Origin of the sequence: Cryobacterium sp. TMT1-62, assembly GCF_004403145.1 — a bacterium.
GTDB lineage: Bacteria > Actinomycetota > Actinomycetes > Actinomycetales > Microbacteriaceae > Cryobacterium > Cryobacterium sandaracinum.
Window position 1 is genome coordinate 1 of the sequence record NZ_SOGZ01000042.1, and the last position, 57,014, is coordinate 57,014.

Below are 57,014 nucleotides of genomic sequence, written 5' to 3' on the forward strand. Positions count from 1 at the left end.
GGCACGGTCACATTGACCGCACCCCGGATGCCCTTGCCGAGGCCGGACGGGGTGACCCCATCGAGGATGATGTCGGCGAACACGTCCGCCTTGAGCTGCATCAGGGTGCGCACCTCCTCCGGCCCCTGCAGACTCAACGCTGCGAGCATCACCCGCTCGTAGGCACCGGCCACCTTCTCCGCACTGTCGTACAGGGTCAGCGACGCCATACCATCAGGCTCGGGCTCGAAGAACACGGCCCGGTCGCGCACGGACTTCTGGTGCCGGGCCCGGATCGTCTCCGGATGCAGGCGCTCCCGGAGCAGCCGGGCCCGATACTTCAGCTTCGACGCCGTCACCGTGCCCGCCGACCGCAGAACCTCCGCCTCGAACGCCGCCTTGGCCTCGTCGGGAACCGACCAGGCCTGATTGATCACCACCTTCGCGTGCTGGTAACTGATCTCGCCGGCCTCGAGCGCGGCCCGGGTGGCCGGGAGCTCGCCGGCCAAGGCGCGGCTCTCCGCGATCAGGTTCTCAGCCGTGCGGCGCGGCACCCGGATCGTGCAAGCCAGTTCGCTGACGAACTCCCGCTCGGCGACCTCGGCCGCGTCCCACCGGGACCCCGGCAGCCGCGCCGCCGCGTTCGCCCGGGCCTGCCCGAAGCGGCGGCCCGCCTCGACCAACTCCGCCCGCCGGGCGAACGCCACGGCGATGGCCAATTCGGCCTCCGCGATCGCCTCGAAATGCTCCCCGAGAGCCTCTTGCTCTTCAATAAATGAGGGCTTCATGACACACACACTACGGGCACCCACCGACATTGCCCGCGGCATCCGCCCACCTACACGCACCCTGTGGATAACCCGATCAGGCCCTGATTGTGGAGGGATCGGGGTGGTGAAACGCCCGCTCAGAACCGGTGCTGCAACACCCAGTTGTGCATGGTGACAGCCGCGGCGGCCGACGCGTTGAGCGAGCGGGTGGAGCCGAACTGGCTGATCTCGACGACGGCATCCGCTGCCTCGATCGCTTCGGGAGAGAGGCCGGGACCCTCCTGCCCGAACAGGAGCACGCAGCGCTCGGGGAAGCGGAAGGTTTCGATGATCACGCTGCCGGGCACGTTGTCGATGGCGATGATCGGCAAGGTCTCGGCGGCGGCCCACTCGACGAAGGACGCGACATCCGGGTGGTGCAGCACGTGCTGGTACCGGTCGGTGACCATGGCCCCGCGCTTGTTCCACCGCTTGCGCCCGATGATGTGCACCGTGTCGGCGGCGAACGCGTTGGCGCTGCGCACGATCGAGCCGATGTTCATGTCGTGCTGCCAGTTCTCGATGGCGACGTGAAACGGATGCCGCTTCTCGTCGAGGTCGGCGACGATCGCCGCCATACTCCAGTAGCGGTAGCGGTCGATCACGTTGCGCGTGTCGCCGCGCTCGAGCAGCTCGCGGTCGTAGAACGACTCCTCGGGCCACTCTCCGGCCCAGGGTCCGACGCCGTGGGTGGACAGTTCGGGCGTGGGGTTCTGCGGTTCTTGCACCGATCCACCGTATCCCGCCGGGCACCGCCGGGCGTGCCGGGCATGCCGGGCATGCCGTCGGGTATTCTGACGTGCAGGGTTCGCGTTTCGCCGGCTCGCACCCCGCCCGGAAGGAACCATCACCATGCATCCCACGCTCTTCGGTATCGACTTTCTCGACTCGGAGTGGCTGATCGGCTGGTTCGGTTCGTTCGTGCTCCTCGGCGTGGCCACCATCGTGTTCGTCGAGACGGCTTTCATCGTCTTGTCGTTCCTGCCCGGCGACTCGCTGCTCTTCACCGTGGGCCTGCTCACCGCCACCGGGGATGTGCCCTTCCCGATCTGGGTGACCTGCTTCGTCATCTTCATCGCCGCGTTCGCCGGTGACCAGGTCGCCTATTTAATCGGCCGCAAGTCCGGCCCCGCCGTCTTCACCCGCGAGCAGAACCGCCTGTTCAACCCGAAGAACGTGGAACGCACCAACGCGTTCTTCGCCAAGCACGGCGGCAAGGCCATCATCATCGCCCGCTTCCTGCCCGTGTTCCGCGCCTTCGTGCCTCTCGCCGCCGGTGTGGGACGGATGCACTACCGCACCTTCGTGTTCTTCAACCTGATCGGCGCCTTCGCCTGGGGTGTCGGAAGCACCCTGATGGGCTACCTGCTCGGCCAGATCGAGTTCGTGGCGACGTACTCCGAATTCTTCATCATCGGCATCGTGCTGCTCTCGGGCGTGCCGATCCTGTCCGAGCTCTACAAGGCCGGCCGCGAGAAGAAGCGCACCCGCGGCAAGGCCCCGGTCCCCGTCGCCACGATTCCCGAGGACCTGCGCGAGGAGTAACCGCCCAGTTCAGAGGCGGCCGCGTCTCGGCACAGGGTCAGCGCAGCGTCAGACCGGCCGGCGCCGGCATCCGTGAACGGGTCGATCGCCGCCGAGATCTGGTACTCCCCCGGCGGGAGCGCGGGCCGGTCGGGGCGGGATCGGGTGGGTGGCTTGGTCGGTGGTTCCGGCGGCGAGCGGCCCGGCGAGCGCTGCGGACAGCGCGGCCCGGTGGGCGATCCGGCTCCACAGGGGTGCGTTTCCGGCCCTCGTCGAGGTAGCCGCTGAAGATGGCCCGCCGCACGTAGGCCTCGGCCCCACCGACCGTGAACCCGTTTCCTCCCTCTGCTTAGCTACTAAAACGTATGACCGCGCCGAAACGTTGGTGTGCCGGGCCGCCCACGCAGGCACTGATCTTTCGGCATGCCTAAATCTGCCCTATCCTTTCGGTGTGGCTAAAAACAACGTGCGCACGGATGCGAGGGGACCGGTCCCTGAGATCGCCACCGTGGCATCCTCTCACCTGCTCTGGTTGCTCGGCCCTGCCCTCGTCGCGGGCGTGGCCTACCTCGACCCCGGCAACGTCGCCAGCAATATGACGGCCGGTGCTCGCTACGGCTACCTGCTGGTCTGGGTGGTCGTGGCCGGCAACGTGATGGCCTGGCTGATCCAGTACCTCTCGGCCAAGCTCGGCATCGTAACCGGCACGAGCCTGCCGGAAATTCTCGGGGTACGTATTCGGCGCCCGCTCACCCGCCGCCTCTACTGGGTGCAGGCGGAACTGGTGGCCATGGCCACCGACCTGGCCGAGATCATCGGCGGCGCGGTCGCCCTGAACCTGCTCTTCGGCCTCCCCCTGCTTGCCGGCGGCGTGATCACCGGGGTCATCTCGATGATCGTGCTCACGGTGCAGACCCGGCGCGGCCCGCGCACCTTCGAACGCGTCATCGTGGCGCTGCTGCTCATCATCACCGTGGGCTTTGCGGCCGGGGTGTTCTTCGCTCCGCCGGATGCCGGCAGCGTCGTCGCCGGCCTCGTGCCGCGGTTCGAGGGCGCGAATTCGGTGCTCCTGGCCGCGTCCATCCTCGGCGCGACGATCATGCCGCACGCCATCTACGCCCACTCCGCGCTCACCCGGGACCGATTCCCCGTCGTGGCGGACAGCGCAGCAACGCGACGCCTGCTCTGGGCCACCAAATGGGACGTCACCATCGCGATGGCCATCGCCGGCACGGTGAACCTGTCGATCCTGCTGCTCGCGGCATCCGCTCTGCAGGGCGTCGCCGGGACCGACACGCTCGAGGGCGCCCACGCCGCCCTCGAGGCAACCCTCGGGCCCGTGATCGCGACGGTGTTCGCGGTCGGGCTGCTCGCCTCCGGGCTGGCCTCCACCTCGGTCGGAGCGTACGCGGGAGCGGAGATCATGCACGGCCTGTTGCACGTGCGCGTGCCGCTGCTGGCGCGTCGCGTGGTCACCCTCATTCCCGCGCTGCTGATCCTGGGGGTGGGTTTCGACCCGACCGAGGCCCTGGTGCTCAGCCAGGTCGTCCTGTCGTTCGGCATCCCGTTCGCGCTGATCCCCCTGGTCTGGCTCACCATGCAGCGCGGGGTGCTCGGCGAGCATGTCAACCGCTGGTACACGACAGTCGCCGGCGCCGTCTGCGCCCTGCTCCTGGTGGCCCTGAACGTGGTGCTGCTCGTGCTCGTGTTCACAGGGGCGTGATGAAACACCCCACACCCGCGGCCGAGGACTACCTCAAGACCATCTACGCGCACACCGAATGGCAGCCGAACCCGATCACGCCTTCGGTGCTGGCCGCGCGGCTGGGGGTGGCGCCGTCATCGGTCACCGAGATGGTGAAGAAGCTCGCCGCCGGCGGCCTGATCGAGCACGTCCCCTACGGGCCGCTCACCCTGAGCCGGACCGGTTTCCTGCGGGCGACCGCGGTGGTGCGCCGGCACCGGTTGATCGAGACCTGGCTCGTGCGGGAAATGGGCTACGACTGGCACGAGGTGCACGACGAGGCGGAGGTGCTCGAGCACTCGATCTCGGACCGGCTGCTGGCGGCGATCGACGATCGGCTCGGGCATCCGTCGGCCGACCCGCACGGGGACCCGATCCCGGCCGAGGACGGCAGCCTGACCCGGCCGGACGCCATCCTGCTGGCTGAGGCCGCGCCCGGCCACGTCGGGGCGGTCGTGCGCATCAGCGACCGCGACCCGGACATCCTGCGCGACCTTGCCGTGCACCGGGTCGGTCCGGGAACCCGGCTCACCGTTCTCGAACCCGGCGTGGTGCGGCTGCCGGGCGGCGGCATCTGTCGGCTGTCGTCTGCGGCGGCCCGATCGATCTGGCTCACCTCGTAACCGTCCGGAAACCTCGCGCCGCTAGGCTTATCCCCGAACCAAGGGAGCACCCAATGACACGCCGCGAAGACATCGAATGCTGGCTCACCGATATGGATGGCGTGCTCGTGCATGAAAACAGCCCGTTGCCGGGCGCGGCGCAGCTGCTGCAGCAGTGGAGCGACGCCGGCACGCCGTTCCTGGTGCTCACGAACAACTCGATCTTCACCCCCCGGGACCTCAGTGCCCGCCTGCGCGCCTCGGGCCTGAACGTGCCCGAAGACCGCATCTGGACCTCCGCGCTGGCGACGGCCGACTTCCTCCGCTCCCAGGCGCCCGGCGGCACCGCCTTCGTGATCGGCGAGGTCGGACTCACGACCGCCCTGCACGAGGCGGGTTTCATCATGACCGAGACGAACCCGGACTACGTGGTGGTCGGCGAAACCCGCAACTACTCGTTCGAGGCCATCACCAAGGCCATCCGTCTGCTCTTGAACGGTGCCCGCTTCATTTCGACGAACCCGGATGCGACCGGCCCCAGTGCGGACGGCCCCCTGCCCGCCACGGGTGCAATCTCGGCCCTGATCACCAAGGCCACCGGCATGGAGCCCTATGTGGTGGGCAAGCCGAACCCGATGATGTTCCGCTCAGCGATGAACAAGATCGGCGCGCACTCGGAGAACACGGCCATGATCGGTGATCGGATGGACACCGACATCATCGCCGGGATCGAGGCCGGGCTGCACACCATTCTCGTGATGAGCGGCATCAGTGACGACGCTGAGGTGCACCGCTACCCGTTCCGCCCGGACGAGATCCTCTCCGGCGTGCACGAGCTGGTCTCCAAGGAGCCCGTGGAGTCCGACGCGATCTAGGTTCCGCCGCTCCCATCGCAGCCGCGCTCTGCCGCACCCGTCGCCTCAGCACTTCTACCGCCGCGCCCGCCGCTCCTGCTCCCGCTCTCCCTCCCGCCAGGCCCTGACGAATTCGACGGAGATTTTGCGCCACCACCCCGGTTGCGACCCAGAACTGACCATTTTCGGCAAAATCTCCGTCGAATTCGTTCGATCATCGGGCATGGGCGGCGACGGCGGATCCCGGTTGCACGGCTGGGGTTCCGTTGCGCTACAAGGCAGCCAGGCAGCCAGACAGCCAGGCGGCAGACGTCGGTGACGGATGCTCCGGAACGCTTATGCGGCGGGTACCGGTCCGGGGCCCGCGATGCTCGCGTTCATCGGCTCGCCGGAGGCCCGGCTCACGAAGCAGTAGTAGGAGCGGCCGCCATCGGACCACTGTTCCTCGGTGATCGGGTAACTACCCTGCACCTGCACGTCGCCGTAGGCCGAGGCCGCGGCCAGGTCGATGACGCCGGTCGCGCTGCAGAGCAGGTTGATCTGCCCGGCCAGCTCGGCCTCGCCAGGGAAGGCTGTGGCGGCATCCCCGGCGAACACTCCGCGGTACACGAGCTGAGCCGCATGCGGGGTGGCACAGTCGGCGACCGTGAATTCCTCTTCCCAGGGTGTCACGTACGGCTGCAGGCATTCGCCGCCGAACAGGGTGTCCCACTGGTGCACGCCGACCGGCTGCGGGCCGGTGGCCTCGGGCGGCGCCGATGGCGCCACACTCGGGGTGGCGCTCGGGGCAGGTGTAGCGCTGGACGTGGCCACCGCAACGGGGGCAGCGTCGCCGCCGACCAGGCTCTGCCCGAGGAAGAACAGTGCCGCCAGCGCGAGCACGACCACCAGGCCGCCGACGCTCCAGATCAGAAGCCGGGGCCTGCCGGGGCGGCTGCCTCCGGGCGGGCGACCGGCCGAGGCCAGCCGCGCGGCATCGGCAACGGCGCCGGACGGCGCCGCGTCCACTGCGGAACGCCGGCCGTTCGCTGCGACCGGAGTGGCCACGCCCGACGAGGAGTTCGTACCCGACGCGGGGCGCGGGGATGCCGCACCGAACATATTGGTCGTACCCGACGCGGGCCGCGGAGTGGTGGCAGCAGCAGCACTCGCACCGGCGTGGATACCGGCCCCAGCCCCGGCTGGTGCAGGTTCGGGGGAAGCAGTGACGGCGGACGCGGGCGCGGCGGACGCGGACGTGGCTGACGCGGACGCGGACGTGGTGGACAGGTGGGCCGGCGTTGCGGCCAGTGAAGGTGGAGTCGGGGCGGCGGTGGGCGCGGAGCGGGCCGCGGCCGAGGCCTGCGCCGCCGTCTCGGCCAGCCGTGTACCTGCACGGGCATCCGGTGCGGGGAAGGCTGCCTCCGGCGCCGGGATGGCTGCCGCGGCTAACGGGGCACCTGGGGCGGCAACAACGGCCGCGGCTCCCGCCGCAACTCGGGCCCCGGCTCCAGCGATCCCGGCGGCGTCGCGGGCCTGGCCCGCGAGAGGGACCGGAGTCGACAGTGACGCGGCCAGTCGTGCGCGCAGACGGCCGCGGGCGGAGACCGGAGCCGGCAGCGCGGCCGGCTCGGGGTCGGGAGCAGGCGGCGTGCGCCCGGCCAGCAGATCGGCGGCCGCGACCTCCTCAGCGGTCAGCTCGAGCGGCGACTGCGTGAAGGTGGTCCACCACGGCGCCGGTGCGAGATCGGCTTTCTCCGAACGGATGCTGCCGCTCCGGTCAGACTCGTCCGGCCCGTTCCCGCCGAGCATCGGCAGAGGCGCGGGAGCCTCGACGGGTGCCAGAGGGGCCGGTGCCGACGCGTCGGGCGCCCCCGGGGCGGGCCCCGAAGCTGATGCCGAGCGTGTTTCGGCCGGCGTCAGTTCCGAAGCCGAGTCATCCGTGAGCGCGGCGGACGAAGCCGCCGACCTGACAGCGGCCGAGGGCGCGAACGCGGCCGGCTGGAGCTCGGAAAACGCGGCCGCAGACGAGGACGCGGCCGCAGCCGCCGCGACGGCAGCCGACTCAGCAGACGAAGCAGCCCCGGAAGCAGCCCCATCGACTGCAGAAGCAGCACGCGCCGGGTTTGCGGGCGTCAGGACGAACAGGGCCGCGGTCGTGATCGGCACGGATCCGGTCACATTCGCTGGCCCCGCAGCCGAAGGCGTCGCTCCAGCCGAAGGCGTCGCTCCAGCCGATGACGTCGCTCCCGACGAAGGCACAGGAGCGGCAGGAGGCGCCGGAGCGGGACCAGGAGCGCCAGCCGCAGCAGCGGCGGCCCGAGCCGCGGCACCCTTGGCGAGCCGAGGGTCAGGCTGGGAGGTCGGCTTGAGCCCCCAGAGGAAGACGCCGGTATGGGTCGTCGGCTCGGCGGGTGCCGGTGGAACAATGCGGGAGGTTCTCGGCCACCGCGGCGACTGGCGGGGCGAATATTCGTCCGGCAGGGCCGGGCGCGCGCCGTCACCGAGCTGAGATGCCAGCCACTTCATTCCGTCCTCGCCGGGCACCTCATTTGTGGGCACTAGTTCAGCCCCAGGTCCTCAAGGCCGATCGCGGCGTAATAGGAGTAGCCCGCGGCTTCGATCACTTCGCGCGCCCCTGTGTTCCGGTCGACCACGACGGCGACGGCGACGATGATCGCACCGACCTTGAGGAGCGCATCGATCGCCGCCAGGGGCGAACCGCCCGTGGTGGACGTGTCTTCGAGCACGACGACACGCTTGCCGGCGAGATCGGGTCCTTCGACCTGCTTGCCCCGGCCGTGGTCCTTGGGCTCCTTGCGCACGACGAAGGCGTCGTACGCGGCTCCGCGTGCCACGCCCTGGTGCAGGATGGCCGCCGCCACCGGGTCGGCACCCATGGTCATGCCGCCGACCGCGCTGACATCCGGAATGTGCGCGATCAGGTCGAGCATGACCTGGCCGATCAGTGGGGCGACGCGATGGTCGAGGCTGACCTTGCGCAGGTCGACGTAATACGTCGCCTTCTTGCCGCTGGTCAAGGTGAAATCCCCGCGGAAAACGGCCTCGGCCGAGATGTGGGCGATGAGCTGCTGGCGTGTGTCCGTCACAGGACCAACTTTAGGCCATCGGCCGGTCGGTGAACCTGAAGCAGGCGTTGCTCTAGAAGATACGAACGAGCTTGCGCTCGGGAACGCGGCGGAATCCGTCCTTGTGCACGTCGACGACGACGGCAACGACGGAGGAGATGACGATGAGAACGAGAACGGCGAGAAGAACAAACACGGTCGTACCTTTCGGGAAATGGGGTTGAGTATCGGGGAGACGGAGGCACCATTGCTCGAGTTCGACGTATTCATTTCATCATCTTTGACTTTGCAGCACAATCACATAGTTCTGCACGGAGTGTGTAGCGTTACTACATGGATGTCCAACGACTCGAACTTCTCCGCGAACTGGCCGAGCGCCACAGCATCACTGAGGTTGCCCGCGCCACGCACCGCACGCCATCCGCTGTCTCGCAGCAGCTGAAAGTGCTCGAACGCGAGGCCGGCCTTCCGCTCACCGAGCGCAGCGGTCGCGGCCTCATTCTGACGGATGCCGGCCGCGCTCTGGCCCGCAGCGCGACGGATGTCGCGGTCGCCCTCGCCCGCGCCCGGGCGGTCTGGGACGAGTTCCGCAACGACGCCACGGGCGAGGTGAGCCTGGTCACCTTTCCGACCGCGGGCGAGATGCTGCTGCCGGGAGCGGTGAGAAGCATCGCCGCCGTGCCCGGACTCATCGTCAACTGCACCGACAAGGACCCGGAACTGAGCGACTTCCCCGCGCTCACGGCGGAGTACGACATCGTGCTCGCCTACAGCCTGCGCGGCCAGCTTCCATGGGGCGGGCGCGGACTGACGGTGGTCCCGCTGATGACAGAGCCGCTCGACGTCGGGCTGCCGGCCGACCACCGGCTGGCCTCCCGGTCGTGGATCACCCCGGCGGACGTGATCGGCGAGACCTGGATCGGCGCGCCGACCGGCTACCCGTTCGAGCGCATCCTGCACCAGATCGAGCAGAAGGCAGGCAGTCAGATCACCGTCGCCCAGCAGTTCGCCGACCTGCGGGTGATCGAAGCGTTCGTCGTGGCAGGCCTCGGCATCGCTCTGGTGCCCCGGTACACCTGGGGCGGTGACCAGCCGGGCCGCCTCGTGCTCAAGCCGCTCCGCGGGGTGGACGCCGAACGGCAAATCGTGGCGCTGATGCGCCCCGATCGGGCCGAGCGCCTCGCCGTGCGCACCGTTCTGGAGGTGCTCCGCACCGAGGCCGCCCGCGTGCAGGCCAAGCACGCCCTCATTCCCTAGGCGTTCTGTGGGAAGCCCAGGTTGATACCGCCGTGGCTCGGGTCCAGCCACCGGCTCGTGATGGCCTTCTCTCGGGTGTAGAAGGCGATCCCGGCCGGGCCGTAGGCCTTGGCGTCGCCGAACAGGGAGTCCTTCCAGCCGCCGAACGAGTGGTAGGCCACGGGCACCGGGATCGGCACGTTGATGCCGACCATACCGACCTGCACCTCATTCTGGAACCGCCTGGCCGCACCGCCGTCGTTGGTGAAGATGGCCGTGCCGTTGCCGTAGCGGCTGCGGTTGATCAGGTCGAGTCCCTCGGCGTAGCTGGCGACCCGCACGATGGAGAGCACCGGGCCGAAGATCTCGTCAAGGTAGACGTCCGAGTCCGTGCTGACCTTGTCGAAGAGGGTCGGACCGAGCCAGAATCCGCTCGCGTCACCGTCCACCTCGATACCGCGGCCGTCCACGACGACCTCGGCTCCGTCGGTCTGGGCGAGGTCGATGTAGGACGCCACCTTGTCGCGGTGTACCTTCGTGATCAGAGGTCCCATGTCGCATCCGCGCATGCCGTCGCCCACCTTGAGGCTCTTCAGCCGCGCGGTGATCTTCGCGACCAGGTCGTCAGCGACCGGTTCCACGGCCACCACCACGCTGATCGCCATGCAGCGCTCACCGGCCGAGCCGAAGCCGGCGTTGACCGCGGCATCCGCGGCCAGGTCCAGGTCTGCGTCTGGCAGCACGAGCATGTGGTTCTTTGCGCCGCCGAGGGCCTGCACGCGCTTGCCGTGATGGGCGGCCGTCTCGTAGATGTACTGCGCGATCGGCGTGGAGCCGACGAACGAGATCGCCTGCACGTCGGGGTGCACGAGCAGGGCGTCGACGGCTTCCTTGTCGCCGTGCAGGACGTTGAGCACACCGGCGGGCAGGCCGGCCTCGGTCATCAGGGCAGCCATCCAGTTCGACGCGGACGGGTCTTTCTCGCTCGGTTTGAGCACGACCGTGTTGCCGGCCGCGATGGCGATCGGAAAGAACCAGAGGGGCACCATGGCTGGGAAGTTGAACGGGCTGATGATGCCCACCACGCCGAGCGGCTGGCGCAGCGTGTAGACGTCGACGCCCGTGGACACGTTCTCGGAGTACTCGCCCTTGCTCAGGTGCGGCATGCCGAGCGCGAACTCGACGACCTCGAGGCCGCGCGCGATCTCGCCGAGCGCATCCGAGGTCACCTTGCCGTGTTCGGCGGTGAGGATGTCGGCCAGCTCGCCTTTGCGCGCGTTCAGCAGTTCGCGGAAGTTGAACATCACGCCCTGGCGCTTGGCTTGGGATGTGTCGCGCCAGAGCGGATAGGCAGCGTGGGCGGAGGCGACGGCGGTGTCGACGTCGGTGGCACTGGCCAGGATTACGTTCTTCGCGACGGCGCCGAGGGCGGGGTTGAAGACGGGCGCGGTGCGGGTCGAGGCTCCCCGGAGGGGAGCCCCGTCGACCCAGTGGGTGATGAGGGGCAGTTCGGTCATGGGCGTTCGTCTCTCTTCATTCTCTTCATCGAGTCGGGGTGAGGGTGCGCGGGGCGTCAGACAAGCCGGTCGAGGCTGAGGACCTCGTCGTAGATAGTGAGCGCCTCGGCGACCTCGGCGTCGGTGACGACGCAGGGCGGCACCACGTGGATGCGGTTCTCGGCCAGGAACGGCAGCAGGTTGCGGGCCAGCAGCTCCGATTTGATCCGGCCCATCACGGCGCCGCTGAGCGGCTGGCGGGTCTCCCGGTCGGAGACGAGTTCCATCGCCCAGAACACGCCGACCCCGCGCACCTCTCCGATGATCGGGTGCTTAGCCTGCAGCTCGGCGAGCCCGGGGGCGAGCACGTCGCGCCCGATCCGGGCGGCGTTCTCCACGATGCCCTCGTTCTTCATGGCGTCCAGGGCCGCCACGATCGACGCCATCGCCAGCGGATGTCCGCTGTAGGTGAGGCCACCGGGATAGACCGTGGTGTCGAAGTCGTGGGCGATGGGGTCGGAGATGATCACACCGCCGGTGGGCACATAACCGGAGTTGACGCCCTTCGCGAAAGTGATCAGGTCCGGCACCACGTCGAAGCCGTCGAACGCGAACCAGTTGCCGGTGCGGCCGAAGCCGGCCATCACCTCGTCGAGGATCAGCATGATGCCGTACCGGTCGCAGAGGGCCCGCACGCCGGCGAGGTAGCCGGGCGGCGGCACGAGCACGCCGGCGGTGCCGGGGATGGATTCCAGCAGCACGGCCGCGATGCCCGCGGGTCCCTCACTCTGGATCACGTGCTCGAGGTGGCGCAGGGCCCGCTCCGACTCCTGCTCGGGGCTGGTCGCCCAGAACTCGCTGCGGTAGAGGTAGGGGCCGAAGAAGTGCACGTGCCCGCGGGCGAACTCATTCGGGATGCGGCGCCAGTCGCCGGTCGCGACGATGGCCGCGCCCGTGTTGCCGTGGTACGAGCGGTAGGTGGAGAGCACCTTGTCGCGGCCCGTGTGCAGGCGCGCCATGCGGATCGCGTTCTCGATCGCATCCGCCCCGCCGTTGGTGAAGAAGACCTTGTTGAAGCCCTCCGGCGCCCGTTCGACGATGCGCTGGGCGGCCTCGCCGCGGGTCAGGGTCGCCGTGGAGGGCGCCACCGTGGCGAGCCGACCGGCCTGCTCGATGATGGCCGCAGTGACGGCCGGATGCTGGTGGCCGATGTTCACGTTGACGAGCTGGCTGGAGAAGTCCAGATAGCTGCGCCCGTCATAATCCCAGACCCGGGAGCCCTGCCCGCCGGCGATCACCAGCGGCTTGAGGGCACCCTGGGCCGACCAGGAGTGGAAGACGTGCGCCCGGTCAAGGTCGTAGGCGAGCTCGTTGCGGCTGGCCGTGGCGCTTGGGGAAGTGATGTCATTCACAGATATCGGGTTCTTTCTCTCTGCGTTGAGATGGTGAGGCCGTGGATCGCCCACCTTCAGTGTGACCTCGATCGGCTTGAAGTCTGCACCATTCACCTGAATCGGGTCATTTCTTTGCCACGATGGGCTCGGTCATCGCCGGGATCACGGTCTCCCCGTAGACGCGCATCGTCTCTTCCTTGTTGTCGTGCTGCAGGTAGCCGGCGAACTGGTCGACGCCGATGGCGCGCAGGGCCTCGAGCTTTTCGATGTGGTCCTTGGCGGTGCCGAGCAGACAGAACCGGTCGACGATCTCGTCGGGCACGAACTCGGCGTGCGCGTTTCCGGCACGGCCGTGCTCGTTGTAGTCGTAATCCTGCCGGCCAATGATGTAGTCGGTGAGGGCCTTCGGCACATGAGATTCGGTGCCGTACTTGGCGACGATGTCGGCCACGTGATTGCCGACCATGCCGCCGAACCAGCGGCACTGGTTGCGCATGTGGCCCCAATTGTCGCCGATGTACATGGGCGCGGCCACGCAGAACTTGACCGCCATCGGGTCGCGGCCGGATTTCGCCGCGGCCTCCCGCACGGTCTTGATCATCCACTCGGCCACGTCGAGGTCGGCCATCTGCAGGATGAAACCGTCGCCGACCTCGCCCGCGAGCTTGAGCGCGAGGGGCCCGTAGGCCGCCACCCACACGTCAAGGGTGGAGCCGCGGCTCCACGGAAACTGCAGGGTCGCGCCGTTGTATTCGACCGACCGGGAGTTCGCGAGTTCCCGGATCACGTGCACCGACTCGCGCAGCGTCTTCAGGGTGGTGGGAGTTCCGTTGATGACCCGCACCGCCGAATCCCCGCGGCCGATGCCGCAGATGGTGCGGTTGCCGTACATCTCGTTCAGCGTCGCGTAGGTGGAGGCCGTGACCGTCCAGTCGCGGGTGCCCGGGTTGGTGACCATGGGTCCGACGATGATCCTGTCCGTCTCCGCGAGGATGCGGCTGTAGATGACGTAGGGCTCCTGCCAGAGCAGATGCGAGTCGAACGTCCAGACGTGGCTGAAGCCGTGCGCCTCGGCCAGTTTGGCCAATTGCACGGTACGGGCGGATGGGGGGTTGGTCTGCAACACTGCTCCGAAGTCCATCTGGGGTCCCGTCTAGATCAGGTACTGGCTCAGGCCGCGCTTGACGAACCGGCCGTCACCCTTGGAGCCGAGATAGGAGCTGTCGTCGATGATGACCTTGCCGCGGGACAGAACGGTGTCGACGTGACCGTCGATCTCGTAGCCTTCCCAGGCGGAGTGGTCCATGTTCATGTGGTGGGTCTTGCCATTCCCGTTGACGGGCAGGCCGATCGAGGTGTGGCCGTTCGGGTCGTAGATCACGATGTCGCCGTCGGCGCCCGGCTGGATGACCCCCTTTTTGCCGTACAGCCCGAACATCCGTGCCGGGGTTGTCGCGGTGATCTCCACCCAGCGTTCGAGCGAGATGCGGCCGTTGACGACGCCCTGGTAGAGCAGGTCCAGGCGGTGCTCGACCGAGCCGATGCCGTTCGGGATCTTCGAGAAGTCGCCGAGGCCCAGCTCTTTCTGCCCCTTCATGCAGAACGGGCAGTGGTCGGTGGAGACCATCTGGATGTCGTTGGTGCGCAGGCTCTGCCACAGGTGGTCCTGGTGGCCCTCGGCCTTCGAGCGCAGTGGCGTGGAGCAGACCCACTTCGCGCCCTCGAACCCCGGTGCCCCGAGATTCTCCTCGAGCGACAGGTAGAGGTATTGCGGGCAGGTCTCACCGAACACGTTCTGGCCGTGGTCCCGGGCGGCGGCGATCTGCTCCACGGCCTGCTTGGCGCTCACGTGCACCACGTAGAGCGGCGCCCCGGTGAGGTTCGCGAGCATGATCGCGCGGTGCGTGGCCTCCTCCTCCAGCTGCCAGGCGCGCGCGACACCGTGGTAGTAGGGGTCGGTCTTGCCCTCTGCGAGCAGCTGCGTGACGAGCACGTCGATGGCCGGGCCGTTCTCGGCGTGCATCATGGTCATCAGCCCGGTCTCGGCGGACTTCTGCATGGCGCGCAGCACCTGCGCGTCATCCGAGTAGAAGACGCCGGGATAGGCCATGAACAGTTTGAAGCTGGAGATGCCCTCGTCCAGCAGCCCGTCCATCGCCTGCAGCGAGTCCTCGTTGAGGTCGCCGATGATCTGGTGGAACCCGTAGTCGATGGCGCAGTTTCCGGCCGCCTTCTCGTGCCAGGCCGCCAAACCGTCGAAGACCCGCTGGCCGTAGCTCTGCACTGCGAAGTCGACGATGGTGGTGGTGCCGCCCCAGGCCGCGGCCCGGGTGCCGGTCTCGAAGGTGTCGCTGGCCGCGGTGCCGCCGAACGGCAACTGCATATGCGTGTGCGCGTCGACGCCGCCGGGGATCACGTACTTGCCGGTGGCGTCGATCACACGGTCGACGGATGCGGCGAGGTCATTCCCGAGGAGAGCCGAGCCAGGTGCCAGCACGGCGACGATGATCTCGCCGTCGATGAGGACATCCGCCTGCACCCGGCCGGTCGCGCTGACCACGGTGCCGTTCTGGATCAGGGTCGTCACGATGCGCCCCTGGCTACGGCCGGGCGATCGGGCCGTAGGAGTCGGGACGGCGGTCCCGGTAGAACTGCCACGAGTTGCGCACCTCTCGGATGACGCCCAGGTCGAGGTCGCGGATGACGACCTCCTCGGTGTCGGTGGAGGCCACCTCGCCGACGTAGTTGCCGCGCGGGTCGACGAAGTAGGAGCTGCCGTAGAAGGTGACGGCGTCGGCGCCGAACTCCTCGGTCTCGGTGCCGATGCGGTTGTTGGCGCCGATGTAGTACTGGTTGGCGACGGCGGCGGCCGGCTGCTCGAGCTCCCAGAGCCGGTTCGAGAGGCCGGGCTTGGTGGCTGAGGGGTTGAAGACAATCTCGGCGCCGTTCAGGCCGAGCACGCGCCAGCCCTCCGGGAAGTGCCGGTCGTAGCAGATGTAGACCCCGATCTTGCCGACCATGGTGTCGAAGACGGGGTAGTCGGCGTTTCCGGGGCGGAAGTAGAACTTCTCCCAGAACTGGGGCAGGTGGGGGATGTGGTGCTTGCGGTACTTGCCGAGGTAGGTGCCGTCGGCGTCGATCACGGCGGCCGTGTTGTAGAGCACGCCGGGCTGCTCCTCCTCGTAGACGGGGAGCACGATCACCATCGTGTGCTCGGCGGCGAGCTTCTGGAACCGCTCCACGAGTGGTCCCGGCACGCTCTGCGCGTAGTCGTAGTACGTGGAGTCCTGCACAATGCCGAAGTAGGGGCCGTGGAACAGCTCCTGGAAGCAGATCACCTGCACTCCCGCTTCGGCGGCGGTGCGCACGAATCCCTCGTGCTTCTGGATCATCGACTCCTGGTCGCCCGTCCACTCGGTCTGGGTGATTGCGGCCCGAACTACAGTCATCTTGTCTCCACATTCGCCAGTGACGGAACACCGTTGAGCCGAACGACAGCGTCCGGGCTTATTAGTCTTCGACGCAAACATTTGGTGCTGCTTTTCTGTGTGACTAACGCGTATATCATCCTGTCGAGCGAATCTGCCGGTGGCAAGGGTTCATGCAAACCGTTATCGTCGCGGTCGGGCACGGGGTCACTGGCCGACCGAATATCACTCGATCGCGCCTACAATGGGGGTAATGCCTCGTCTGCTGCTGGAGTTCTTAGACAACATCGACACAAAAAACGGGGATGTCTCAGATTCACCCCGAGAGGTTCACCCTCGGGGCCGCTCATCCGCCGCGACGACGCCGGAAATTCTCGGTGCGCGCCGCGCTGCTGGCGCCGTGCGTATCGGATCAGTAAAACTCCTGTCCTGCCTTGACATGACGTCATCGACTCGCCGGCAGGTTGCGAATAATCGAGATTGGAATCAATACCATGGCACGCACAGAAAACGGAAAAGTCGCACTCGTTACCGGTGGTGGACAGGGGATTGGTCAGGCCATTGCTGAGCGACTCCACGCTGACGGCTTCAAGGTCGCCATCGCCGACCTGAACCGTGCGACCGCAGGCGCAGTTGCCGAATCCCTGGGAGGCAAGGAGGGCGGAGCACTCGCACTGCACGTCGATGTCTCCGACCGAGACAGCGTGTTCGCCGCGGTCGAGCAGGCTGTCACGGAGCTCGGGGGCTTCGACGTCATCGTCAACAACGCCGGCATCGCCCCCACGTCTCCAATCGATGACATCACCCAGGAAAGCATCGCAAAAATATTCTCCATCAACTTCAACGGCGTGGTGTGGGGCATTCAGGCAGCCACCAAGGCGTTCAAAGAGCTCGGCCACGGTGGAAAGATCATCAGTGCTGCGTCCCAGGCCGGTCACGTCGGGAACCCCGGCATCGCGTTGTACTCGGCCACCAAGTTCGCCATTCGTGGCTTGTCCCAGACAGCCGCCAAGGACCTGGCCCAATTCGGCATCACGGTCAACACCTTCGCCCCCGGCATCGTGAAGACGCCCCTCATGGAGGAGCTCGCGAAAAAGGTGGCAGCCGACGCGGGCCAGTCGGAAGAGTGGGGCTGGGATCAGTTCACGAACGGCATCGCCCTCGCCCGCCTGTCCGAAGCGTCCGAGGTCGCGGGGGTCGTTTCGTTCCTGGCTGGCCCCGACTCCGGCTACATCACCGGACAGTCGATTCTGGTCGACGGCGGAATGGTCTTCAACTAAGCAGAGGACGAAACTGACTCTCACCGGCCCGGCGACTGGCCGCACTGAGTATCCCGGGCGCGCCGGACATCCGTCCCCCATCGCCCCGCTCGCCCGGGATGGGCCGCGCCGAAGTTCTGGCCTAGGCTGAACGAAGACCGCCGGTTGGCTCTGACCGGTTGAGCCGGCCCCGACTTGGGCGGCAGGTCGCCGACACGTGCTCGGTCGCACCCTTCCTGCCCCGCAGTTCTCCCTGTGCTCGCCAGAGCGGGTGAATCGTCGCCATGGCGCGCTCATACCGACGATCCACCAGCTCTCGCGGCCCTGAACCGGATCGGTAACATGTCCCAATTACGTTCGTTGCGTGGTCCCCTGCTGGTGGTCGTAGCGGCGGCTGCCCTGCTATCGAGCGGATGCGCTGCGGCGAGTCCCGTCGCCGCGCCCAGTGCCGCGCCGGGCGCGAGCGCCGGCACGGGTGGAGGCTACCCGATGACGATCGACAACTGCGGCACCGACGTGACCGTGGAGGCTGCGCCCGAACGGATCGTGACGATCAAGTCGTCGACGACCGAGCTGCTGCTCGCACTGGACCTCTCCGATCGCATCGTGGGCTCGGCGTTCCTCGACGGCCCGCTGCCGGCATCCCTCGAGAAGGCCGGCGCAGGCCTGTTCGTGGTCAGCGACTTCGTGCCCGGCCAGGAGGCCGTGCTCGGACTCACGCCCGACTTCGTCTACGGCGGCTGGGAGTCCAACTTCTCGGCCGAGGGCGTGGGCGAACGCCAGAGCCTCACCGACCTCGGCATCGGCAGCTACGTTTCCCCCGCCGCCTGCAAGGGCGAGGGCTACATGCCTGACCCGCTCACTTTCGACTCCGTGTTCGCCGAGATCACCGAGGCCGGCGCGATCTTCGGCGCCGAAGAGGCCGCGGCCGACCTGGTCGCCGATCAGCAGAAGACCCTCGCGGCCCTTGACCCCGCCGCCGCGGACACCACCGCGCTCTGGTATTCCAGCGGCACCGACACTCCCTACGTGGGCGCCGGCATCGGCTCGCCCAACATGATCATGGCGGCCGCGGGCCTGACCAACGTGTTCGCCGACGTGCAGGACACCTGGACCTCGGTGGGCTGGGAGTCGGTCATCGAGGCGAACCCGAGCGTGATCGTGCTCGTCGACGCCACCTGGAACACCGCGGAGTCGAAGATCGCGAACCTCGAGACGAACCCGGCCACGCAGCAACTCGACGCCGTGAAGAACCAGCGCTACATCGTGCTGCCGTTCGCGGCCACCGAGGCCGGCATCCGCAACGTCGAAGCCGCCGCGTCAACCATCGAACAGCTCGACGCGCTCGGGTCCACGACGGCCGGCTAGCGACCGGCGCCAGAGCACGACGCACGACGCAGGACACGCCAGGACAGCACCAACGGGACAGACACGACGGAACAGGCGAGGCAGGTGGATCGGGTGGAGCTGCAGCAGCCGGAACGCACGGCGGCCCAGAGCCGTCGCGTGGCCGGGCGCGCGGGCTACCTGGGCTGGCTCGCCCTGTCGGTCCTGGCCCTCGTGCTCACGGCGGGGCTGGCCGTGACCATCGGTCCGGCCGACGTGAGCCTGACGGATGTCGCCGCGAGCCTCGCCGGGCACCTCGGCCTGCCGGGCGCCGCCGGGGTGGCCCCGCTGACCGACTCGATCGTGTGGCAGCTGCGCCTGCCGCGCGTTCTGACCGCGGCCGCTGTCGGCGCGGGGCTCGCGCTCTGCGGCGCGGTGATGCAGTCGGTGACCCGCAACCCGCTGGCGGACCCCTACCTGCTCGGGCTGTCGAGCGGGGCTTCTCTCGGCGCGGTCTGTGTGATCGTTCTCGGCGTCGCGGTGGCGCTGCCGGCCGCGGCGTTCCTCGGCGCGCTGGCAGCCCTCGTCGCCACGCTGAGCATCGCGCGGGTCGCCAACACGATCACGCCCGGGCGCGCGGTGCTCTCGGGCCTGGCCATCGCTCAACTGGGTGCGGCCGGCACGTCCTTCATCATCTTCTGGGCAGCCAAGGGCGACTCCTACCGGGAGATCCTCAACTGGCTGCTGGGCTCGCTGGCCGGCAGCTCGTGGTCGAGCGTCGTCATCTCGGGCACTGCCCTCGTGGTGGTCGGCGCCGGGATCGTGCTCTCGGCCACCCGCCTGGACGCGTTCACCTTCGGGGACACCGCCGCGGCATCCCTCGGCATCAACGTCAACGGCACCCGGTGGATACTGCTCGGCGCGGTGGCGCTACTGACCGGCGCCATGGTGGCCGTGAGCGGGGCCATCGGCTTCGTCGGCCTGATCCTGCCGCACCTGGTGCGCGGCCTGAGCGGGCCCGGCCACCGCCGCCTGCTGCCGCTGACCGTGGTGCTCGGCGCCCTGTTCCTGATCGTGGCCGACACGGTCGCCCGCACGGTGTTCGACCCCCGCGAGCTGCCCGTGGGCATCATCACCGCGCTGATCGGCGTGCCCGTCTTCATCGTGCTGATCAAGAGCAGAAAGGCCGCCGCATGGTCGTGATCCTCGACCGGGTGTCGTTCCAGGTCGACGGCACCCCGATTCTGACCGATGTGTCGGCGGTCGTGCCCACGGGCGCAGTGACCGGCCTGCTCGGACCCAACGGGGCCGGCAAGTCCACCCTGTTGCGCCTGATCGCGGGGCTGGAGGCACCGGATGCCGGCGGCGTCGAACTCGACGGAGCGCGATCCGGCAGAGGGTCCGGTCTGTCGCGGCGCGAGACCGCCCGGCGGGTGGCGCTGCTCGAACAGAACGCCACGCCCAGCGTCGACCTCACGGTGCGCGAGGTCGTGCTCCTCGGCCGGATCCCGCACCGCAGCCGGGTGCTCGGCAGCTTCGGCGGCGACGACGACCACCGGGTGGCCGAGGAATCGCTGGCCGTGGTCGGCGGCAGCGACCTCGCCGACCGGGCGTGGCATACGCTCAGCGGCGGCGAGCAGCAGCGCGCGCAGATCGCCCGGGCGTTGGCGCAGCGGCCGAGTCTGCTGCTGCTGGACGAGCCGAACAACCACCTCGATGTGAGCGCCCAGATCGGGCTGCTCGGGCAGGTGCGCGGGCTCTGCGCGGGCGCGGCCGGCACGGGCCTGACCGCGATCATGGCCCTGCACGATCTGAATCTGGCCGCCGCGTTCTGCGACCAGATCCTGCTGCTGCACCACGGGCGACTGGTCGCGGCCGGCACCCCCGAGGCGGTGCTGCGGCCGGCGACCATTGCGGAGGTCTACGGCGTGGACTGCGACGTGATCCCACATCCGCGCGGCGGGCATCCGGTGATCGTGTTCGCTCCATCCACGACGATTCCGGCCTTCCCGCCTCCCCGTGAACCCGAAGTCACCCAGCACGGAAGAGCGCACAGATGACGACCATCACCGTTCTGGCCGGCGGCATCGGCGGCGCCCGGTTCACCCGCGGGCTGCTGAAGCACCTGGCGGAAACCGAGCCGGAGGCGACGGTGACGGTGATCGTGAACACGGGCGATGACATGTGGCTGGACGGGCTGCGCATCTGCCCGGACCTCGACACCGTGATGTACACCCTCGGCGGAGGCATCAACGAGGAGCAGGGTTGGGGGCGGCCCGAGGAGTCCCGCCGCGCCTCCGCTGAGATCGCCGCCTACGGGCGCGGCTGGTCCTGGTTCACGCTCGGCGACCTGGATCTGGCCACCCACATCGTGCGCAGCGACCTGCTCCGGAACGGCTCCACGTTGAGCGAGGCCACCGAGTTCCTCTGCCGCCGCTGGCAGCCCGGGGCGCGCCTGCTGCCGATGAGCGACATCCCCGTCGAGACACATGCCCGACTGGCTATGGATGCCGATGAGCACCGGGCCGGCGAGCTGATCCACTTCGAGGAGTGGTGGGTGCGCTACCGCGCCGGCGTTCCGGCGACCGAGTTCGTGCAGGTCGGACTCGAGTCCGCAGTCCCCGCGCCGGGCGTCGTCGACGCCATCATGACGGCCGACCTGGTGATCCTGCCGCCGTCGAACCCGGTCGTTTCGGTCGGCACGATCCTCGCCGTACCGGGCATCCGGGACGCCCTGCGTTCCAGCACCGCCGCGGTGGTCGGCGTCTCGCCGATCATCGCGGGCGCGGCCGTGCGCGGCATGGCCGACGCCTGCCTGCACACCATCGGCGTCGAGACTACGGCCGAGGCCGTGGGCCTGCACTACGGCTCCCGCGCCGCGGGCGGCGTGCTCGACGGGTGGCTGGTGGACGAGACGGATGCCGGCGCGCTGCCGGCGCTGGCGGCCGCCGGCATCCATTCGGTCGCCGTGCCGCTCTGGATGCGGGATGCCGCGACAACCATGCGGCTCGCGGCGGATGCGCTCGCCTTCGCTCGCGGCACCCACTCCGTCGTCTGAGCGGCAGTAGCACAGCCGCGGCAGCTCCATCTATGGCGGCAACAGTTTCGACTCCCTGCCGCAACGGGCGTGCACGTAACCTCGGAGATTTTTGCGACACGCCGCTCACGGCGCCCTGAAGTGACCCGGCGTTTCGCGAAAAATCTCCGACTGTAGCGACGCGCCGATCAGCGCGCGGCGGCCGACCCCGGGGCCTCGACGACCAGGAGGGTGTGCGGCCCGACGCCGAGACGCTGCGCCACCGCAAGGTCGGCGGCGGTATCGACGTCGTGACGGATCGAAACGGATGCCGCCAGCACGAGCGGCACATGGCCGGCGGCCTCATGGGCGGCCCGAGACCCAACCCCGAACCGAGGCTCGATCGGGACTCCGGCGAGCGCGAGCAGAGCCGTGGTGCCGGTTCCGGCCGCGTCGGGCACCAAACTGCGATCGTGCGCGGCGGCGAGGTGCAGAGTGCGCTCGACATCCGCGGGCGTCAGCGCCGGCAGATCGCCGGTCAGCACGGCTAGGTTCGCCTCCGGAAATGCCCCGCGGGCAACCATCAGTCCCTGCCGGATTGCCGCGTTCAACGGGTCTGCGGGAAGGATCGATTCGCGCACCGGGGCCTCGCGCACGATGTCGACCCCGAGCTCGGCCAGCCGACCCAAAAGTTCACCGTCGCCCGTGACGACCAGCACCCGGTCGACACCATGCGCCGCCAGCAGGGCCGCGACCGTGTCGAGAGCGAAGGCATCCGCCAGCCCGGCCCGATCGGGCCGCTCGCCCAGCCGGCTCTTCGCCCCGGGGTTGCCCTTGACGGGCACGATCGCCACCCAGCTCATTCGGTGACGGAAACGACGGATGCCGCGTCGACGGCGGCAGCGGCCAGCCCCGCCGTGTACCCCTCCGAGAAACCCTCGGCGTGCGCCTCGGCGCTCCCCAGCCGGAACATGTCGTTCTCGCTCGGCCGCAGCAGCCGGGTCGCTCCGCGCGCATCCGCGTCGTCGGGCTCGCCCACGAGGCGACCGAGCCCGCGCACGACCGCGACCGGGTTGCCGCTGGTCTTGCCCTTCACCAAATCGGCCGCGCCGGCGATCTCATCGGCGACCGCGGCGACGGTCACGTCGAGGCGCCGGCCGGACGCATCGGTCGTGCCGCGCAGGTCGTCGAGAACCGTGACTCCGGCGGCTCCGATCACGATGTCGGTCTGGCCCTCACGCCACGGGCGCCCGACGGTGTCGGTGATCAGCACGCCGAGCCGCAGGCTGGTGCGTTCGTGGAGGGCTGCGCAGAGGGCGCGCGCGGAGGCATCCGGATCGACGGGAAGGAGCAGCACGAACCCGTCGGGGGTGTTGCTCGCGTCGACGCCGGCCGCCGCCATCACCAGGCCCTGGCGGTTCTCGACGATCCGCGTCATCCCGCCGGGAAAGGCGCGGGTCGCGACGACCCGCACCGTCTCGTCGGTGATCGCCTGTTCCCGATCGGCCGCCCGCACTTGGCGGCCCTCGGCCTTGGACACGATCTTGCTTGTCACCGCGAGAATGTCGCCGTCGCGCAGGCGGCTGCCTGCCGCGTCGGCGATGAGCGCAGCGAGGTCTGCGCCGGCCTCGACCTCACCGATGCCCCCCAGCACGAAAACGTGCAGGCCGGTTGGTTCTGGCACCACTAGCGCACGAGCTTCGGCAGCACGGATGCGCCGAAAACGTCGATCCACTGGCGCTGGTTGCGGCCCACGTTGTGCAGGTAGATGCGGTCGAAGCCGAGGTCGACGAACTTCTGGATGTAGGCCCGGTGGTCGTCGGGGTCGGCTGAGATGATCATGCGGCCCTCGAAGTCCTCGGGCCGAACGAGTTTGGCGATCTGCTCGAATTCGAACGGTGAACGGATATCCCCCTTCGGGAACTTCATCCCGCCGTTCGGCCACTCGACCAGGGCGTTCCGCATGGCCTCCTCGTCGGTTTCGGCCCAGCTCATGTGCAGCTGCAGCACCTTGGGCATAGCGGCCGGGTCCTTGCCGCCATCCCGGGCGCCGTCGTCGAACTTGCCGAACAGCATCGAGATCTTTTCCAGCGGGGCTCCGACCGTGATCAGGCCGTCGGCGTGACGCCCGGCGCGCTTGGCCGTGACCGGGCCGGCGGTGGCGACGAGAATCTCCGGGGCCACCTCGGGCATGGTCCAGAGCCGGGTCGACTCGAGCTTGTAGAACTGGCCGGAGTGCTTGACGTCCTTGCCTGCGATGGAGGCGGTGAACAGCTTGGAGATGATCTCAATGGCCTCGAACATGCGATTGATGCGCTCGGGGGCTTCCGGCCAATACTGGCCGACGATGTGCTCGTTCAGAGCTTCGCCGGAGCCGAGGCCGAGCCAGTGCCGGCCGGGGTACATCGAGGCGAGCGTCGCGGAGGCCTGCGCCACCATCGCCGGGTGCCACCGGAAGGTGGGCGCGGTGACGCCGGGCCCGAGGTCCCCCTTCGTGCGCTCACCGATCGCCGCGAGCACGCTCCAGACGAACGAGGACTCACCCTGGGCGGGCACCCACGGTTGGAAGTGGTCGGCCGCCATCACCCCGGTGAACCCGTGTTCCTCTGCGTAGGCCGACAGGGCCACCGCCTCCGCGGGCGCGAACTGCTCCAGCATCGCCGCGTAGCCGATCTGCAAATCCGTCATGGTTACCGCCCTGCCTTTCGTTGTGGTTCGATCCTGTCACTCCCGGCTCCGAGAACTCCCCTCCCCACTTAGAAACGCCCGAGCGGCATCCGTCAAATAGGCTGGAAGCATGCGCATCGCCACCTGGAACGTCAACTCCATCCGTGCCCGAGTCGGCCGGGTCGTCGACTGGATGGTGCGCGAAGACATCGACGTGCTCGCGATGCAGGAGATCAAATGTAAGCCTCCGCAGTTCCCGGCGCAGGCGTTCGAGGACGCCGGCTACGAGCTCGCCGTCCACGGCCTCAGCCAGTGGAACGGCGTCGCGTTCGCCAGTCGCCTCGAGATGACGGATGTCGCCACCGGCTTCCCCGGCATGCCCGGCTTTCTGAAGGGCCAGGAGGGTCCCGGCCTCCCGCTCGAGGCCCGGGCGCTCGGCGTCACGGTGGAGGACCTGCGGTTGTGGAGCCTGTACGTTCCGAACGGACGCAGCATCGACGACCCGCACTTCGCCTACAAGCTGGACTGGCTGGAGCGCCTGCGCGCGCACGCCCGAAACGAACTGGCTCGCGACCCGCACCTGGCCCTCGCACTGATGGGCGACTGGAACGTGGCCCCATTCGAGCGTGACATGGGTGACCCGAGCTTCGTTCCCGGCAAATCCACTCACGTCTCCGAGCCCGAGCGGGCCGCGTTCCGCGCGTTCGAGGCGGAGGGCATCTTCGATGTGGTGCGCCCGCTGGCTCCGGAGGGTTACACCTTCTGGGACTACAAACAGCTGAGGTTCCCCCGCAACGAGGGCATGCGGATCGACTTCATCCTCGGCTCCCCCGCGTTCGCGGATCTGGTGACCGCGGCGAGCATCCACCGCAATGAGCGCAAGGGTGATGCGCCGAGCGACCACGTTCCCGTGGTCGTGGAGCTGACCCTCGAGGGCGAAGACGACGACCGCCCGATGATCTTCTAACCGGCGCACCGAGCCGGAAACGTGCCGGCAACGGCGCGTGCGAGCGCGGCGGCGCTACTCGCACAATGACTTCCATACCCTGGGGGCGCCACAGTATCGCCACAATATCGCCACAAGCGCGCCCAGCGACCTCCGTCACCGTCTCCGTCACCCGCCGCGTCGAGCCGACCCGCATCTCTGCGGCCACGCGCTGGGCTCAGCGGGGCCAGGACCTTCCTGGTCATGCCCCAGATCACCCGGATGCTGCGCCCCTGGCTGCGACGGCGGCCCCCGGTGTTAGATGAGTGAGTCCGAATCGTTTGGTTGTGTCGCTTTCGCAAGGTCAGAGCTGACCGCACCGAGTGGCCTCGGTTCATCGAAGGCGGAACGCTGTGCCCGGCGTCGAACCAATTCGACGGAGATTTTTGGTCAAGCACCCGTTTTTGAACCGAAACACGCTTTCTAAAGCAAAATCTCCGTCGAATTCGTTCGGAACGAGGCGTAGGGCGTCGGACTCAGCTCGGCCGGCATTCCCTCGCTTTGTGGTCCGGAGCCGTGTTCGGCTTCGAGCGATCGATGTCGTGCTCGGCCATCGGCCGGCCGGCCGCTAGATCGGGGCAGGCAGCGCCGCGACGGCCACCACCGCGAACAGCTTCGCAGCGTCCAGCCGGAGACGAACCGGCCGAAGATGTAGGCACCACCGGCATCACGACCCCCTTGATGACGGATGCCGCCGCCACGCGTTTGCGCGCCGATCCCGCCTTGAGCAGGCGCTCCCCGTGCAACGACATGCCGAACGCCAGGAGCAGCCGCACCCAACATGGTTTCAGCCATCGGAGTGTGAAAGAACACCCGGTTGATGGCCAGCCCGGCGCCGACGCCGATGATGCCGAGGAGCGCGACGAGACAGCCCACCAGGATCACGAATCCGATGATGGAGAAGCCGACCAGAGCACCGCCCACGCGACGAGCTTAGGGAGGCTGGAACCGAGAGTTTCCCAGCCACAGCCGGGCACCGCCCGATAGTCTTACCCTCCTCATGGACCCTGATAAACCCTCGCCCATCCAGCCACGCCTCGACATCCTGCGCCCGAGTCTGAGAGGGCCACATGCTGTTTGAGTGGGCGATGGTGGGGGTCGGGCTTCTCCTCACCGTCGGAACGGGCATCTTCGTCGCCGCCGAATTCTCCCTGGTCACCCTGAACCGCAACGAGCTCGAGGCCCGGCAGGAACGCGGCGAGAAACACCTCGGCCCGACCATCAAGGCCCTGAAGATCACCTCCACGCACCTGTCCAGCGCGCAGCTCGGCATCACGCTGACCACCCTGCTGACCGGGTTCACCTTCGAGCCCGCCATCAGCTCGCTGCTGACCGGGCCGCTCACGGGCGCCGGCGTGCCCGAAGGACTCGTGCCGCTGCTCGGCACCATCATCGCCATTTCGCTGGCCACCCTGTTCTCCATGGTGATCGGCGAGCTCATGCCGAAGAACTTCGCCCTGGCCGTGCCGCTGGCCACGGCAAAGATCGTGCTGCCCCCGCAGGCCCTGTTCACCGCCGTATTCAAGCCCGTCATTCTGCTGTTCAACAACACCGCCAACGCCCTGATCCGCCTGGTCGGCATCGAGCCGAAAGAGGAACTCTCGGGTGCCCGCAGCGCCGAAGAGCTCAGCTTCCTCGTGCGGCGGTCGGCGACGGAAGGCGTGCTCGACAACGACCACGCGGCCATGCTGCACCGCACGCTGCGCTTTGCCGACCACACGGTCGACGACGTCATGACCCCCCGGGTACGGATGTCCTCGGTCAAGGTCACCGACTCTGCCGAGAGCATCCTGGCCCTGTCCACGGCCACCGGCTACTCCCGCTTCCCCGTGATCGACAGGGATTCCGACGACATCGTCGGGGTGCTGCACGTCAAGGCGGCCTTCGCCGTCGAGCTGGCGCAACGCGACCAGGTCACCGCCGACGAGCTGAAGGTGGAGGCACTGCGTGTGCCCGAGTCGATGGCCGTCGACACGCTCCTGGGCCTGCTGCGCAGACAGGGCTTCCAGATCGCGGTCGTCGCGGACGAATACGGCGGAACGGCCGGCATTGTCACGCTCGAGGACCTCGTCGAAGAACTCGTGGGCGAGCTGGAAGACGAGCATGACCGGGCGAAAGCCGGCGTCATCCGTTCGGGTCGTTCTGTGGTGTTCGACGCCGGCTGGCGGCCGGACGAGCTGTTCGATCGGACGGGCGTCACGGTGCCCGAGGACGGCGACTACGAGACCGTCGCGGGCTTCATCGCCGATCAGCTCGACCGCATTCCCGAACTCGGCGACGAGGTCCCCGTCGACGGTGGCATCCTGCGGATCGACCGAGTCGATGGCGTGCAGGTTCAGCGCGTGCGCTACACCCCCGAAGACCCCGAGCACGATCCGAGCCTGGCCACCAGACACGACCGAATCGTCACCCGAATCCAGAAGGACCTGACCCATGAGTGAGTACTGGCCGGGCCTGATCTGGCTCGTCGTGTTGTTGACCGTCAACGCGTTCTTCGTGGGCGCCGAGTTCGCCGTGATCTCGGCCCGCCGGTCGCAGATCGAGCCGCTCGCCGCCCGCGGCAACAAGGCGGCGAAGACCACCCTCTGGGCGATGGAACACGCGACCCTGATGCTGGCGACCAGCCAGTTGGGCATCACCGTGTGTTCGCTGCTCATCCTGAACGTGTCCGAGCCGGCCATCCACGGCCTGCTGGAGTACCCGCTGGCCCTGACCGGACTCTCTGAGCGCGCGATCAGCGTGATCGCCTTCGCGAGCGCGCTCGCGCTCGTGACGTTCCTGCACGTGGTGTTCGGCGAGATGGTGCCCAAGAACATCTCCTTCTCCGTGCCCGACCGCGCCGCGCTCATCCTGGCGCCGCCGCTCGTCCTCGTCGCCCGCATCTTCAACCCGGTGATCGTCAGCCTGAACTGGCTGGCGAACGGGGTGCTGCGCCTGTTCAAGGTGCAGCCGAAGAATGAGGCGACCAGCGCATTCACCCTCGACGAGGTGGCCGGCATCGTGGAGCAGTCCACCCGCGAGGGTCTCCTGACGGATGCTTCGGGCACCCTCTCCGCCGCGTTCGAGTTCACCTCGAAGCGAGTCTCCGACGTGGAGGTGCCGATCGGCTCAATGGTCTGCCTGCCGGCATCCGCGTCACCCGCCGACATCCAGCGGGCCGTCGCCCAGCACGGCTACTCCCGGTACATCCTCACTGACGTCGACGGGCAGCCCACGGGCTACCTGCACCTGAAAGACGTGATGGACCTCACCTCCGGGAGCACGTTCACGGAGCCGGTGCCGGCCAAACGCATCCGTCGCCTGGCCTCCGTGTTCCGGGGCAGCGAACTCGAGGATGCCCTGGCGTCAATGCGGCGCCTCGGTGCGCATGTCGCCACATCGTTCGACGCTGACGGAGTCGCCACGGGCGTTCTGTTCCTCGAGGACATCATCGAGGAGCTCGTCGGCCAGGTCGATGACGCCACCACCGTGTAGGTGACAACCGGGGCGCGGATGCCGCGTGGAATGTCAATGGGTGCCCGTCACGTGTGTCTCATGACGCCCTCATTCATTCAAAGGCCTGATCGGTGTCTCGCATGGTCTCGAGTCCGTCGAGCATGAGGTCGAGCCCGACCAGGAATTCATCCCCATAGGAGTATCCGGGCTTCAAGACGTGGTCGGCCGTGAGTTCAGCCAGGTACGGGTACTCGCTTGTGGGCAGCTGCGCCAGCATGATCGCGGCCATCGCTGCCGTCTCTTCCGGCGTGGTGAAGGGCAGGCTCTTCTCCTGCATCGCGAACCCGTAGATATAGCTGTCGACAGCGGAGAACGCGTGGGCCGTCTTCGCGATCGAGAAACCGCCGTTGCGGAAGGTTCCGATCACCCGGTCGTGGTGCCGGAGGGTGCCCGGTCCCGGGTTCGTTCCGGAGTCACGAACGGTCGTAGCCCAAGCATGACGGGCGAGGACATCCCGGAATGAGATCGAGCGCTTTCGGATTGCCGGCTTCCACGCATCGCTGTGTGACGGCAATTCGATCTCGCTGAAGATCGCATCGGCCATGGCGTTGATGAGGTCATCCTTGTTGGCCACGTGGTTATAGATCGACATGGCCTTCACGTTCAGGTCCTTGCCCAGACGCCGCATCGTGAGGGCTTCAAGCCCCTCAGTGTCGGCAAGGCGAACGGCGGCAGCGATCACCCGCTCGCGGTTCAAACGAGCTCGGGGTGCGGGTGCTGCTTCACGTGCTGCTGCCAAGTCTCTCTCCCGCACTCATATCCGTTGACAAGCCTTACCACGTACATATATCTTACTTACAACATAAGCATACATCGTAAGTTTTAGCCACAGATGCAGTAAGGATACGAGCCATGACCACTCACCTCCACCCCGCGCCCAGCGCCACAGCGCCGGCTGCCACACTCAACCCCTTCCGCTGGTCGCAGCGAACCGGAGCGCTCGTAACGGGCACCGCCCTCACGGCCATGGTGTTCCTCTCGATCTTTGGTTATTTCATCGCCGTCAACAGCCTCGTGACCGCCGGTGATGCGGAAAAGACGACCGATGCCATTTCCGCCTCGCCGGCGCTGTGGCTCGCCGGGATCGGCGCGCTGTGTGTCGTCGTCGTGCTGGACGTCGTCGCCGCCGCCGGCACCTACGCGCTCTTCAAGCCCGTCAGCCGTGTCGTCTCCGCTGGTGCCGGGTTGATCAGAATCGCTTTCGCCGGGTGGTTCATGGTCGCTCTCAGCCGGCTCGTGGTCGCCTTCACCAACCTCGACACCCCGGAAGCCGCGCTGGCCGACATCGAGTCGTTCTCGTCGATCTGGACCACCGCCCTGGGCCTGTTCGGGGTGCATCTCCTCCTGATCGCCTACCTGTCGATCCGCTCGGGCTTCATGCCGAAGGTCTTTGGAATCCTGATCGGTCTCGCCGGCATCGGTTACATTGCCGACCTCATCGGCCTGGTGGTGGCACCCGCCTTCACCCCGACCTTCGGCCTGTTCGGCTTCGTGGGCGAGACCGCCATGATCTTCTGGCTGCTCATCGGGGGACGGCGTCTCCCGCGTTCCTAACCGCACCCGACCTCACCCCGAACTATGCCCCGCTCATCCAGCCCAACCTCACCGCCGGCGACCGGCCGACGTTCTTGTCGCGAATACATTGGCCACAAGCGTGCGGGTTGCGACCGCGGGATGACGGGTCCACCAAGCGCTCAGTGCGGAATATCCTCGCCAGGCGAGGATACCCACCGCGAAGGAGGCAATGGTGGCGAGCAGCGGTACGTCGTCCCCGAAAAGCGGGAAGACCTGCCAATGGACGAGATATACGAACAACGATGCCGAGGCCGTGACGCTCAGCACCGACACCAGAATCCGCGGGACGGGGACGGCCGGAATCCAGAGGAGAAGAAGCAGTCCCGCAATCGTGATCGCCTCGCGGGCCGGGTCGCCGAAGAAGCCCGGAACGGAGAGCACGACGAGCGCAGAGCTCAGCACCCGCCGAGTGACGTCCGTGGAACGCGCGATGAGCCAGCCGAGAGCGATGAGCCAGAGCACGAACGGCAGCGAATAACGTTCGGTCGGCCCTGCCTCGACCCCTCCGGTCAGCAGCAGACGAAGCAGAAGCGCCCCCGCAAAGAAGGACGCCGCGAAGACGAAGGGGTATCGGCGCTCGATCCGGTCGAGCTGGGGCACGCAGAAGAGAAGCGCAAGGCCAAGGATCGTCCACACGACGGATTCCAGGAACCAGTACTGCCATTGCACCGTCCAGCGTTCGTCGCCGCCGAGCAGGTTGTGCAGCATGAAGACCGTCGCGGGTTCGTACATCCCTCCGATCAGGGCAACTCCACCGATCCACAGCACGGCCGGGACGAAGATCTGGACGGCGCTGCGCAGAAGCTTCCCGAGCCGTACCGGCCGAGGTACATCGGCGAACTGGAATCGGGCCAGGTTATAGCCCAGGATTCCGAGCAGCAGGTGAGCACCGCCCTGCATCTGGAAGAGGTTGGCGTGCGTCCCCGTGATGAGCGCGATGGCGATAGCCCGCAGCACTACGGATGTCTCCATGCGCGCCAGCGACCGTCGGGGTCGCGCCCCGGACGGTGCGGTTCGGCGGCTCGCCAACTCCCGGGCCGATTTCGCGGGCCAGTCCCTGGGGAGCGTGCCGAGCATCTGCTCGAGCCGCACCGAGACCTCGACGTAGCTGAGCGAGTCGCCGTGCAGCGCGACGAAGCTGTCGTCCAGGACCGCGTCCGGACGGTCAAGGAGGGTTGAGTAGAGCGCCCGAATATTTTCCGCCGTCACGGTCCCTCTGCGATCCACCAGCGGGACTTCTCGCTCGAGGTCCGCCGCCTCCCGAAGCAGGCTCGCGGTGTCTGGCTTGCCGCTGGACGTCAGGGGGAACTCCTCGACAATGTGCACCCGGACGATGTGATCGGGCAAGCCAAGCGCCTCCGCGACGATCGGCGCGACGAGCCCGAGGGCCCACCGCTCTCGCACGAAGACCACAAGGCGTTCCTCAAGGTTCACCGCCCTCGCTTCGACACCGTCGTCGTCAAGGAGCCGTTCGACCCGGTCGAGGTCGATCCGCAGGCCGTATATCTTGACGAAGCGACTGCTCCGCCCGACGATTTCGAAGAGTCCGTCGTCGTGCTGGCGGGCTAGATCGCCGGTGCGCAGATCCCCCACTGTCGGTCCAGCGGCGAGTTCCTCCGGGCTCTCCGCGTATCCCATCATGACGTTCGGCCCGGTGTACACGAGGTTACCGACCGAGTGCTCGTCGGCGTCGTCGATGCGGAACTGCCCGCCCGGTATCGGGATTCCGATGGATTCAGGCCGGGTCGCCGCCAACTCCGGCGGCAGGTAGGCCATCCGTGCGGTCGCCTCTGTCTGTCCGTACATGACGACGAAGTCGAATCCACGTTCTTGCCCCAGCCGGGCGTAATCGCGCACCCGGTCGGGGCCGAGCCGGCCGCCGGCCTGAGTGATGTAGCGCAGGCTCGAATGTTGGCGCCCAGCGAATCCGGTCGAATCGAGAAGGTCGAAGGTGTAGGGAACGCCGGCGAAGGAGGTGGCCCCTGCCGCGTCGAACTCGTTCCAGAATGCAGACTCGACCACAGAACGCTCGGTGAGGAGCAGGCTCGCCCCGGAGATCAGGTGGCTGTTCACGACTGAGAGGCCGTAGCAGTAGTGCATCGGCAGGGTTGTGGCCGCCCGGTCCTGCTCGGTCAGGGCGAGGTAGTCGGCGATGCTTCTCGCGTTGCTGCGCACATTCTCGCGTGACAGCCGAACGAGTTTCGGCGATCCTGTCGAGCCCGAGGTGCTGAGCAGCAGTGCCAGCTCAGGGTGCAACGTGTGCCGGCTTCCCTCGCGTCGCTCATCCAGACGCCATTCGCCGCCGACGGGCGCCAAAACCACGTCGGGGTCGTAACGCTCAAGGAGCCCGTTCCTGTTCCGCTCCTGGCTCGGCTCGTCCCCGTCGCCTGCGACGAGGAGAACTGGATGCCCCGCCGCGAGCGCGGCGAGATAAGTCACCAGGGGCTCCAGGGCGTTCGCGCACGACACCATGACGAGTCGGCGGCCGTCTCCCAATAATTCACGCCGGTCACGGACAAGTTCGTCCAGTTCGGCGTAGTTTATGGTTCCATTCGCGGTCACGAGGGCAGTCGCGGACGGATCGCCGGAGAGGAGTCGGAGGGCCTCAAGACCGCCCATCGGGTCGCGTCGGGTGCTCCTCAGTGGTTCTACCGCGCATATCCTTGCGGGCGGGAATGCATCGTATGTTTTGTCGGTGCGCACGGCTGTCTCTGGTCGAAGTTTGCCCCCGCAGTCACACTGAGGCAAGGCTAACCTTAGTTCACGAACCCTGTGGATGGACCGGCAAACCTGCGACGAGGAAGTCGTCTCTCCGAGACCGAATCGGATGACCGACACGCACCCGGCCTTGTCTACATGACCAAACCTCATTACTGTCCGCTCCGAACCACCAATGATCAACGGGAATTCCTCGTTGACCGCTGACCAAGGAGTAAATCGTGAAACGACATTCCATCGGGATTCTCGGAGTTTCGACTGTTGCGTTGTTCGCCGCAGCCGTACTCGGATCCGGAGCAGCTCAAGCGCAGACCACGCAATCCGAACGCACCCCCAAAACGGTGACGTTGACCGCGAACCTCACGGAACTCAACGGATCCGGGGCATCCGGAACTGCAACCGCGACAGTTCGCAACCAGAAGATCAAGCACATTGAAGTGCACGCCTCCGGGCTGATGCCAGAGGCCCCGCACGCTCAGCACATTCACTACGGCAACCAGGCGATGCAAGAGTGCCCCACCATCGCACTGGACAGCAACGGTGATGGTCGCCTGAACACCGTGGAAGGGATTCCCGCCTACGGACCGGTCGTCGTCTCACTGACGACGACAGGGGACACCTCACCGGCCAGCTTGCTGGACGTCACCCGGTTCCCGGTGTCTGAGGGCGGCAGCTACCACTACAGCCGCGACAATCTCCACATCACCAAGGTGGGGGGAACCGGATACCCCGGCCCCAGCGGAACAGGAACGGCGAAAGAGATCGCTGATTCCATCCGCGAGGGCGAAGGCGTCGTCGTGATCCATGGCGTCGACTACAACGGCAACGGCGAGTATGACTTCAGCCGAGGTGCAAGCGAACTCGACCCGAACCTGCCGGCAGAAGCAACGGATCCGGCCGCCTGCGGCATCCTGGAATAGACAACACCCTCAGCACGACTCTGGGTTGAAAGAGCCTATGGCCCATCCTGCCGGATGGGCCATAGGCATGCCGAAATCACCGTCGCGGGGAGAGGTGGTCGTGATGTACGCGTTCATGGTGTTCCTCGTATTTTTCGGCCACGCGAAGCGAGCAGGAGTTCGCGGGGCAACCCGGACACACGAGTCCTCGGACTTGCCGGCTCAGTCCCGGCGCAGTGAACGGGGCATTGATGGGGGCGTCGCGCGACTCTGGGGCGATCGCCATGGGGTTGATCCACTGGTCCCAGGTCGTGGGTCCAATTCATGGGGCCACGTCGTGGCCCAGAACGGCAGACAACCAACTAATCGATCGGCGTCGATATATCGAATGTGACTCTTGCCCCGATGGATGTCAATCTGTCCACCTGCATACCCGTCACCCGGGTTGGGGTCGCCGGTATTCAGCGGTCACAGATTCGTGCGCTCACGGTAATTCCCTTGCCGCGGCGCCCGCCGCACGCCTACGCTAAATCATGCCTCACCTCACCGTTCCGGGCGCGTCGCTCTACTACGAGACAGCCGGCCACGTATCGTCACCGGCACTCCTCTTGCTGCACGCCGGCATCGCCAATTTGCGCATGTGGGACCCGCAGATCGACGCGCTGGCTGCCGGCCACTTCGTCATCCGTTTCGATAGCCGCGGATGCGGCCAGACGACCACCGAGAACGTGGAGTTCTCGCCGCGTGCGGACGCCCTCGCAGTTCTCGACCACCTCGGGGTGGCGTCGGCCACGCTGATCGGGTGCTCTCGCGGAGGCGGGACCGCCATCGACCTGGCTACGGAGAGCCCCGTCCGCGTGGACGGCCTGGTGACCGTCGGAGCCGGGCCCAGCGGATTCCCCGAAGTTGAACTGACCGATCTCGAGGACTCCCGGTTCGACGAACTGGATGCCGCGTTCGACGCTCAGGACTGGCACCGTCTGGCGCGACTCGAGGTGGCGCTCTGGGCGTTCGGCCCACTGCGCACCGAGGCCGACCTCGACCCCGAATTCGTGGCCACGGCCTACGCGCTGGGCCGAGTCAACGCCGTGCATGCGGAAGAGTCCCCGACGCCGATTCCGCTTGAGCCGCCCACTTTCAACCAGGTCAGCGACATCGAGGTACCCGCGTTCGTCTCGGTTGGTGAATTCGACATCACCCCGCATCTCGCCGAATATGAGTACCTCCTGTCGACGCTCCCTGACGTCACCGGCTTCACCTTCCGCGACACCGCCCACCTGCCGAGCGTCGAACGCCCGGCGGATTTCAATCGGGTGCTCGTGGATTGGCTGGCGGAGCACCGGCTCTAGTCCGGCGCGGCAGTATTTTCCCCCGGTTGACCGCGCACGCACCCGTTAGGACGGCCGACCAGTACCCTTGCGCCATCGGAATCTGGCTGCGGCTGCACGGCAATTCCGGCACCGCACGGATCGAGCGTGTCGTGGCCCTCGGCGCAGCCGCACCAACGCTGCTCGCGCTGATCTGGTCCGTGCGGCAGACGACGGATGCCCCCGCGCCCGTCGACGGCATCGCCGTCGCGACCGCGGCATTACTCGTCTGCGCCCTCGGCCTCGTACTCGACACGGTGGGGGCACGTGACACGGCCTCGAACACCCAAGGGCGGACGGACCGGCTCGCCCTCGAGGCCGGCGCGGGCCTGATTCTGGTTCCCGGCACTCTCCTGACTCTCGCCGCCGGGAGCCCCCTCGCCTGGCTCGTGCTGCTGCTGGTCGGCGCGACCGCCCTCGTCACGGCGATCACCCCGGACGGGCTCTTCGGCTCCCGGTCACCGCGACGCCATCTTGGCTGGCTCGCCCTGCTGCTCGGCACGGCCGGCCTCTGGGTCGGGCTGAACCGCGTCGGCACCGAGGCCCCTGAGCCGTACGTGCTCCCGGTCGCCGGCATGCTGCTGGTCCTGGCCGTGCTGATCCGCCGGTTCGGCCGCATTCCTCGGGCTGCAGCGGCAAGCCCGGCCGCGGCGCTGCTCACCCTGGCCGGCCTGCTCGTGGCGATCGTGCCGCTGGCGCTCGCCTCGGCCTCCGGCTCGCCCGCGCGTCCGATCGTCATGGCCGCGGCGTGCGGCGTGCTGCTGCTGGGCTCTGCCGTCGCGCGCTGGGGGCCATCACGATCGGCGTACCTTGCCGCCGCCTGGACGAGCGGAGCAATCGGGCTCCTGGTGACCAGCATCGTGCAGCTGATGCGCGTGCTCGGCGCACCCGGCGCACCCGATGCGCGGCTCGAATGCTGGTTGTTCCCGCTCGCTGCCGCGGCGGCGGGGGCGTTCCTGATCGGCGCCCGCACCGACCCAGCGACCCTCCGTCCGCGCACCATCGCGAGCATCACGCTGCTCGTGCTGGCGCTGGCGACCGTGACGACGGCCGAGATTGCCGCATTCACCGGGGCCGATATGACCGATGACGCCGCCGTGACCGCGGTGCGTGCATCCGTTCTCGTGCTCGCCCTCGGGGTCGTGCACGTGCTGGCCGCGTGGCGGCTGCGCGCGCCCTTGACCATGGCCGTCGGCTGGGTTGCGGCGGGGCTGGCCGGGTTCGCCCTGATGAGCGCCGTGGGGACGCAAGCCACCGAACCGTTCGAGTTCGTGACCGTGCCGCTCGGCCTCGCTATCGTCGTCGGCCAGGTGCTCGCCGGGCGCGCGCGACCGGCCGACACCGAGGCGCCGGTCGCCGTGCGGGCCCGCTGGATCACGGCCGGACTGGCCCTGGCCCTGCTGCCCGGCGCGGTGGTCGGCGGCACGGGCGATCTCCTCCGCCCCGTGCTGGCCCTAACCATCGGCGGTGCGTTCGCCGTCAGCGGGGCGCTCCTCCTGGTCCGGCCGCGCTGGGCATCCCTCGCCTGGCCGGCCCTCGGCATCGGCGCGCTCACGGTTGTGCTCACGGTTGTGCTCACGGCCGCATCCCGCATCCAGCCGCTGCTCGAGCTCGCACCGAACGGCCCCGACACCCGGCTCGAGGCATGGCTGCTGCCCTCGGCGCTGATCCTGGCGGCCGTCGGCACAGGTCTCGTCACCGTCACCCGGCGCACCGATGAGGGTACCGGCCCGGGCCGCAGCGAAGCGACGGATGCCCCCGCGCTGCGCCTCGGTTACGTCCTGTTGGTCCTGGCGACCGTCGGGGTTCTCGCGGCCGAGGTGGCCGCACTCGGCTACGAGCCGCTGGCGACCATCCGGGTGATCCTGCTCGTCTGGACTTTCTCCGCGCTGCACCTGGCGGCGTTCTGGTACGACGACAGCCGACTGGGCCGGATGGTCGCCTGGGTGGCGATCGGGGCTGGCGGCGGCGCCGTGGTCGCCGGGTCCGCGTACGCGGCGCCGGCCACGGTGGAGATCGTGAGCGTTCCACTGGCCATCGCCCTGCTGGCCACCGGTTGGTTGCACCTCGACGTCACGCCGGCCGCGCGCAGCCGGCGCTGGCTTGCTCCCGGGCTGCTCATGCTGCTCGTGCTGCTCGTTCCGTCGGTGCTGCTCGACATCACCGAGAGCCCGCTCTGGCGGGTGGTGGGCCTCGGCCTCGTTGCCACCGTGGTGATCGTGGTCGGTGCCGTGCGCAAGTTGCAGGCTCCGTTCGTGATCGGCGCGATCGTGCTGATGCTGCACGCGGTGGCGCAGCTCTGGCCCTGGATCTCGCTGGCCTACGGCGCGGTGACGTGGTGGCTGTGGCTGGGCGTGGGCGGCGTCATCCTGATCGTGCTCGCGGCCCGCTACGAGCAGCGGATCGCGAACTTCAAGGCGATCTCGATGACTATCTCGGCGCTGCGGTAGCGGCCCGGCTCAGGACTGCACCGCGTGGCTGATCGTCAGCTGCACGAAGTCGGTGTTGATCAGGGCCTTCGAGAGATAGAACGGGCGCCCGTCGTGGTCGAGAGTCTGGGTGAGGATGAGCACCGGGCTGCTGGCCGGCAGCCCGAGCAGCTTGCCGCGTGTGGCACCGGGAACACCGAGCGTGATGTCGGTTTCGCCGGGCCCGAAGATCGGACCGAGCACTGCGATCAGCGCGGCGAGCGCACTGTGTCCCGCAGCTCCCGCGTCACCCTGGGCGTTCGCGTCGACGCCTGCCTCGGACACGGCCGCCACCGCCGCCTCGCCGAGCCGGCTCAGGCGGTCTCCCGGCACATGCTCCTGGATCAGGGCGATGGGTGCACCCTCCCGGGTGATGACGCTCTCGAGAAACCATGAGGCCTCGTCGGTGCGGATGCCGATGGCGTCCGCAGTGAACGCGGGCGACGCGGACTGCAGCGCAGTCTGGGTGCGGCGGACGTGCACGGTCGGTCCGGTCTCGCTGAGAAGCTCCTCGATCGGACGGATCTTCTGCAGCCCGAGGTGAGGCAGCCGGTCGGCGACGAAGCGCCCGATGCCCCGGCGCGAGCGCACGAAGCGGTCCTCCTCGAGAAGCATGAGGGCCTCTCGCACGACCGTGCGGCTGACGCCCATCGCCGTGCCGAGCTCGGACTCCGATGGGAGCAGGGAGGCGATCGGCAGGGATCCGTTGCGGATCGCCTCGGTGATGCGCGAGTACACCGCCACCCGCAGCGGCAGACTTCCATTGGTCTCGAGCGGACCTGCCAGGGCCGCCTCCGTGCGTCGATCCATTCGTTCTCCCCTGGTCGGTGAGTCGAGCCTATCGTGTGATCTCACGCACTTGTATAACAAGCATGTACACTGAGCGTGTCGACCTTGTGTTTGCTCCAATGAAGGAGTCGTGTCATGCTCGTGCTTTCCTCCGAAGCCGCTCCCGTAATGGGGCGCGCCCGCGCTCCCCGGGCTCCCGGAGTGTTGATCGGCACGCTGGTCCTGGCGATCCTGACGTTCCAGCTGAATGCCACCCTCCTCTCCGCCGCCTTGCCAGCCGTCGGCGCCCAGTTGGGCGAGAGCATGCAGGATGTCGCCCGGGTGCAGTCGGTGTTCTTCCTTTCCGGCGCCGTTTTCGGCATGGTCTTTTCCCGCTGGAGCGATTTCCTCGGCCGCAAGCGCAGCCTCGTGATCGTACTGACGCTGCTGCTGATCGGCACCGTCATCTGCGCCCTCGCACCGAGCCTCCCACTGCTACTGCTCGGCCGGGTGCTGCAGGGCGCGTCCAACGCCACCTTCACGATCTCCTTCCTCCTACTCTCGGAGCGCCTGAACAGCCGCCTGTTCGGCATCTCGGTCGGCATTATCACCTCGGTCAACGGCGGCCTGTTCGGCGTCGACGGCTTTCTCGGCGGCTACGTGACCGACACCATCGGCTGGCGGTTCCTCTTCGTGTTCACCCTCGGCCTCGGGCTGGTCGCAATCAGTTGCGTCGCACTCTTCATTCCGCAGGATGATCCGCGCACCCAGGACGGGTCAATGGACTGGTGGGGTGCCGGCATCCTGTCCCTGTTTCTAGTGCTGCTCACGAGCCTGATCTCGCAGGCGTCGTCGTCAGGCTGGGCCGACCCGCTCACGCTCAGTTACCTCGTCGGGGCGGTCGTCAGCGCGGTCGTCTTCGTGCTCGTTGAGAGGCGCACCCGACGGCCGCTCATTCCCATCCACGCGCTGCGTTCCCGCCGGGTGTGGCCGCTCCTGCTGTCCACGGTGCTCACCCTGGCCGGGGTCTTTTCCGCGCTCAACTTCACCGTGGTCTTGCTCAGCCAGAACAATCAGGTGGGTTACGGGCTCTCCGCCTCGATGTCGGCGCTGCTCTACCTCACCCCGACCGCGTTCGTCGGCGTCACCGCGGCGATCTTCTCCGGCTGGATCGCCGTGCGGATCGGTTGGATCACCGCGCTGCGGCTGAGCAGCGGCGTCATCACCCTGATCACGGTCGGCCTGGCCGTGTTCGCGATAGACCGCTGGCTGGTTTTCAGCCTGCTCATCGTGATGGGCGTCTTCTACCTCGGCCTGTTCCAGAGTTCGGTCAACGGCGTCTCCGTGCTCAACTCGCCGCCCGAGGCGCGCGGGGCCCTGCCCGGCCTGAACGGCGCCTGCTTCGGCATCGGCATCGGCATCGGCATCGCCCTCGTCGCCCCGGTCGTGGCCGCGGGCACGGTCGCCGGCTTCCAGACGGCCCTGTGGATCTCCGCGGGTCTCACCCTGGCATCCTTCCTGGCCTCCCTGATTCTGCGCCCCGCCGCATGAACTCCCGCACCGCTTCTGAACCCCTGAACCAGCACCATGAGAACGGATGGTCAACGATGACTCCCACGACGGCTCCCCACCCCCGCCCGATCTACCTCGACTGCGACACCGGGATCGACGATGCGATGGCGCTTGCGTTCTTGCTGGCGACACCGGGCATCCGTCTGGTCGGGATCGGCACGGTGAGCGGATGCGTCAACCCGGCCGTCGCCGCGGTGAACACCCTGAGCCTGCTCGCTACCGCCAGGCGTGACGATATCCCGGTCGCGGTCGGCGTCTGGGAGCCCGTCAGCGGGATCTCCCGGCGCGGGACCGCCCACATGCACGGCCGCAACGGGATCGGGGACGTGCTGCTGCCCCGCTCGCGGCGGCACCCAGTCGACGACAGCGCCACGGAGCTGCTGATCCGGCTGGCGCACGAGTATCCCGGCGAACTGGAGGTCATCGCGGTCGGCCCGCTGACGAACCTGGCCGAGGCCCTCTACCTCGACCCGGAACTTCCCCGGCTCGTGCGTCGCGTCACCATCATGGGCGGCGCCGTCTTCGCGCCCGGCAACGTCGGCAAATTCGCCGAGGGCAACATCGCCGCCGACCCCACGGCCGCCGCGGACGTCTTCGCGGCCAGCTGGCCGGTGACCGTGGTCCCGCTCGACGCGACGGCGCCGCACACCTTCGACGAGACCCACCGGCGGGCACTCGCCTCGGCCTCGGGGCTGACCCAGCAGGCACTGGCCGCCATGCTCGGCACCTGCCTGACGCAGTGCGGCACGCAGTTCAGCACGCGGCGTTTCGCCCTGCATACCTCCATCGCCGCGGCCTTCGCAACCGGCGCTCTTGAGGCCGAGCGGGCGCCGACCCTGCGCATCTGCGTGGACATGAGCGCCGGCCCGCGCCACGGCCAGACCCACTTCGCCAAGGTGGAGGCGGCGGCCGGGGGGCCTGTCACCGCGGGGCCTGCCGGGCAGAATCCGCACGAGGCCCGGGTCGTGCTGTCCATCCGGCGAAACGCCGCGACGCTGCTCCTGGAACGAATCCTCACCCTCGCACCCGCTGCGACTTCGGCTCAGGCTTTCGTGCCGGCTGCCGCTGAGGCCGTTGTTGTTCCGGGTCAGGCTCAGGCTCCGTCCGGAGCCCGAGCACAGGCGCCCGCTCGGACCCGTAGGCAGGCGGAACCGGTACCAGCCTGAGCCGCCGTCTGCATCCGTCGGCATCCGTCGAGCCGCTCTTCTTGAAGACTTTCGCAGCACGCCGTGACGCGCGCAACCGCAGTGCCAGTCTGAGAAAATAGACGAATGACCGCAACACTCGTGGCCAAGGGCCTGACCGGCGGGTACGCGCACCGCACACTCTTTGATTCCCTCGACCTCACCGTCGCGCCCGGCGACGTCGTGGGTGTCGTCGGTGTGAACGGATCGGGCAAGTCCACGCTGTTGAGCTTGCTTGCGGGCCTGTCCGAACCGCAGTCCGGCACCGTCAGCCTCGCCCCGGCCGATGCCTTCGTCGGCTGCCTGCCGCAGGAGCACGAGCGTGTGCCCGGTGAGACCGTGGCCGGTTACATCGCCCGGCGCACCGGCTGCGCCCAGGCGACCCTCGAGATGGACGACGCGGCATCCACTCTCGGCGATGCATCACCGAGCCCGCGACCCGACGGCCTCGACCCGGCCGACGTGTACTCGGCCGCCCTCGAGCGCTGGCTGGCCAGCGGCGCCGCCGATCTCGATGAACGGATGCCCGTGGTGCTCACCGGCCTCGGTCTCACTTTCGGCACCGAGCTCGCCGAGCACACCCTGATGACGTCTCTGTCCGGCGGGCAGGCCGCGCGGGTCGGACTGGCCGCCCTTCTGCTGTCGCGCTTCGACATCGTTCTGCTCGACGAACCCACCAACGACCTCGACCTCGACGGCCTGGAACGCCTGGAGTCCTTCGTCACCGGCCTCCGCGGCGGCGTCGTGCTCGTCAGCCACGACCGTGAGTTCCTGGCGCGCTGCGTGACGCGCGTGCTCGAACTCGACCTCGTCCAGGGGGCAAACCGGGTCTTCGGCGGCGGCTACGACTCCTACCTGGAGGAGCGCGAAACGTCCCGCCGGCACAAGCGCGAACACTACGACGAGTTTGCCGAGAAGAAGGCCGACCTCGTGGGCCGGGCCCGCACCCAACGCGAATGGTCAAGCCAGGGCGTGCGGAACGCCATGAAGAAGGCACCCGACAACGACAAGATCCGACGCAAGGCATCCGCCGAGTCCAGCGAGAAGCAGGCGCAGAAGGTGCGGCAGCTGGAGAGCCGCATCGCGCGCCTCGAGGAGGTCGACGAGCCGCGCAAGGAGTGGCAGCTCGACTTTACGATCGGGTCCGCGCCCCGCTCGAGTTCGGTGGTGTCCACGCTGAGCAACGCGGTGCTCCGCCAGGGCGATTTCACCCTCGGCCCGGTGTCGCTGCAGGTCAACGCGGGTGAGCGCATCGGCATCACCGGGCCGAACGGGGCCGGCAAGTCCACGCTGCTGCGCGCGCTGTTGGGGCATCAGGTTCCGGATGCCGGCACGGCCAGCCTCGGTGCCAGCGTCAGCATTGGCGAAATCGACCAGGCCCGGGCCCAACTCGATGGCACCCGGCACCTCGCCACCAGCTTCGAGGAACTCGTGCCCGATCTGTCCACGGCCGAGGTGCGCACCCTGCTCGCAAAATTCGGCCTCAAGGCCGACCACGTCCACCGTCCGGCCGCGGACCTCTCCCCCGGCGAGCGCACCCGTGCCGGCCTGGCGCTGCTGCAGGCGCACGCCATCAATCTACTGGTGCTCGACGAGCCCACCAACCACCTCGACCTGGCCGCCATCGAGCAGCTCGAGCAGGCCCTCGAGTCCTACGAGGGCACGCTGCTGCTGGTCACCCACGACCGACGGATGCTGGCCAACGTGCACACGGACCGGCACTGGCGGGTGGACAACGGCCAGGTGACCGAGGCGTAGGTGAGCGGACCCTATTCGATTGGTGGAGTCGCTCCCGGAAAGTCAGAGCTGACTGCACCGAGTGGACGCGGCTGAGCCCAGGCGGAGCGTCGTGTCCGGTGTTGAACCAATTCGACGGAGAATCTGCCGGAAAACTGCAATTTCAGGCTCTATGGGGGCGATTTGGGCAGAATCTCCGTCGAATTCGTTCGAGGAGAGTCACTGCCAGACCTCGCGGACAACCGCCGCGAACCCAAATCCACGATCCCTCACGGCTGTCAGGCCCCTCGCATCAAGGACTCAGTAGCCGTCGGCCGGTCCTACCGGGGTGGTGCCGGCGATGCTCCAGTGCCGACCGCTGTCGACTGTCTCAGCTTCTTCCCAGTTTTCGTCACCGTCAGCGGCGTCTGCCAGGTGCAGGGCCGGTGGTCGCGGCGCAGACGGATTTCTTCAGTATCCCGGGCGGGTACTGCCGACGTTCTTCGGCCGGCGGCGCGACGTGCGAACCTTCTGCATCTCGGCCTTCCCCTGCGGGCTGCGCAGGTACTTGGTGACCACGGTCAGGATTACGGGGATGTACTTCAGCAGGCGCGCCATGGCGGTCTCATTTCTGTTTAAAATTTTGGGTACGAGAGTGCGGTAGCGGCTGGGCAGACCTGCGCCCGCCCAGCCGCCCGGTGCAGGTGTTGGATATGAGTGTTAGGTGCTGGCCGTCAGCGGCCGAGTGCTTCGCGGTCGACGCGGCGGTGGAACCGCATGCCGGCGAGTCCGCCGACGATTGCGCCGATGAGGCTGATCAGGACGATGACGATCGCGGTGATGATGCTGCCTGCCGTGAGACCGTCCGGATTGAGCGGGATGCTGGGCAAGCTGTTCAGGTTCCCCAGAACGTTGAGTTCACCGCCGGCAATGACCCCGAGGATCCCGGCGACGGCAGCGATCACGATCGCCCAGACCCAGACCGCGATTCCCTGCTTGATTCCGTTGAAGCGGGCCATCCGACCGGCGACGTAGCCGCCGCAGAAATATGACACGAAGACCACAACCGCGAGCACAATCGCTCCGACCAGTGCCATGGTGCCGGCGTTCTCGGCAGCAGTTCCGGCAGCTTGGTCTGTGGAATCGGCCCCGCCCAGGCCGACTGCGGCTCCGACCGCAGCGAACAGGGCGGTGAGGATCACCGCGGTCCCGGTGGCGGTGAGCCAGCCGAAGAAAGCCGATCCCCACTTGATCCCGCCGAAGCGGGCCTCGTCGCGGCCGACGGCCTTATCACGGTCGGCGACCTCGTGGCGGTTGGTCGCCCCATCGCCCGCGGATACCGCAGCATCGGAGCCGTGGTCGTCGATGTTTCGATTCATGTTTAGACCGGATGAATCGTATGTTGCCATGTTGATATCTCCTCTACTGATACAGATATGAACCTCAGAGAGTCAGGACGACTTCGCTCAGCCGCGTCACAGGAGAATCGATGGAGTGGACGCGATCGGAGCGTGTCCCGCCGAGACAGAATCTGTCTTCAGCGAGAATCTCTTAACATGTAGTCGTATTTCAGAGGGTGTTCGTCACAGAAATCAAGCAGGGAATTTCGCGCTCCGGGAGGATTCAGGCGCTCTGAGAGGCGCGGGGGTCTCCCGCCTAGATGACAAGGGTCTGGTCGACCAGCCCCTGAGCAACCTGGGACAACAACAAGTGGTTACTGCGAGCGTGATTCCTCAGCAACGCGAATGCGTCCTCCATCGAGACTCCGCGGGAATGCGAGATCACGCCTTTGGCTTGCTCGATGAGGACTCGGGAGTTCAGCGCAATCGTCAATTGCTCCCGCACCGAGTTGCTTTCTCGGAGCGTGCGTTCCTGCAGAATCCCGATCGTGGCCACATCGGCCAACGCCTGGGCCGCGCGCACATCCTGTTGACGCAGGGCGCCGGGAACAGTGGACAACAAGTTGAGGGCGCCGATGGTAGTCTCACGCAGCCGCAACGGAATCGCATGGACCGCAGCAAAACCCTGCTCCCTGGCACTGTCCCGAAACCGCCGCCACGCGAGCGGGCTGTCCTCCACGTCCGGCAGGGACACGACCGACCCGGTAATGAAACACTCGACACACGGGCCCGCCCGAGCGCTCAGTTGCATCACCTCGACAAGCCTGCTGGCTTCGCTGGTGGAAGCGACAACTTCGAGCTCTCCGTTTTCGTCGGCCAGGAGAATACCTGCCGCCGCAATATCGAAGAGCCCGGCGCAACTCTCCACCAGTGTCTGGAGGAGCTCCACCACGTCATAACCGGCAACCAGGGTGTCAGCTAGGGTCGCGAACGTTTCGATCAGGCGGTCTTCTCTCGTTTCATCAATCATGAGACCCTTCGATCTGGTTTTCATTCACCGCAAAAGTCAATCGCCGGTCGATGATCTCCTCCGCGATCTCCTGCACAGATCGGCCGACGGCGAAGGCATGGCCCTGGATGATCAGACGGGCGTCCAGGGCAGAAATCCCCAGTTGGGCCAGCACCATGCCTGTGGCCTGATGCACCTCACGTCGGGAGAATTGTTTGCGCGTGTCGGTTTCACCCTTAATGTCGCTCTGGGACAGCCGGATGGCACGGGCGAGAACGAGCCGGCTGACGACGGTCGCGAGGGCTGCAGTGTGCTGGATATTCAGATCACTGAGATGACTGGGCCGACTCGTGTACAGGTCGATCGCCCCGATGCGCAACGGCCCCAACGACAAAGGAAAAGCAAAAAGCGCGCCCAGATCATCGGCGATGATTGCCTCCGAGAACGCCGGCCAAACCCGGTTCGGTCGTTCGCGAATGTTCGGCTCGAAGATCGGCGCCCCGGTTTCTAGAGCATCCCAACTCGGACCCTCGCCCAGATCGAATTGCAGCTCGTCCAGCCGCATCGATTGGGCGTCGCTCGCCGAGATTGTCTCATCAGGGAGAAAGTCACCGAACGTCGAGATTGACACGCCATCCACTGGCAGTACCCCCAGGAACGGCTCGAACAGACGGGACTCGCTGCCTGTCAAAGCGGACAATGCCTTTTCGGCAACCGCGAATTGATCACGCATGGCAATCCCTCCTGCGATTCTCGCTGCTGCTCCTTTTCAAACGTGGCCAAGTCATTTTCCGAACGTACCCCGCCACGTCCGAAACGGGAGGCTCAAGAAGCCTTCACGACCGATATTTGAGTTCCAGCAAGTCTTTCTTCCAGGTCGTAGCCGAGCGCCGCAGCGATATTCAGCAGCTGCGCCTCGAGCAGCTCCTGTTCAGCACACGACATTTTCCTCTGAGCTTCGCCGATCCGTGCACGAAAATCACCGTAGATGCTATCCATCAGCGTCTCGCCCGTCGCAGTCAGCTCCAGGAACAGGCTCCGCCGGTCATTCGGGTTGGCAACTCGGCGCACGACATCCCGGGCGACCAACCGGTCAGAGATCGCGGTGACCGCACCCATCGAGAGATCCGTGGAACCGGCCAAAATCTTCGGTGTCACCCGGCCCGCTTCCGAAATTCGAAAAAGAACCCGTATCTCAGAACCCGTGAAGCCATCCTTCGCCGCCATCCCGGCACGCGTCTTGTCCAGCGCTCGAAGCAGAACGACCACCGCAGCAGCAACACCCTCGAGAACCTGGACGGAGCCACTTTCCTTGAACATGGTTTCCTCCCGACATCAACGAAAAGTACTCAGCTGGATCTGCGGCACATTTCCGCCTCCACCCTATCGACGACGTGCATCATCTTCCAACATAAAATAGTTTGAAATTCAAACTGATCGCTATATATTACTCTCCGACGCCAATTCTTAGGGCATCGTCCGATCTCTGCTGAACCACCACGTGGCGCTTCAGGGTCCGCTGAGAGACAGGGTCTATTTCCATGAACGAGTACCGTCTGACCGTGAATGGCGACCGTTACGTTGTCGACACCGACGATGACCTGGCAGCATGGAAAACCTCCGTGGCCGACGCGGTGCAGCGCGGTGGAGGATTCATCAATGTGATCAATTCCGCCGGGTTCTTGACTACGCTTCTGATCACCCCGAACTCGACCGTCACGCTGCAACAAGTCCGCTCCCAACGACCGGAGCCCTGGACCCAGCTTCTCGCCGAGGAGGCCTTCACCTACGAGGACTTCTAGCTCTCCGAACTGGTGTCTTCGGCAACTCCTCAGCGGGCCCGTCGCGGCGTACGTTTGTAGTAACAACCCGGGGGACAGATGCCGCAGCCGTGAGTCACACAGCCCGCACCTGGGGCTCACATGCCCGCGCTCCAACCGCGCCGGCACCGCCGGCATCGCCGACAGCGTGCGCTGAGCCCGCTGCCCTCCACCGGACGCCCGGGCGCCGGCTCTGCCTCTCCGTCGCCGTGAAGTTCTGGCTGTCCGTTCTGTTCGCGCTCAGCTGGACCGACGCATCCGTTTGGATCTCGCTGCCGTGGATCCAGGACCTGACCCGCCTGACCGGCGAACCGGCGGCGTGGATCATCGTCTCCCTGGTGGCATTCCTGCCTGGCTTCGTGGTGGCGTTTCTGAGCCTGTCGCTCCTGCTGGATCGCCAGCCGCCGTTCCGGGTCCCCGATCCGGTCACCCCCCTGACCATCATCGTGGCCGCCCGAAACGAGCAGGACGGTCTCCGGCAGGCGATCCGCTGCATCGGCGGGAGCGATTACGCCGGCGAGGTGACGGTGATCCTCGCCGACAACGGCTCCGATGACGCTACGGCGCGGTTCGCCAACGTCGCCGCCATCGAATCCGACGTGGACCTGCTGGTCGTGCGGCAACCTGTCCCCGGCAAGTCGAACGCGCTGAACTCCGCACTGACCCACGTGACCACGCCCTATCTGATCACGGTCGACGCGGACACGCTGCTGCACCGGAAGGCCCCGCGCCACCTGATCTCCCGGCTTGAATCCGCCCCGGCAGACACTGTTGCCGTGGCCGGCGCGGTTCTCGTGCGCAACTCCCGCATCAACCTGCCCACCCGCATGCAGGAGTGCACGGGCTGTTCTGGGTGCCCGGCCTCGTGCTGTTCGCCGTCTTCGGCAACACGGCCGTGGTCTCGATCTGGGCGCTGGCCGTGCTTCCGATCACCCTGGTGATCTACGGAAGTCTGCGCATGTTCCAGAGCCGCCGGGTCTTCGGTCCGCTCGGTCTGGAAATGCGACGCAACCGGTTCGGCTACCTGGCCTATCTGCTCGGCGACCAGGTGCTGTGTTCCTACGCGTCACTGGTCGGCTATGTGCAGTTCCTCACCGGGTCCGCCCGCCGCTGGAAGTAGTCCCCCTCAGCCCGAGCGCGCTCAGCCCTCGGCGGGAATCAGGTAGCGGTGGCGCACGTGCCGGCGGCCGGGGTCGGCCTGCCAGAATTCGACCTCGACCGGGCGCAGGGCGTACAGCTGCCAGGTGGGGTTCTCTGATCCGTCGGCGCCGGGCCGTTCGGACCAGTCGGCCGCCGAGGCATCCGTCGACAACTCGGCGACCGGGCCGACCACGCGCACCTGGCGGCCCAGCGCCGACCAGAAGAAATTCATCGCGGCCAACGGATGCTCCGTCAGCTCCCGGCCCTTGCGCGACGCCCGCGAGGTGGCGAAGTGCCAGCCCTCGGCGTCGAGATTCTTGAGGATGAGCATGCGCGACGACGGCATGCCCTCGGCGCCGACGGTCGCCAGGCTGAAGGCGTGCGGCTGGGAAACCCCCGCCGCGAGGGCCTCATCAAGCCACGACCGGAACAGTACAGCCGGGTCGAGTGGCGCCGATGCCGGGTCGAAAATCGGCAGATCGACGGGAAAATCCGGCAGGGAACGCAGCATGCTGCGGAATGATTCGCTCACCCACCGAGCCTACTGCGTCGACTGTCAGCGTTCAGAGAGTGCCGCTAGCGTTGGAAGCAGACAAGAGGAGCGAGATGAAGGTACTCATTGCAGGATGCGGGGACCTCGGCACGGAGGTGGGCCTGCGTTTCGCGGCGCTCGGGCACCGGGTGGTGGGGTTGCGCCGCAACGCGGCCGTTCTCCCCGCCGGTATCGAGGGCCAGTCCGTCGACCTCAGCGCGCACAAGCCGGTCGTGCCGGCCGACACCGAGATCGTGATCGTGGCGATCGCCGCGGGCAACCCCAGCCCCGCGGTCTACCGGGCGGCCTACGTGGACGGTCTGCAGAACCTCCTCGACGCGCTCGACGAGGCCGGCGTCACGCCCCGCCGCGTGCTGCTGGTGTCGTCGACCGCCGTCTACGACGTGTCCGACGAGAGCTGGGTCGACGAGCAGACGCCGGCCAACCCGCGGCCGGGCACCGACGCCATTCTGCTCGAGGCCGAACGGATGCTGCACGCCCGCATCCCCGCGGCTGTCGTCTTCCGCCTGTCGGGCATCTACGGCCCCGGCCGGGAGCGCCTGATCACCCAGGTGCGGAGCGGCCGCACCACCGCGTCGGCCTCGGCCCGCCACACGAACCGCATCCACCGGGATGATGCCGCGGCCGCGATCGTGCACCTGATGCTGCGGGAGGAAGCACCGGCGACCCTCTATCTCGGCGTCGACAGCGCGCCGGTGCGCGGCGGTGAGGTGCTGGCGTTCCTTGCCGAGGAGCTTGGACTGCCGGCCCCTAAGCCTGAGGCACCCGGCGCTCCCGGCACAACGACTGCCGCGCCCACTCGGCCCGTCCCGCGGGACAGCCAGCGCGGAGGCGACAAACGCCTCCGCAACCATCTGCTGCTGGGCACGGGTTTCACGTTCAGCTATCCGACCTACCGCGAGGGCTACCGGGCCGTGCTGGCCGGCCGGGGCATCCGTCACCCGTAGCTCAACCGGGTTCGGTGTGAACCAATTCGTTCGGGAACGAGACGCCTAGAACGAGACGTCTAGAACGAGACGCCGCAGACCAGCGCCGCGTTCGCGAACGGCGTCGCCTCCCCCGAACGGATGAATAGCTTCGCCGAGGCCGACAGGTCCTTCAACTCGGCGTGGCTGATGTACTCGATCGCGTCGAACCGGTCGGCCAGCCAGACCCCGGCGGGGGCGGTTTTCGCCTCCTCCGCGGCCACGCAGCGCTGGAACACCATCTCCTCGAGCAGGGCGTCAAGCACCTGCTCGAAGCGCGGCACACCATGCACAAGCGCCAGGTCGATCACGGGAACGCCGGCCGGGATCGGCATGCCGCAGTCCGCGAGGAGAACGACATCCGTGTGCCCGAGGCGGGCCAGGGCGCCGGAGAGGTCGGCGTTCAGGATGCCGCGGCGCTTCATGCGCGTACCAGCGGCAGCTCGTCGGCCAGGGAGGGATACGACGTCTGCGTGCCGCGCGACTGCACTGCGAAGGCACCCACGCGCACGGCCCGGCGCACGGACTCGGACAGGCTCGACCCGGCCGCGAGCTGCGCGCTGAGGGCGCCGACGAATGCGTCGCCGGCGCCCGAGCTGTCCACGGCAACGACCCGTGGCGACGCCAGACTGTGGGTACCGTCCCGGTCGGCGCAGATCGCGCCCTTCGCACCGCGGGTGAGCACGACCGAGGGAACGCCCCAGTCGAGGAGCCGGGCGACGAGCTCGGCGTCCTCGGTGGGGATGACCATTTTCGGGGCGAGCTGCGCGAGCACGAGGGCAGCCTCGTGCTCGTTGACGACCAGCGGGTCGGCCCGACGGATGCTCGCGGCATCCAGTTCGATCACGGGCGCCAGGTTCAGCACCACCCGGCCGGTGGCCAGCCGCATTGCCGCCACGATGCCCTCCGCGGGAATCTCACCCTGAAGCACCACCACGGCGGCCTCCGCGATGACGGTCGCGCTGGCCTCAACGGCCTCCGCGCCCAGCAGTGCGTTGGCGCCGGGGATGATCACGATGGTGTTTTCGCCGTCGGCGGCGACCGTGACGAGTGCCAGGCCGGTCGGGCCGTCCACCGCGCGCACATTCGACAAGTTCACTCCGGAGCGGGTCAGGATCGCAGTCGCGACCTCGGCCTGCGGATCCCGGCCGACCAGGCCGACCATAATCACCGCGGCGCCCAGCTGGGCAGCCGCGACGGCCTGGTTGGCTCCTTTTCCTCCGGGGAGGAACTCCATCGACGTTCCGATGAGGGTCTCACCGGGCAGCGGGTGGCGTTCGATGGTGATCAGCTGGTCGACGTTGATCGACCCGACGACGACGACCGTGCTGGCGGAGTAACTCACTTGGCGAAGTCGCCGACATTCGTCTTCGTGACGGAGACGACCTCGACCGGAACGGTCTTCTCGATCGTGTCGCCGGCGATGGCCTTGATGGCCAGTTCAACGGCGAGCTTGCCGAGTTCGGCCGGCTGCTGAGCGATGGTGGCAACCAGGGTGCCTGCCTCGATGGCGGCGAGTCCGTCTGCCGTGCCGTCGAAGCCGACGACCGCGACCTCGGTGCCGGCCCGCGACCCGAGCGCCTGGATGGCGCCGAGCGCCATTTCATCGTTCTCAGCGAAGAGGCCGGTCGCGCCGGGGTTGGCCTGCAGCAGGTTCGTGGTCACGTCGAGCGCGGCGGCGCGGTCGAAGTTGGCGGTCTGCTTGGCGACCACGGTGATGTTCGGGTAGGCCTTCATGCCCTCTTCGAAGCCCTGGCCGCGGTCACGGCTGGCCGAGGTGCCGGAGACACCCTGCAGGTGGATGACGCTGCCCGTTTCGCCCATGGCCTCGGCGAGGGCGTCGGCAGCCTGACGGCCACCGGCCACGTTGTCGCTGGCGACGAGTGAGTTCAGGTCGGCGCCGTTGACCGTGCGGTCGACCCCGATGACCGGAATACCCGCGCTGAGGAGGTCGTTCACGGCGGAGGAGGCGGCGTCGGAGTCCACCGGGTTCACGATGACGGCCTTGGTGCTGCCGGAGGCGGCGGTGGCGAGCTGATTGGCCTGCGTGGCCGAGTCGTTCTGGGCGTCGACGATGTTCAGCTGCACGCCGGCCTCGTCGGCGGCAGCCTGCGCGCCATCGCGCAGTTCCACGAAGAACGGGTTGTTCAGGGTGGAGACGGCCAGCACGATCTTGGTGCCCGACGCCTCAGACCCGCCACCACGGCCGCAGGCCGTAGTGCCCACCAGAATCAGGGCGGCGGTAGCGGTCAGCGCCGCGATTTTGCGAAACGAGGAGGACTTCATTGTGTATTCCTTTGTGGTTATTGATGGGTGAGGAGAAAGGTAGAGGGGGTGACGGATGTCGGCCGCCGGCCTGGTCAGCTGCTGCGGGTCTTGCGGCGGAGCACGTCGACGCCCACGGCGAGGGCGATCACGAGTCCGATCACAACCTGCTGCCAGAACGACGTCACGTTGAGCAGGTTCAGGCCATTGCGGATGACTACGAGCACGAGGGCACCGACGAAGGTGCCTGAGATCTTGCCGAGGCCACCGGCGAGGGAGGCGCCGCCGATCACGACGGCCGCGATGGCGTCGAGTTCGTAGCCGGCCGCGGCCTGCGGCTGCGCGGAGTCGAGGCGCCCGGCGAGCAGGAGCCCGGCAAGTGCGGCGAATAGTCCGGCCAGGGCGAAGACGGTGACCAGGATGCGCTTGACCGGCAGTCCCGACAGCCGGGCGGCTTCGGCGTTGCCGCCGACCGCGTACATCGAGCGGCCGATGACAGTCCGGTTGAGCAGGAAGGAAGCGGCCAGGGCGGCGAGCACAAGGATGATGATCGGCATCGGCACCGGGCCCAGGTTGCCGCCGAGGAAGGAGACCTCGGCCGGCGTCGAGATCGGACGGCCGTCGGAGATGACCAGGGTCAGTCCGCGGGCCACGCTGAGCATGGCGAGCGTGGCGATGAACGAGGGCAGCTTGCCGTAGGCGTTGGCCAAACCGTTGATGGTGCCGGCCAGGGCTCCGACGAACAGACCACCCAGGAGGGCGATCCAGCCGGGGAGGCCGGCGCTGGCGAACATCCAGCCCGACGACATGGCCGACAGGGCCGCCACGGCACCCACCGAGAGGTCGATTCCGCCGGCCACGATGACGAAGGTCATCCCGAAGGCCAGCACGGCCACCGTGGACACCTGGATGCCGATGTTGAGCAGGTTCTGCGCGGTCAGGAAGTCGGGAGTCGCGATGAACAGGGCGATGCAGAGAACGACGAGGCCGACGAGGGCGCCGTTGTTGGCGAGGAACTTCTTGTAGTCGAGACCGCGGCGCTTCAGCGGCAGGGTTGTGGTGGACATGGTGGTTTCCCTATCTCTGTTCGTACTTCTCGTCGACATCGCGGGCGGCGAGTGTCATGACTGCGTCTTGGGTGGCCTCGGCGGCGGTGAGCTCGCCGGCGATCCGGCCGTCGCGCATCACGAGGATGCGGTCGCTCATGCCGAGAATCTCGGGCAGTTCACTGGAGACCATCAGAATCGCTCCCCCGGCCGCCGTGATCGCGTTCATCAGTTCATAGATCTCGACCTTGGCGCCCACATCGACGCCGCGGGTGGGCTCGTCGAGGAGCAGCACCGTGGAGGCGGCGATGATCCAGCGGCCGAACACGGCTTTTTGCTGGTTGCCCCCGGAGAGTGCGCCGATCGACTGGTCGATGGTGTGCATCCGGATGCGCAGTTTCATGGCCACCTCGGCGGCCCGGCTGCGTTGGCCGGCGAAGTCGACCAGACCCAGCTTCGCGGTGGCGGCGAGCGTGGCGTAGCCGAGGTTGTCGTTGACGGATGCGTCGAGCACCAGCCCCTGTCCCTTGCGGTCTTCGGGCACGTGCCCGATGCCCGCTGCGATTGCCGCCTGGATGCTGCCGTTCGGCAGCTGCCGGCCGCGCACGGCGACCGTGCCGGAGGTGTACCGGTCGGCGCCTGCGATCGCGCGGATCAGTTCGGTGCGCCCCGCGCCGACCAGCCCGGCGATGCCAAGCACCTCGCCCGCCTTGACGCTGAAGCTGATGTCGCTGAACGAGCCGGCCGAGGTGAGCTTGTCGACCGTGAGGATCTCGGTCGCCTGGCTCACGTCGCCGGCCGACCGCGGGAAATGGTCTTCGATGTTGCGGCCGACCATCAGCTTCACGAGGTCGTCTTCGGGGGTGGAGGCCGGCACCTCGGCGATGAACTCGCCGTCGCGCAGCACGGTCACGGTGTCGCCGACCTCGGCGATCTCGTCAAGGTGGTGGCTGATGAACAGCATGCCCACCCCACGGCGGCGCAGGTCGGTCATCACGGCGAACAGGCTCTCGGTCTCGTGGCGGGTCAGTGCCGCGGTGGGCTCGTCCAGGATCAGGATGCGGGCGTTGATGCTGAGCGCCTTGGCGATCTCGACCAGCTGCTGCCGGGCGATGCCGAGGTCGCCGACCAGGGTGTCCACGTCGACGTCGAGGCCGATCAGGGCGAGGGCGGCACGCGCCCGATTGCGCAGGGCGCTGCGGTCGACCAGGCCGTGCTTGGTGGGCATCCGCCCCAGCATCACGTTCTCGGCGATGCTCATGGTGGGAACGAGGTTCAGTTCCTGGTGGATCGTGGCGATGCCGAGTTCCTCGGCCGCGCGGGTGGTGGGCAGGGTGACTGTCTGCCCGTCCACCACGATGTGGCCGGCGTCCGGCTGGTACACCCCCGCCATCATCTTGATCAGGGTGGACTTGCCGGCGCCGTTCTCGCCCAGCAGCACCTGCACCTTGCCGGCGTAGACGCTGACGGTGACGTCTTTGATGACCGTCACCGGTCCGAAGGTCTTGCCCACGTTCTGCAGGGTGACCAGTGGTTGTTGACTCATGTCAGTTCTTCCTCGGGCTCGGCCCGGATGCGGGTGAAACGGCTGCGGGTGAATCGGGCACTCCTGAGATGGGCGCCGAGGACGACGCCCGGATGATCAGTTCGCTGGGCAGCACCACCGACTCGGGGGTGCCTCCGCCAATGACCTCGAGCAGCATCTTCACGGCGATCCGGCCCATGTCCTCGACACTGTGCGAGATGACGCTGAGCGCCGGGTCGAGCAGGGCGAACCACTCGATGTCGTCGAACGCGATCAAAGCCACGTCCCGGCCGATACGCAGCCCGCGCTTGTGAAGAATGGCGATCGCGCCCACGGCCATCGGGCTGTCGGCGGCGAGCAGGGCGGTGGGCGGCTGGCGCAGTTCGAGCAGCGCGTGCACGCCGGCCGAGCCACTGGCGGCCTGGAAGTCGCCGAAGTAGACCAAGTCGGGGTCCTGGCTGAGGCCGAACTCGGCCACCGCGCGAGTGAAGGCGGCGAACCGGTCCCGGCCGGTCGAAATGGCCTGCGGGCCCGAGATGTAGCCGATGCGGGTGTGGCCGGCCGCGGCCAGGTGTGCAACAGCCTGGCGGATGCCGGTTTCGCTGTCCGTGGTCACGCTCGGCACATCGAGGCCGTCCACGGTGCGGTCCACGAAGACGGTCGGGATCTTGCGTTCGATCAGCGAACGGATGCTGCCGCTGCCGTCCCCGAGCGGTGCCACGACGATGCCGTCCACTCGCCTGGAGATCAGGGTGTCCAGGTACCGGTCCTGCTGTTCCTTGCGCTCATTCGCGTTGCCGAGCAGCGTGACATAGCCGGCAGCCAGGGCGGCCTGTTCGACCGTGTGGGCGAGGTCGGCGAAGAAGGGGTTGCGCACATCCGACACCAGCAGGCCGATGGACTCGGTGTGGGTGCTGCGCAGGGCGCGGGCCTGGGCGTTGGGCCGGTAGTCGAGCTGGGCGGCCGCGGCGGCGACGCCAGCCCGAGCCGCGGGCGAGGTGGCCGGGCTGCCGGACAGGACCCGGGAGGCCGTGGCCACGGAGACGCCGGCCAGGGCGGCGACATCCTTGATCGTGATGGCAACCATCTCTCACCTCTTCGTGTTCGTGCGGGTATCAATGTAGTCGTGGAATCGTTTCCATGGAAACGATTTCATACTAGGTCCCCGCGAGGGCCGCTGTCAACGAGCCCGGAGGAACAGTGCAGCGAAGTAGCATGCCCGGTACGGCGCGGAGGAGACCATGGAGATTCAGCGAGATACCTACAGAGACGGCACCCTTCTGGGTCGGCTAGAACTCGGACGGATCCATCCGAAAGTCACAGACCTGCCGGTAGCGGACCTGTCGGCGGGGCGACCCGCGTCAGTCCTGGGCCTGGGCCTGTCTGCGCCTCGAAGTCGCGGCCCCGTCGGTGGTCAAGCCCGTCGAGACCCGGCGAGTCAGTCATCAGGGTTCCCGTGCCACATTGCACCTCCCGGCACGCGTTCCGTAAAGCGGGCGCACGTGAGAGGATCCGCCGTCGTCCCCAACCTGCGCCACGGCACCGAGCGTTGCTGCCGGTCAGGCCGCGGGCTCAGCGCTGACTCGGTGGCGCCGCGCGGCCAAACAGCCGTGCTGCTGAACAAAGATACGAAACTTTTATCCACAAAAGATGAGTGACACTCGACTACGTGTGCTCCTTAAGTTATCCTCATAACATGACGAACTCGCGGATGACCTCAGGCAGGCGGCCGACGCCGTCGCCCTGCTGGGCTCCTCGAGCGCCGACCTCGCGACTCTTCCCGACGCCGAGGCTTTGGCCGGCCAGAAGCGGATCGCCTGCGCGCGGCGTCTGCTCGACACCTATGCCGCGTTGATGGCCGCAACCATCGCCCGCCGGTCCCGCCCGGAACTTGGCCACTCGGGGCTGGCCGCGCAGCAGGGGTTCCTCTCGCCCGAGGCCCTGATCCAGAACTGGACCGGCTCATCCAAAGGCGACGCCTACAAGCTCGTCGCGGTCGGCACGATGATGGCCGACACCGAGGCGGCCGACAAGCTGGTCGAAGAGGCACTCTCGACGCTCTCGACGCCCGACGCCCGACGCCGATGCCGATGCTGTCGACATCGCGGATGCTGTCGGCGTCGCGGCGTTCACCGCGAGGGTGCCCTGGCAGGCGCCGGTTGCCCGGGGCGTCACCGCCGGCACGCTCTCGGTTGACGCGGC

54 protein-coding genes are annotated in these 57,014 nt (G+C 67.5%); 25 read left to right on the plus strand and 29 right to left on the minus strand.

The annotated features are described in order from the left end of the window. Positions 1-767 (minus strand): DUF222 domain-containing protein (locus tag E3T34_RS12380; protein WP_166785898.1); only part of this gene is annotated, 767 nt, incomplete at its 3' end. Between the two features lie 119 nt (positions 768-886). Further along, positions 887-1,516: an RNA methyltransferase gene (locus tag E3T34_RS12385; protein WP_104100100.1), complete on the minus strand. Its 630-nt coding sequence runs from the start codon at positions 1,514-1,516 to the stop codon at positions 887-889. A 124-nt stretch (positions 1,517-1,640) separates the two neighbouring features. Here E3T34_RS12385 and E3T34_RS12390 point away from each other — a divergent pair, with 124 nt between their 5' ends. The 4 genes from E3T34_RS12390 to E3T34_RS12405 all read left to right on the plus strand — a co-directional run bounded on the left by E3T34_RS12390 (position 1,641) and on the right by E3T34_RS12405 (position 5,533). Beyond that, complete coding sequence (locus E3T34_RS12390; protein ID WP_104100099.1) at positions 1,641-2,333, plus strand: DedA family protein; 693 nt, start codon at positions 1,641-1,643, stop codon at positions 2,331-2,333. A gap of 478 nt (positions 2,334-2,811) precedes the next feature. Then, a complete protein-coding gene (locus E3T34_RS12395; protein WP_134343202.1) occupies positions 2,812-4,035 on the plus strand; it encodes an Nramp family divalent metal transporter in 1,224 nt (407 codons plus the stop codon). Beyond that, complete coding sequence (locus E3T34_RS12400; RefSeq protein WP_134343161.1) at positions 4,035-4,679, plus strand: metal-dependent transcriptional regulator; 645 nt, start codon at positions 4,035-4,037, stop codon at positions 4,677-4,679. The genes E3T34_RS12395 and E3T34_RS12400 overlap by 1 nt, the downstream gene beginning before the upstream one ends. A gap of 53 nt (positions 4,680-4,732) precedes the next feature. Then, the gene (locus E3T34_RS12405; protein WP_104100098.1) at positions 4,733-5,533 is read left to right on the plus strand and encodes an HAD-IIA family hydrolase; all 801 of its coding nucleotides are present in this window, start codon (positions 4,733-4,735) and stop codon (positions 5,531-5,533) included. A gap of 315 nt (positions 5,534-5,848) precedes the next feature. On the opposite strand, the gene E3T34_RS15885 is transcribed toward E3T34_RS12405, so the two are convergent. From E3T34_RS15885 to E3T34_RS16775, 3 genes are all read right to left on the minus strand, one after another. Continuing rightward, positions 5,849-7,303 carry a hypothetical protein gene (locus tag E3T34_RS15885; protein ID WP_166784820.1) on the minus strand — a complete coding sequence of 485 codons (1,455 nt, stop codon included), beginning with the start codon at positions 7,301-7,303 and terminating at the stop codon, positions 5,849-5,851. Between the two features lie 749 nt (positions 7,304-8,052). Then, on the minus strand, positions 8,053-8,601 hold the full coding sequence (gene pyrE / locus E3T34_RS12420) for an orotate phosphoribosyltransferase (protein WP_134343164.1): 549 nt from the start codon (positions 8,599-8,601) through the stop codon (positions 8,053-8,055). Between the two features lie 52 nt (positions 8,602-8,653). Beyond that, positions 8,654-8,776 (minus strand): hypothetical protein, encoded by a 123-nt coding sequence (locus tag E3T34_RS16775; RefSeq protein WP_255408580.1) that lies wholly within the window; start codon positions 8,774-8,776, stop codon positions 8,654-8,656. A 137-nt stretch (positions 8,777-8,913) separates the two neighbouring features. Here E3T34_RS16775 and E3T34_RS12425 point away from each other — a divergent pair, with 137 nt between their 5' ends. Then, a complete protein-coding gene (locus E3T34_RS12425; protein WP_104100094.1) occupies positions 8,914-9,837 on the plus strand; it encodes a LysR family transcriptional regulator in 924 nt (307 codons plus the stop codon). Here E3T34_RS12425 and E3T34_RS12430 read toward each other — a convergent pair. From E3T34_RS12430 to E3T34_RS12450, 5 genes are all read right to left on the minus strand, one after another. Next, complete coding sequence (locus tag E3T34_RS12430; RefSeq protein ID WP_134343165.1) at positions 9,834-11,333, minus strand: CoA-acylating methylmalonate-semialdehyde dehydrogenase; 1,500 nt, start codon at positions 11,331-11,333, stop codon at positions 9,834-9,836. The two genes, E3T34_RS12425 and E3T34_RS12430, sit on opposite strands and share 4 nt — an antisense overlap. Before the next feature lie 56 nt (positions 11,334-11,389). Then, on the minus strand, positions 11,390-12,724 hold the full coding sequence (locus E3T34_RS12435) for an aspartate aminotransferase family protein (protein WP_233194020.1): 1,335 nt from the start codon (positions 12,722-12,724) through the stop codon (positions 11,390-11,392). Between the two features lie 106 nt (positions 12,725-12,830). Continuing rightward, a complete protein-coding gene (locus E3T34_RS12440; protein WP_104170668.1) occupies positions 12,831-13,847 on the minus strand; it encodes a TIGR03842 family LLM class F420-dependent oxidoreductase in 1,017 nt (338 codons plus the stop codon). 12 nt (positions 13,848-13,859) lie between these two features. Beyond that, a complete protein-coding gene (hydA, locus tag E3T34_RS12445) occupies positions 13,860-15,296 on the minus strand; it encodes a dihydropyrimidinase (protein ID WP_104100111.1) in 1,437 nt (478 codons plus the stop codon). A 10-nt stretch (positions 15,297-15,306) separates the two neighbouring features. Next, positions 15,307-16,155 carry a nitrilase-related carbon-nitrogen hydrolase gene (locus tag E3T34_RS12450; protein ID WP_134343166.1) on the minus strand — a complete coding sequence of 283 codons (849 nt, stop codon included), beginning with the start codon at positions 16,153-16,155 and terminating at the stop codon, positions 15,307-15,309. 473 nt (positions 16,156-16,628) lie between these two features. On the opposite strand from E3T34_RS12450, the gene E3T34_RS12455 reads away from it, so the two are divergent. The 5 genes from E3T34_RS12455 to cofD all read left to right on the plus strand — a co-directional run bounded on the left by E3T34_RS12455 (position 16,629) and on the right by cofD (position 21,777). Further along, positions 16,629-17,414 (plus strand): (S)-acetoin forming diacetyl reductase, encoded by a 786-nt coding sequence (locus tag E3T34_RS12455; RefSeq protein WP_104100090.1) that lies wholly within the window; start codon positions 16,629-16,631, stop codon positions 17,412-17,414. Between the two features lie 321 nt (positions 17,415-17,735). Next, a complete protein-coding gene (locus tag E3T34_RS12460) occupies positions 17,736-18,761 on the plus strand; it encodes a putative F420-0 ABC transporter substrate-binding protein (RefSeq protein WP_134343167.1) in 1,026 nt (341 codons plus the stop codon). Positions 18,762-18,899: 138 nt separating this feature from the next. Next, positions 18,900-19,922, plus strand: a complete 1,023-nt coding sequence (locus tag E3T34_RS12465; protein ID WP_241977409.1) for a putative F420-0 ABC transporter permease subunit — start codon at positions 18,900-18,902, stop codon at positions 19,920-19,922. Next, positions 19,913-20,779 carry an ABC transporter ATP-binding protein gene (locus E3T34_RS12470; RefSeq protein WP_134343168.1) on the plus strand — a complete coding sequence of 289 codons (867 nt, stop codon included), beginning with the start codon at positions 19,913-19,915 and terminating at the stop codon, positions 20,777-20,779. Before E3T34_RS12465 ends, E3T34_RS12470 begins: the two co-directional genes overlap by 10 nt. Beyond that, positions 20,776-21,777 (plus strand): 2-phospho-L-lactate transferase, encoded by a 1,002-nt coding sequence (gene cofD, locus E3T34_RS12475; protein ID WP_104100087.1) that lies wholly within the window; start codon positions 20,776-20,778, stop codon positions 21,775-21,777. The genes E3T34_RS12470 and cofD overlap by 4 nt, the downstream gene beginning before the upstream one ends. Before the next feature lie 167 nt (positions 21,778-21,944). Here the strand turns inward: cofD and cofC are convergent, their stop codons facing one another. The 3 genes from cofC to E3T34_RS12490 are packed head-to-tail and all read right to left on the minus strand — an operon-like array spanning position 21,945 to position 24,423. Beyond that, a complete protein-coding gene (gene cofC, locus E3T34_RS12480; protein WP_134343169.1) occupies positions 21,945-22,598 on the minus strand; it encodes a 2-phospho-L-lactate guanylyltransferase in 654 nt (217 codons plus the stop codon). Next, positions 22,595-23,419, minus strand: a complete 825-nt coding sequence (gene cofE, locus E3T34_RS12485; RefSeq protein ID WP_198411439.1) for a coenzyme F420-0:L-glutamate ligase — start codon at positions 23,417-23,419, stop codon at positions 22,595-22,597. Before cofE ends, cofC begins: the two co-directional genes overlap by 4 nt. 2 nt (positions 23,420-23,421) lie before the next feature. Beyond that, complete coding sequence (locus E3T34_RS12490) at positions 23,422-24,423, minus strand: TIGR03557 family F420-dependent LLM class oxidoreductase (RefSeq protein ID WP_104194343.1); 1,002 nt, start codon at positions 24,421-24,423, stop codon at positions 23,422-23,424. A gap of 109 nt (positions 24,424-24,532) precedes the next feature. Here E3T34_RS12490 and E3T34_RS12495 point away from each other — a divergent pair, with 109 nt between their 5' ends. After that, positions 24,533-25,369, plus strand: a complete 837-nt coding sequence (locus tag E3T34_RS12495) for an exodeoxyribonuclease III (protein WP_134343170.1) — start codon at positions 24,533-24,535, stop codon at positions 25,367-25,369. Positions 25,370-25,810: 441 nt separating this feature from the next. Here the strand turns inward: E3T34_RS12495 and E3T34_RS12500 are convergent, their stop codons facing one another. After that, positions 25,811-26,311: a hypothetical protein gene (locus E3T34_RS12500; protein ID WP_134343171.1), complete on the minus strand. Its 501-nt coding sequence runs from the start codon at positions 26,309-26,311 to the stop codon at positions 25,811-25,813. A 149-nt stretch (positions 26,312-26,460) separates the two neighbouring features. Between E3T34_RS12500 and E3T34_RS12505 the strand changes: the two genes are divergently transcribed. Beyond that, positions 26,461-27,828: a hemolysin family protein gene (locus E3T34_RS12505; RefSeq protein WP_134343205.1), complete on the plus strand. Its 1,368-nt coding sequence runs from the start codon at positions 26,461-26,463 to the stop codon at positions 27,826-27,828. Then, positions 27,821-28,861 carry a hemolysin family protein gene (locus E3T34_RS12510; RefSeq protein ID WP_134343172.1) on the plus strand — a complete coding sequence of 347 codons (1,041 nt, stop codon included), beginning with the start codon at positions 27,821-27,823 and terminating at the stop codon, positions 28,859-28,861. Before E3T34_RS12505 ends, E3T34_RS12510 begins: the two co-directional genes overlap by 8 nt. Before the next feature lie 73 nt (positions 28,862-28,934). Here E3T34_RS12510 and E3T34_RS12515 read toward each other — a convergent pair whose 3' ends face one another. Further along, positions 28,935-29,621, minus strand: coding sequence for a TetR/AcrR family transcriptional regulator C-terminal domain-containing protein (locus E3T34_RS12515; protein ID WP_198411440.1), 687 nt, complete (start codon positions 29,619-29,621; stop codon positions 28,935-28,937). A 113-nt stretch (positions 29,622-29,734) separates the two neighbouring features. Here E3T34_RS12515 and E3T34_RS12520 point away from each other — a divergent pair, with 113 nt between their 5' ends. Then, complete coding sequence (locus E3T34_RS12520) at positions 29,735-30,436, plus strand: DUF4386 domain-containing protein (protein ID WP_134343173.1); 702 nt, start codon at positions 29,735-29,737, stop codon at positions 30,434-30,436. A gap of 48 nt (positions 30,437-30,484) precedes the next feature. On the opposite strand, the gene E3T34_RS12525 is transcribed toward E3T34_RS12520, so the two are convergent. Continuing rightward, the gene (locus E3T34_RS12525; protein WP_134343174.1) at positions 30,485-33,328 is read right to left on the minus strand and encodes an AMP-binding protein; all 2,844 of its coding nucleotides are present in this window, start codon (positions 33,326-33,328) and stop codon (positions 30,485-30,487) included. 113 nt (positions 33,329-33,441) lie between these two features. Between E3T34_RS12525 and E3T34_RS12530 the strand changes: the two genes are divergently transcribed. From E3T34_RS12530 to E3T34_RS12540, 3 genes are all read left to right on the plus strand, one after another. Then, positions 33,442-34,095, plus strand: coding sequence for a hypothetical protein (locus E3T34_RS12530; protein WP_104100078.1), 654 nt, complete (start codon positions 33,442-33,444; stop codon positions 34,093-34,095). 512 nt (positions 34,096-34,607) lie between these two features. Then, on the plus strand, positions 34,608-35,423 hold the full coding sequence (locus E3T34_RS12535; protein ID WP_134343175.1) for an alpha/beta fold hydrolase: 816 nt from the start codon (positions 34,608-34,610) through the stop codon (positions 35,421-35,423). 26 nt (positions 35,424-35,449) lie between these two features. Next, positions 35,450-37,891, plus strand: a complete 2,442-nt coding sequence (locus E3T34_RS12540; protein WP_134343176.1) for an SCO7613 C-terminal domain-containing membrane protein — start codon at positions 35,450-35,452, stop codon at positions 37,889-37,891. Positions 37,892-37,900: 9 nt separating this feature from the next. On the opposite strand, the gene E3T34_RS12545 is transcribed toward E3T34_RS12540, so the two are convergent. Next, positions 37,901-38,719 (minus strand): GntR family transcriptional regulator, encoded by an 819-nt coding sequence (locus E3T34_RS12545; protein WP_104100074.1) that lies wholly within the window; start codon positions 38,717-38,719, stop codon positions 37,901-37,903. Positions 38,720-38,833: 114 nt separating this feature from the next. Here E3T34_RS12545 and E3T34_RS12550 point away from each other — a divergent pair, with 114 nt between their 5' ends. The 3 genes from E3T34_RS12550 to E3T34_RS12560 all read left to right on the plus strand — a co-directional run bounded on the left by E3T34_RS12550 (position 38,834) and on the right by E3T34_RS12560 (position 43,191). Then, complete coding sequence (locus E3T34_RS12550) at positions 38,834-40,228, plus strand: MFS transporter (protein WP_104100073.1); 1,395 nt, start codon at positions 38,834-38,836, stop codon at positions 40,226-40,228. Between the two features lie 56 nt (positions 40,229-40,284). Next, the gene (locus E3T34_RS12555) at positions 40,285-41,415 is read left to right on the plus strand and encodes a nucleoside hydrolase (RefSeq protein WP_104100107.1); all 1,131 of its coding nucleotides are present in this window, start codon (positions 40,285-40,287) and stop codon (positions 41,413-41,415) included. A 105-nt stretch (positions 41,416-41,520) separates the two neighbouring features. Next, positions 41,521-43,191 carry an ABC-F family ATP-binding cassette domain-containing protein gene (locus E3T34_RS12560; RefSeq protein ID WP_134343177.1) on the plus strand — a complete coding sequence of 557 codons (1,671 nt, stop codon included), beginning with the start codon at positions 41,521-41,523 and terminating at the stop codon, positions 43,189-43,191. 429 nt (positions 43,192-43,620) lie between these two features. Here the strand turns inward: E3T34_RS12560 and E3T34_RS15890 are convergent, their stop codons facing one another. The 5 genes from E3T34_RS15890 to E3T34_RS12580 all read right to left on the minus strand — a co-directional run bounded on the left by E3T34_RS15890 (position 43,621) and on the right by E3T34_RS12580 (position 46,818). Beyond that, positions 43,621-43,767, minus strand: a complete 147-nt coding sequence (locus E3T34_RS15890) for a hypothetical protein (protein ID WP_166785900.1) — start codon at positions 43,765-43,767, stop codon at positions 43,621-43,623. 116 nt (positions 43,768-43,883) lie between these two features. Beyond that, positions 43,884-44,528, minus strand: a complete 645-nt coding sequence (locus tag E3T34_RS12565) for a hypothetical protein (RefSeq protein ID WP_104100071.1) — start codon at positions 44,526-44,528, stop codon at positions 43,884-43,886. Positions 44,529-44,805: 277 nt separating this feature from the next. Continuing rightward, entirely contained in the window at positions 44,806-45,519 is a 714-nt protein-coding gene (locus E3T34_RS12570) for a GAF and ANTAR domain-containing protein (RefSeq protein ID WP_104100070.1), read from the minus strand. Then, positions 45,512-46,231 (minus strand): GAF and ANTAR domain-containing protein, encoded by a 720-nt coding sequence (locus tag E3T34_RS12575; RefSeq protein ID WP_134343178.1) that lies wholly within the window; start codon positions 46,229-46,231, stop codon positions 45,512-45,514. Before E3T34_RS12575 ends, E3T34_RS12570 begins: the two co-directional genes overlap by 8 nt. Positions 46,232-46,323: 92 nt before the next feature. Next, complete coding sequence (locus tag E3T34_RS12580; protein ID WP_134343179.1) at positions 46,324-46,818, minus strand: MarR family winged helix-turn-helix transcriptional regulator; 495 nt, start codon at positions 46,816-46,818, stop codon at positions 46,324-46,326. 221 nt (positions 46,819-47,039) lie between these two features. Here E3T34_RS12580 and E3T34_RS15895 point away from each other — a divergent pair, with 221 nt between their 5' ends. From E3T34_RS15895 to E3T34_RS12590, 3 genes are all read left to right on the plus strand, one after another. Then, positions 47,040-47,300 carry a hypothetical protein gene (locus tag E3T34_RS15895; protein WP_158250226.1) on the plus strand — a complete coding sequence of 87 codons (261 nt, stop codon included), beginning with the start codon at positions 47,040-47,042 and terminating at the stop codon, positions 47,298-47,300. A gap of 227 nt (positions 47,301-47,527) precedes the next feature. Further along, positions 47,528-48,259 carry a glycosyltransferase family 2 protein gene (locus tag E3T34_RS15900; RefSeq protein ID WP_166785336.1) on the plus strand — a complete coding sequence of 244 codons (732 nt, stop codon included), beginning with the start codon at positions 47,528-47,530 and terminating at the stop codon, positions 48,257-48,259. Continuing rightward, complete coding sequence (locus E3T34_RS12590; protein WP_134343181.1) at positions 48,238-48,438, plus strand: hypothetical protein; 201 nt, start codon at positions 48,238-48,240, stop codon at positions 48,436-48,438. Before E3T34_RS15900 ends, E3T34_RS12590 begins: the two co-directional genes overlap by 22 nt. A gap of 21 nt (positions 48,439-48,459) precedes the next feature. On the opposite strand, the gene E3T34_RS12595 is transcribed toward E3T34_RS12590, so the two are convergent. Continuing rightward, positions 48,460-48,990, minus strand: coding sequence for a pyridoxal 5'-phosphate synthase (locus tag E3T34_RS12595; RefSeq protein ID WP_104100065.1), 531 nt, complete (start codon positions 48,988-48,990; stop codon positions 48,460-48,462). 74 nt (positions 48,991-49,064) lie between these two features. Here E3T34_RS12595 and E3T34_RS12600 point away from each other — a divergent pair, with 74 nt between their 5' ends. After that, the gene (locus E3T34_RS12600; RefSeq protein ID WP_104100064.1) at positions 49,065-49,958 is read left to right on the plus strand and encodes an NAD-dependent epimerase/dehydratase family protein; all 894 of its coding nucleotides are present in this window, start codon (positions 49,065-49,067) and stop codon (positions 49,956-49,958) included. 59 nt (positions 49,959-50,017) lie between these two features. Here the strand turns inward: E3T34_RS12600 and rbsD are convergent, their stop codons facing one another. From rbsD to E3T34_RS12630, 6 genes are all read right to left on the minus strand, one after another. After that, the gene (gene rbsD, locus E3T34_RS12605) at positions 50,018-50,401 is read right to left on the minus strand and encodes a D-ribose pyranase (RefSeq protein WP_104170697.1); all 384 of its coding nucleotides are present in this window, start codon (positions 50,399-50,401) and stop codon (positions 50,018-50,020) included. Then, on the minus strand, positions 50,398-51,321 hold the full coding sequence (locus E3T34_RS12610; RefSeq protein ID WP_134343182.1) for a ribokinase: 924 nt from the start codon (positions 51,319-51,321) through the stop codon (positions 50,398-50,400). Before E3T34_RS12610 ends, rbsD begins: the two co-directional genes overlap by 4 nt. Then, on the minus strand, positions 51,318-52,262 hold the full coding sequence (locus E3T34_RS12615) for a substrate-binding domain-containing protein (RefSeq protein ID WP_104100061.1): 945 nt from the start codon (positions 52,260-52,262) through the stop codon (positions 51,318-51,320). Before E3T34_RS12615 ends, E3T34_RS12610 begins: the two co-directional genes overlap by 4 nt. 74 nt (positions 52,263-52,336) lie before the next feature. Continuing rightward, entirely contained in the window at positions 52,337-53,308 is a 972-nt protein-coding gene (locus E3T34_RS12620; protein ID WP_104100060.1) for an ABC transporter permease, read from the minus strand. Between the two features lie 10 nt (positions 53,309-53,318). Then, complete coding sequence (locus tag E3T34_RS12625; protein ID WP_134343183.1) at positions 53,319-54,833, minus strand: sugar ABC transporter ATP-binding protein; 1,515 nt, start codon at positions 54,831-54,833, stop codon at positions 53,319-53,321. Between the two features lies 1 nt (position 54,834). After that, entirely contained in the window at positions 54,835-55,899 is a 1,065-nt protein-coding gene (locus E3T34_RS12630; RefSeq protein WP_104100058.1) for a LacI family DNA-binding transcriptional regulator, read from the minus strand. A 707-nt stretch (positions 55,900-56,606) separates the two neighbouring features. Between E3T34_RS12630 and E3T34_RS12635 the strand changes: the two genes are divergently transcribed. After that, a complete protein-coding gene (locus tag E3T34_RS12635; protein ID WP_134343184.1) occupies positions 56,607-57,008 on the plus strand; it encodes a hypothetical protein in 402 nt (133 codons plus the stop codon). Positions 57,009-57,014 lie beyond the last annotated feature (6 nt).

Coding starts and splice junctions, on each gene's coding strand:
- E3T34_RS12390 (WP_104100099.1), top strand. CDS start 1,641: ATGCATCCCACGCTCTTCGGTATCGACTTTCTCGACTCGGAGTGGCTG.
- E3T34_RS12400 (WP_134343161.1), top strand. CDS start 4,035: ATGAAACACCCCACACCCGCGGCCGAGGACTACCTCAAGACCATCTAC.
- E3T34_RS12405 (WP_104100098.1), top strand. CDS start 4,733: ATGACACGCCGCGAAGACATCGAATGCTGGCTCACCGATATGGATGGC.
- E3T34_RS15885 (WP_166784820.1), bottom strand. CDS start 7,303: ATGCTCGGCGGGAACGGGCCGGACGAGTCTGACCGGAGCGGCAGCATC.
- E3T34_RS12425 (WP_104100094.1), top strand. CDS start 8,914: ATGGATGTCCAACGACTCGAACTTCTCCGCGAACTGGCCGAGCGCCAC.
- E3T34_RS12430 (WP_134343165.1), bottom strand. CDS start 11,333: ATGACCGAACTGCCCCTCATCACCCACTGGGTCGACGGGGCTCCCCTC.
- E3T34_RS12440 (WP_104170668.1), bottom strand. CDS start 13,847: ATGGACTTCGGAGCAGTGTTGCAGACCAACCCCCCATCCGCCCGTACC.
- E3T34_RS12450 (WP_134343166.1), bottom strand. CDS start 16,155: ATGACTGTAGTTCGGGCCGCAATCACCCAGACCGAGTGGACGGGCGAC.
- E3T34_RS12455 (WP_104100090.1), top strand. CDS start 16,629: ATGGCACGCACAGAAAACGGAAAAGTCGCACTCGTTACCGGTGGTGGA.
- E3T34_RS12460 (WP_134343167.1), top strand. CDS start 17,736: ATGTCCCAATTACGTTCGTTGCGTGGTCCCCTGCTGGTGGTCGTAGCG.
- E3T34_RS12470 (WP_134343168.1), top strand. CDS start 19,913: ATGGTCGTGATCCTCGACCGGGTGTCGTTCCAGGTCGACGGCACCCCG.
- cofD (WP_104100087.1), top strand. CDS start 20,776: ATGACGACCATCACCGTTCTGGCCGGCGGCATCGGCGGCGCCCGGTTC.
- cofC (WP_134343169.1), bottom strand. CDS start 22,598: ATGAGCTGGGTGGCGATCGTGCCCGTCAAGGGCAACCCCGGGGCGAAG.
- E3T34_RS12490 (WP_104194343.1), bottom strand. CDS start 24,423: ATGACGGATTTGCAGATCGGCTACGCGGCGATGCTGGAGCAGTTCGCG.
- E3T34_RS12495 (WP_134343170.1), top strand. CDS start 24,533: ATGCGCATCGCCACCTGGAACGTCAACTCCATCCGTGCCCGAGTCGGC.
- E3T34_RS12510 (WP_134343172.1), top strand. CDS start 27,821: ATGAGTGAGTACTGGCCGGGCCTGATCTGGCTCGTCGTGTTGTTGACC.
- E3T34_RS12520 (WP_134343173.1), top strand. CDS start 29,735: ATGACCACTCACCTCCACCCCGCGCCCAGCGCCACAGCGCCGGCTGCC.
- E3T34_RS12525 (WP_134343174.1), bottom strand. CDS start 33,328: ATGAGGTTTGGTCATGTAGACAAGGCCGGGTGCGTGTCGGTCATCCGA.
- E3T34_RS12535 (WP_134343175.1), top strand. CDS start 34,608: ATGCCTCACCTCACCGTTCCGGGCGCGTCGCTCTACTACGAGACAGCC.
- E3T34_RS12545 (WP_104100074.1), bottom strand. CDS start 38,719: ATGGATCGACGCACGGAGGCGGCCCTGGCAGGTCCGCTCGAGACCAAT.
- E3T34_RS12550 (WP_104100073.1), top strand. CDS start 38,834: ATGCTCGTGCTTTCCTCCGAAGCCGCTCCCGTAATGGGGCGCGCCCGC.
- E3T34_RS12555 (WP_104100107.1), top strand. CDS start 40,285: ATGACTCCCACGACGGCTCCCCACCCCCGCCCGATCTACCTCGACTGC.
- E3T34_RS12560 (WP_134343177.1), top strand. CDS start 41,521: ATGACCGCAACACTCGTGGCCAAGGGCCTGACCGGCGGGTACGCGCAC.
- E3T34_RS15890 (WP_166785900.1), bottom strand. CDS start 43,767: ATGGCGCGCCTGCTGAAGTACATCCCCGTAATCCTGACCGTGGTCACC.
- E3T34_RS12565 (WP_104100071.1), bottom strand. CDS start 44,528: ATGAATCGAAACATCGACGACCACGGCTCCGATGCTGCGGTATCCGCG.
- E3T34_RS12570 (WP_104100070.1), bottom strand. CDS start 45,519: ATGATTGATGAAACGAGAGAAGACCGCCTGATCGAAACGTTCGCGACC.
- E3T34_RS12575 (WP_134343178.1), bottom strand. CDS start 46,231: ATGCGTGATCAATTCGCGGTTGCCGAAAAGGCATTGTCCGCTTTGACA.
- E3T34_RS12580 (WP_134343179.1), bottom strand. CDS start 46,818: ATGTTCAAGGAAAGTGGCTCCGTCCAGGTTCTCGAGGGTGTTGCTGCT.
- E3T34_RS15895 (WP_158250226.1), top strand. CDS start 47,040: ATGAACGAGTACCGTCTGACCGTGAATGGCGACCGTTACGTTGTCGAC.
- E3T34_RS12600 (WP_104100064.1), top strand. CDS start 49,065: ATGAAGGTACTCATTGCAGGATGCGGGGACCTCGGCACGGAGGTGGGC.
- rbsD (WP_104170697.1), bottom strand. CDS start 50,401: ATGAAGCGCCGCGGCATCCTGAACGCCGACCTCTCCGGCGCCCTGGCC.
- E3T34_RS12615 (WP_104100061.1), bottom strand. CDS start 52,262: ATGAAGTCCTCCTCGTTTCGCAAAATCGCGGCGCTGACCGCTACCGCC.
- E3T34_RS12620 (WP_104100060.1), bottom strand. CDS start 53,308: ATGTCCACCACAACCCTGCCGCTGAAGCGCCGCGGTCTCGACTACAAG.
- E3T34_RS12625 (WP_134343183.1), bottom strand. CDS start 54,833: ATGAGTCAACAACCACTGGTCACCCTGCAGAACGTGGGCAAGACCTTC.
- E3T34_RS12630 (WP_104100058.1), bottom strand. CDS start 55,899: ATGGTTGCCATCACGATCAAGGATGTCGCCGCCCTGGCCGGCGTCTCC.